The sequence below is a fragment of the Sphingobium sp. YR768 genome (assembly GCF_900111125.1).
In the GTDB taxonomy this organism is placed as follows: Bacteria; Pseudomonadota; Alphaproteobacteria; order Sphingomonadales; family Sphingomonadaceae; genus Sphingobium.
Genome location: NZ_FOGE01000001.1, coordinates 110,402 through 166,327 on the forward strand (window position 1 = coordinate 110,402; position 55,926 = coordinate 166,327).

General features: G+C 65.2%; 56 protein-coding genes and 1 riboswitch (2 of these 57 only partly in view). Of the genes, 14 read left to right on the plus strand and 42 right to left on the minus strand.

The window, feature by feature from the left end:
• A protein-coding gene (locus tag BMX92_RS00520) for a cupin-like domain-containing protein (protein ID WP_093010415.1) crosses the window boundary here: on the plus strand, positions 1 to 343 show its 3' portion. The gene continues 602 nt to the left of window position 1, outside the view; only the last 343 of its 945 coding nucleotides appear in the window; its start codon lies off the left edge, out of view; its stop codon occupies positions 341 to 343.
• Positions 344 to 408: 65 nt separating this feature from the next.
• Here BMX92_RS00520 and BMX92_RS00525 read toward each other — a convergent pair whose 3' ends face one another.
• Entirely contained in the window at positions 409 to 687 is a 279-nt protein-coding gene (locus BMX92_RS00525) for a chorismate mutase (protein ID WP_093011232.1), read from the minus strand.
• A 105-nt stretch (positions 688 to 792) separates the two neighbouring features.
• Here BMX92_RS00525 and BMX92_RS00530 point away from each other — a divergent pair, with 105 nt between their 5' ends.
• The 7 genes from BMX92_RS00530 (at position 793) to BMX92_RS00560 (ending at position 9,719) form a co-directional block, all read left to right on the plus strand.
• The gene (locus tag BMX92_RS00530; protein WP_093010417.1) at positions 793 to 1,821 is read left to right on the plus strand and encodes a polyprenyl synthetase family protein; all 1,029 of its coding nucleotides are present in this window, start codon (positions 793 to 795) and stop codon (positions 1,819 to 1,821) included.
• 132 nt (positions 1,822 to 1,953) lie between these two features.
• Positions 1,954 to 2,733, plus strand: a complete 780-nt coding sequence (locus tag BMX92_RS00535; protein ID WP_093010419.1) for a TSUP family transporter — start codon at positions 1,954 to 1,956, stop codon at positions 2,731 to 2,733.
• 212 nt (positions 2,734 to 2,945) lie between these two features.
• A complete protein-coding gene (gene hrpB, locus BMX92_RS00540; protein ID WP_093010421.1) occupies positions 2,946 to 5,504 on the plus strand; it encodes an ATP-dependent helicase HrpB in 2,559 nt (852 codons plus the stop codon).
• 55 nt (positions 5,505 to 5,559) lie between these two features.
• Positions 5,560 to 5,838: an ETC complex I subunit gene (locus BMX92_RS00545; RefSeq protein ID WP_093011235.1), complete on the plus strand. Its 279-nt coding sequence runs from the start codon at positions 5,560 to 5,562 to the stop codon at positions 5,836 to 5,838.
• A gap of 120 nt (positions 5,839 to 5,958) precedes the next feature.
• Positions 5,959 to 6,204 carry an acyl carrier protein gene (locus BMX92_RS00550; protein WP_093011238.1) on the plus strand — a complete coding sequence of 82 codons (246 nt, stop codon included), beginning with the start codon at positions 5,959 to 5,961 and terminating at the stop codon, positions 6,202 to 6,204.
• A gap of 170 nt (positions 6,205 to 6,374) precedes the next feature.
• Positions 6,375 to 7,607 carry a serine palmitoyltransferase gene (locus BMX92_RS00555; protein WP_093010423.1) on the plus strand — a complete coding sequence of 411 codons (1,233 nt, stop codon included), beginning with the start codon at positions 6,375 to 6,377 and terminating at the stop codon, positions 7,605 to 7,607.
• 120 nt (positions 7,608 to 7,727) lie between these two features.
• Positions 7,728 to 9,719, plus strand: a complete 1,992-nt coding sequence (locus tag BMX92_RS00560) for an ATP-binding protein (RefSeq protein WP_093010425.1) — start codon at positions 7,728 to 7,730, stop codon at positions 9,717 to 9,719.
• Here BMX92_RS00560 and BMX92_RS00565 read toward each other — a convergent pair.
• The 30 genes from BMX92_RS00565 to BMX92_RS00705 all read right to left on the minus strand — a co-directional run bounded on the left by BMX92_RS00565 (position 9,676) and on the right by BMX92_RS00705 (position 42,138).
• Positions 9,676 to 10,599 (minus strand): hypothetical protein, encoded by a 924-nt coding sequence (locus tag BMX92_RS00565; RefSeq protein WP_093010427.1) that lies wholly within the window; start codon positions 10,597 to 10,599, stop codon positions 9,676 to 9,678. The two genes, BMX92_RS00560 and BMX92_RS00565, sit on opposite strands and share 44 nt — an antisense overlap.
• Before the next feature lie 102 nt (positions 10,600 to 10,701).
• Positions 10,702 to 11,346 (minus strand): DUF938 domain-containing protein, encoded by a 645-nt coding sequence (locus tag BMX92_RS00570; RefSeq protein ID WP_093010429.1) that lies wholly within the window; start codon positions 11,344 to 11,346, stop codon positions 10,702 to 10,704.
• Complete coding sequence (gcvPB, locus tag BMX92_RS00575; RefSeq protein ID WP_093010431.1) at positions 11,343 to 12,914, minus strand: aminomethyl-transferring glycine dehydrogenase subunit GcvPB; 1,572 nt, start codon at positions 12,912 to 12,914, stop codon at positions 11,343 to 11,345. Before gcvPB ends, BMX92_RS00570 begins: the two co-directional genes overlap by 4 nt.
• Positions 12,911 to 14,269, minus strand: a complete 1,359-nt coding sequence (gcvPA, locus tag BMX92_RS00580; RefSeq protein ID WP_093010434.1) for an aminomethyl-transferring glycine dehydrogenase subunit GcvPA — start codon at positions 14,267 to 14,269, stop codon at positions 12,911 to 12,913. Before gcvPA ends, gcvPB begins: the two co-directional genes overlap by 4 nt.
• A 152-nt stretch (positions 14,270 to 14,421) precedes the next feature.
• Positions 14,422 to 14,793 (minus strand): glycine cleavage system protein GcvH, encoded by a 372-nt coding sequence (gcvH, locus tag BMX92_RS00585; RefSeq protein WP_093010436.1) that lies wholly within the window; start codon positions 14,791 to 14,793, stop codon positions 14,422 to 14,424.
• A 67-nt stretch (positions 14,794 to 14,860) separates the two neighbouring features.
• Positions 14,861 to 16,024 carry a glycine cleavage system aminomethyltransferase GcvT gene (gene gcvT, locus BMX92_RS00590; RefSeq protein WP_093010438.1) on the minus strand — a complete coding sequence of 388 codons (1,164 nt, stop codon included), beginning with the start codon at positions 16,022 to 16,024 and terminating at the stop codon, positions 14,861 to 14,863.
• Between the two features lie 176 nt (positions 16,025 to 16,200).
• A riboswitch (glycine riboswitch) is annotated at positions 16,201 to 16,300 on the minus strand.
• A gap of 54 nt (positions 16,301 to 16,354) precedes the next feature.
• Entirely contained in the window at positions 16,355 to 16,648 is a 294-nt protein-coding gene (locus BMX92_RS00595) for a hypothetical protein (RefSeq protein WP_093010440.1), read from the minus strand.
• Positions 16,649 to 16,793: 145 nt separating this feature from the next.
• Positions 16,794 to 17,951 (minus strand): deoxyguanosinetriphosphate triphosphohydrolase, encoded by a 1,158-nt coding sequence (locus BMX92_RS00600; RefSeq protein WP_093010442.1) that lies wholly within the window; start codon positions 17,949 to 17,951, stop codon positions 16,794 to 16,796.
• A gap of 146 nt (positions 17,952 to 18,097) precedes the next feature.
• Positions 18,098 to 20,014: a tetratricopeptide repeat protein gene (locus tag BMX92_RS00605; protein ID WP_093010444.1), complete on the minus strand. Its 1,917-nt coding sequence runs from the start codon at positions 20,012 to 20,014 to the stop codon at positions 18,098 to 18,100.
• A 124-nt stretch (positions 20,015 to 20,138) separates the two neighbouring features.
• Complete coding sequence (gene ftsZ / locus BMX92_RS00610) at positions 20,139 to 21,569, minus strand: cell division protein FtsZ (RefSeq protein WP_093011241.1); 1,431 nt, start codon at positions 21,567 to 21,569, stop codon at positions 20,139 to 20,141.
• Positions 21,570 to 21,675: 106 nt separating this feature from the next.
• Positions 21,676 to 22,959, minus strand: coding sequence for a cell division protein FtsA (gene ftsA, locus BMX92_RS00615; protein WP_093010446.1), 1,284 nt, complete (start codon positions 22,957 to 22,959; stop codon positions 21,676 to 21,678).
• A gap of 6 nt (positions 22,960 to 22,965) precedes the next feature.
• The gene (locus tag BMX92_RS00620) at positions 22,966 to 23,934 is read right to left on the minus strand and encodes a cell division protein FtsQ/DivIB (RefSeq protein WP_093010448.1); all 969 of its coding nucleotides are present in this window, start codon (positions 23,932 to 23,934) and stop codon (positions 22,966 to 22,968) included.
• The gene (locus BMX92_RS00625) at positions 23,927 to 24,877 is read right to left on the minus strand and encodes a D-alanine--D-alanine ligase (protein WP_093010450.1); all 951 of its coding nucleotides are present in this window, start codon (positions 24,875 to 24,877) and stop codon (positions 23,927 to 23,929) included. The genes BMX92_RS00620 and BMX92_RS00625 overlap by 8 nt, the downstream gene beginning before the upstream one ends.
• Positions 24,874 to 25,029: a hypothetical protein gene (locus tag BMX92_RS27235; RefSeq protein WP_177184890.1), complete on the minus strand. Its 156-nt coding sequence runs from the start codon at positions 25,027 to 25,029 to the stop codon at positions 24,874 to 24,876. The genes BMX92_RS00625 and BMX92_RS27235 overlap by 4 nt, the downstream gene beginning before the upstream one ends.
• A complete protein-coding gene (murB, locus tag BMX92_RS00630) occupies positions 25,026 to 25,934 on the minus strand; it encodes a UDP-N-acetylmuramate dehydrogenase (RefSeq protein ID WP_093010452.1) in 909 nt (302 codons plus the stop codon). The genes BMX92_RS27235 and murB overlap by 4 nt, the downstream gene beginning before the upstream one ends.
• Positions 25,916 to 26,113, minus strand: a complete 198-nt coding sequence (locus BMX92_RS00635) for a hypothetical protein (protein ID WP_093010454.1) — start codon at positions 26,111 to 26,113, stop codon at positions 25,916 to 25,918. Before BMX92_RS00635 ends, murB begins: the two co-directional genes overlap by 19 nt.
• Positions 26,113 to 27,537, minus strand: a complete 1,425-nt coding sequence (gene murC, locus BMX92_RS00640) for a UDP-N-acetylmuramate--L-alanine ligase (RefSeq protein ID WP_093010456.1) — start codon at positions 27,535 to 27,537, stop codon at positions 26,113 to 26,115. Before murC ends, BMX92_RS00635 begins: the two co-directional genes overlap by 1 nt.
• 148 nt (positions 27,538 to 27,685) lie before the next feature.
• Positions 27,686 to 28,867 (minus strand): undecaprenyldiphospho-muramoylpentapeptide beta-N-acetylglucosaminyltransferase, encoded by a 1,182-nt coding sequence (gene murG, locus BMX92_RS00645; protein WP_093010458.1) that lies wholly within the window; start codon positions 28,865 to 28,867, stop codon positions 27,686 to 27,688.
• On the minus strand, positions 28,864 to 30,066 hold the full coding sequence (gene ftsW, locus BMX92_RS00650; RefSeq protein ID WP_093010460.1) for a putative lipid II flippase FtsW: 1,203 nt from the start codon (positions 30,064 to 30,066) through the stop codon (positions 28,864 to 28,866). Before ftsW ends, murG begins: the two co-directional genes overlap by 4 nt.
• Positions 30,067 to 30,113: 47 nt before the next feature.
• On the minus strand, positions 30,114 to 31,499 hold the full coding sequence (murD, locus tag BMX92_RS00655; RefSeq protein WP_093010462.1) for a UDP-N-acetylmuramoyl-L-alanine--D-glutamate ligase: 1,386 nt from the start codon (positions 31,497 to 31,499) through the stop codon (positions 30,114 to 30,116).
• 4 nt (positions 31,500 to 31,503) lie between these two features.
• Positions 31,504 to 32,577: a phospho-N-acetylmuramoyl-pentapeptide-transferase gene (gene mraY / locus BMX92_RS00660; protein WP_093010465.1), complete on the minus strand. Its 1,074-nt coding sequence runs from the start codon at positions 32,575 to 32,577 to the stop codon at positions 31,504 to 31,506.
• Positions 32,577 to 33,968: a UDP-N-acetylmuramoyl-tripeptide--D-alanyl-D-alanine ligase gene (gene murF, locus BMX92_RS00665; protein WP_093010467.1), complete on the minus strand. Its 1,392-nt coding sequence runs from the start codon at positions 33,966 to 33,968 to the stop codon at positions 32,577 to 32,579. Before murF ends, mraY begins: the two co-directional genes overlap by 1 nt.
• 106 nt (positions 33,969 to 34,074) lie before the next feature.
• Entirely contained in the window at positions 34,075 to 35,517 is a 1,443-nt protein-coding gene (locus BMX92_RS00670; RefSeq protein ID WP_093011244.1) for a UDP-N-acetylmuramoyl-L-alanyl-D-glutamate--2,6-diaminopimelate ligase, read from the minus strand.
• Positions 35,517 to 37,220 (minus strand): peptidoglycan D,D-transpeptidase FtsI family protein, encoded by a 1,704-nt coding sequence (locus BMX92_RS00675; protein WP_093010469.1) that lies wholly within the window; start codon positions 37,218 to 37,220, stop codon positions 35,517 to 35,519. Before BMX92_RS00675 ends, BMX92_RS00670 begins: the two co-directional genes overlap by 1 nt.
• On the minus strand, positions 37,220 to 37,870 hold the full coding sequence (locus tag BMX92_RS00680; protein WP_093010471.1) for a colicin transporter: 651 nt from the start codon (positions 37,868 to 37,870) through the stop codon (positions 37,220 to 37,222). The genes BMX92_RS00675 and BMX92_RS00680 overlap by 1 nt, the downstream gene beginning before the upstream one ends.
• On the minus strand, positions 37,867 to 38,820 hold the full coding sequence (gene rsmH, locus BMX92_RS00685; RefSeq protein ID WP_093010473.1) for a 16S rRNA (cytosine(1402)-N(4))-methyltransferase RsmH: 954 nt from the start codon (positions 38,818 to 38,820) through the stop codon (positions 37,867 to 37,869). Before rsmH ends, BMX92_RS00680 begins: the two co-directional genes overlap by 4 nt.
• Positions 38,817 to 39,314 (minus strand): division/cell wall cluster transcriptional repressor MraZ, encoded by a 498-nt coding sequence (locus BMX92_RS00690; RefSeq protein ID WP_093010475.1) that lies wholly within the window; start codon positions 39,312 to 39,314, stop codon positions 38,817 to 38,819. The genes rsmH and BMX92_RS00690 overlap by 4 nt, the downstream gene beginning before the upstream one ends.
• A gap of 207 nt (positions 39,315 to 39,521) precedes the next feature.
• Complete coding sequence (locus tag BMX92_RS00695) at positions 39,522 to 40,775, minus strand: Gldg family protein (protein ID WP_093010477.1); 1,254 nt, start codon at positions 40,773 to 40,775, stop codon at positions 39,522 to 39,524.
• Between the two features lie 29 nt (positions 40,776 to 40,804).
• Complete coding sequence (locus BMX92_RS00700) at positions 40,805 to 41,101, minus strand: hypothetical protein (protein WP_093011247.1); 297 nt, start codon at positions 41,099 to 41,101, stop codon at positions 40,805 to 40,807.
• Positions 41,102 to 41,142: 41 nt separating this feature from the next.
• Positions 41,143 to 42,138, minus strand: a complete 996-nt coding sequence (locus tag BMX92_RS00705) for a cysteine synthase A (RefSeq protein ID WP_093011250.1) — start codon at positions 42,136 to 42,138, stop codon at positions 41,143 to 41,145.
• A 194-nt stretch (positions 42,139 to 42,332) separates the two neighbouring features.
• Here BMX92_RS00705 and BMX92_RS00710 point away from each other — a divergent pair, with 194 nt between their 5' ends.
• From BMX92_RS00710 to BMX92_RS27840, 3 genes are all read left to right on the plus strand, one after another.
• Entirely contained in the window at positions 42,333 to 43,313 is a 981-nt protein-coding gene (locus BMX92_RS00710; protein ID WP_093010479.1) for a cell wall hydrolase, read from the plus strand.
• Between the two features lie 382 nt (positions 43,314 to 43,695).
• Positions 43,696 to 43,824, plus strand: a complete 129-nt coding sequence (locus BMX92_RS00715; protein ID WP_056683165.1) for an entericidin A/B family lipoprotein — start codon at positions 43,696 to 43,698, stop codon at positions 43,822 to 43,824.
• Between the two features lie 166 nt (positions 43,825 to 43,990).
• Positions 43,991 to 44,362, plus strand: coding sequence for an excalibur calcium-binding domain-containing protein (locus tag BMX92_RS27840; RefSeq protein ID WP_256213228.1), 372 nt, complete (start codon positions 43,991 to 43,993; stop codon positions 44,360 to 44,362).
• Between the two features lie 15 nt (positions 44,363 to 44,377).
• Here the strand turns inward: BMX92_RS27840 and tatC are convergent, their stop codons facing one another.
• The 11 genes from tatC to BMX92_RS00775 form a co-directional block, all read right to left on the minus strand.
• Positions 44,378 to 45,157: a twin-arginine translocase subunit TatC gene (gene tatC / locus BMX92_RS00725; protein ID WP_093010481.1), complete on the minus strand. Its 780-nt coding sequence runs from the start codon at positions 45,155 to 45,157 to the stop codon at positions 44,378 to 44,380.
• Entirely contained in the window at positions 45,154 to 45,612 is a 459-nt protein-coding gene (gene tatB, locus BMX92_RS00730; protein WP_093010483.1) for a Sec-independent protein translocase protein TatB, read from the minus strand. Before tatB ends, tatC begins: the two co-directional genes overlap by 4 nt.
• A 148-nt stretch (positions 45,613 to 45,760) precedes the next feature.
• Positions 45,761 to 46,006, minus strand: coding sequence for a twin-arginine translocase TatA/TatE family subunit (locus BMX92_RS00735; RefSeq protein ID WP_093010485.1), 246 nt, complete (start codon positions 46,004 to 46,006; stop codon positions 45,761 to 45,763).
• Between the two features lie 28 nt (positions 46,007 to 46,034).
• Entirely contained in the window at positions 46,035 to 46,628 is a 594-nt protein-coding gene (gene scpB / locus BMX92_RS00740; RefSeq protein ID WP_093010487.1) for an SMC-Scp complex subunit ScpB, read from the minus strand.
• Positions 46,625 to 47,410: a segregation and condensation protein A gene (locus tag BMX92_RS00745; protein ID WP_093010489.1), complete on the minus strand. Its 786-nt coding sequence runs from the start codon at positions 47,408 to 47,410 to the stop codon at positions 46,625 to 46,627. Before BMX92_RS00745 ends, scpB begins: the two co-directional genes overlap by 4 nt.
• The gene (gene nagZ, locus BMX92_RS00750) at positions 47,407 to 48,420 is read right to left on the minus strand and encodes a beta-N-acetylhexosaminidase (RefSeq protein ID WP_093010491.1); all 1,014 of its coding nucleotides are present in this window, start codon (positions 48,418 to 48,420) and stop codon (positions 47,407 to 47,409) included. The genes BMX92_RS00745 and nagZ overlap by 4 nt, the downstream gene beginning before the upstream one ends.
• Positions 48,421 to 48,494: 74 nt before the next feature.
• The gene (locus tag BMX92_RS00755; protein WP_093010493.1) at positions 48,495 to 49,562 is read right to left on the minus strand and encodes a Rieske 2Fe-2S domain-containing protein; all 1,068 of its coding nucleotides are present in this window, start codon (positions 49,560 to 49,562) and stop codon (positions 48,495 to 48,497) included.
• A 100-nt stretch (positions 49,563 to 49,662) separates the two neighbouring features.
• Positions 49,663 to 50,211 carry a TetR family transcriptional regulator gene (locus tag BMX92_RS00760; protein ID WP_093010495.1) on the minus strand — a complete coding sequence of 183 codons (549 nt, stop codon included), beginning with the start codon at positions 50,209 to 50,211 and terminating at the stop codon, positions 49,663 to 49,665.
• Between the two features lie 260 nt (positions 50,212 to 50,471).
• Positions 50,472 to 51,194 (minus strand): SPOR domain-containing protein, encoded by a 723-nt coding sequence (locus BMX92_RS00765; RefSeq protein ID WP_093010497.1) that lies wholly within the window; start codon positions 51,192 to 51,194, stop codon positions 50,472 to 50,474.
• 12 nt (positions 51,195 to 51,206) lie between these two features.
• Positions 51,207 to 52,934 carry an arginine--tRNA ligase gene (gene argS / locus BMX92_RS00770; protein ID WP_093011255.1) on the minus strand — a complete coding sequence of 576 codons (1,728 nt, stop codon included), beginning with the start codon at positions 52,932 to 52,934 and terminating at the stop codon, positions 51,207 to 51,209.
• 131 nt (positions 52,935 to 53,065) lie between these two features.
• Positions 53,066 to 53,674: a hypothetical protein gene (locus BMX92_RS00775; protein WP_093011258.1), complete on the minus strand. Its 609-nt coding sequence runs from the start codon at positions 53,672 to 53,674 to the stop codon at positions 53,066 to 53,068.
• A 170-nt stretch (positions 53,675 to 53,844) separates the two neighbouring features.
• Here BMX92_RS00775 and ispH point away from each other — a divergent pair, with 170 nt between their 5' ends.
• From ispH to rnhA, 3 genes are all read left to right on the plus strand, one after another.
• Positions 53,845 to 54,804, plus strand: coding sequence for a 4-hydroxy-3-methylbut-2-enyl diphosphate reductase (ispH, locus tag BMX92_RS00780; RefSeq protein WP_093010499.1), 960 nt, complete (start codon positions 53,845 to 53,847; stop codon positions 54,802 to 54,804).
• A gap of 3 nt (positions 54,805 to 54,807) precedes the next feature.
• Complete coding sequence (gene thrB, locus BMX92_RS00785) at positions 54,808 to 55,785, plus strand: homoserine kinase (protein ID WP_093010501.1); 978 nt, start codon at positions 54,808 to 54,810, stop codon at positions 55,783 to 55,785.
• A gap of 99 nt (positions 55,786 to 55,884) precedes the next feature.
• A protein-coding gene (gene rnhA, locus BMX92_RS00790) for a ribonuclease HI (protein WP_093010503.1) crosses the window boundary here: on the plus strand, positions 55,885 to 55,926 show its 5' portion. It continues 405 nt past the right edge of the window; 42 of the gene's 447 nt are visible here — the first part of the coding sequence; its start codon is at positions 55,885 to 55,887; its stop codon lies off the right edge, out of view.

Here is a 55,926-nt window from a genome sequence, read left to right on the forward strand (position 1 = left end):
GGGCGCCTTCACCCCGTTGCATTTCGACCTGACCAACAATCTGCTGGCGCAGGTGACGGGGATCAAGCGGGTCATCCTGATCCCGCCGTCACAGACGAAGCGGCTGGCGCATAAGAGCCATGTGTTCAGCGACGTGCGCGACGTGACCGATGAAGCGCGGCTCACACTCTATCCGCAGGCGCGGGACGTGTTGCGTTATGAGGTGGTGCTGACGCCGGGCGACCTGTTGTTCATCCCGATCGGCTGGTGGCATCAGGTGCGGTCGGAGAGTTTTTCGACGATGCTGACCTATACCGGGTTTCATTGGGCGAATGCCGGGCATGAGGGCTACCCGGCGGGGTAGGTTGCGATTTGGGGCACGCCCCCTCCACCGGCTTCGCCGGTCCCCCTCCCCGCAAGCGGGGAGGATTAGCCCTCGCGCAGGCGTTCGTGGTGGCGGATCACTTCGTCGATGATGAAGCGCAGGAATTTCTCGGTGAAGTCGGGATCGAGATTGGCGTCGAGCGCGAGCTGGCGCAGGCGGGCGATCTGGCGTTCCTCGCGGCCGGCGTCGGCCGGGGGCAGATCGTGAGTCGCCTTATGCTCGCCCACGGCCTGGGTGATCTTGAACCGTTCGGCCAGCATGAACACCAGCGCCGCGTCGATATTGTCGATGCTTTCGCGATAGCGGTTCAATGTCTCGTCCACTTGGATAGTCTCCGGTTCCAGATCGCGCGCTTTTTGCCGCATCCGGCCGCTCGCGCAAGCTATTCCCGCTTGCCTTTCACATTTTGCAGCGCCACATGACGCGCCATGACAGCAGTTGCCCCCGATAATGTCGATCCCATCGGTAGCGCCAAGGCGGAGCCTTCGCTCACGCCCATCCTGACTCTGGTCGCCGACGGCATGGAGCAAGTCAATGCGGTCATCATCGACCGGATGCAGTCGCGCATTCCGCTGATCCCCGAACTGGCCGGCCATCTGATCGCGGGCGGCGGCAAAAGGTTGCGGCCGATGCTGACTTTGGCCTGCGCCGATCTGGTCGGTTATGCGGGCGACCGCCATTACAAGCTGGCCGCTGCGGTGGAGTTCATCCACACCGCCACCCTGCTGCATGACGATGTGGTCGACGGATCGGGGCTGCGCCGGGGCCGCAAGACCGCCAATATCATCTGGGGCAACAGCGCCAGCGTGCTGGTGGGCGACTTCCTCTTCTCGCGCTCGTTCGAGCTGATGGTCGAGGCGGAGTCGCTCAAAGTGCTCCATATCCTGTCCAACGCGTCGGCCGTGATCGCCGAGGGCGAGGTCAACCAGCTGACCGCCCAGCGCAAGATCGACACCAGCGAAGAACAATATCTGGACATTATCGGCGCGAAGACCGCCGCTCTGTTCGCCGCCGCCTGTCGCATTTCCGCCGTGGTCGCGGGCCGCAGCGAGGAAGAAGAACAGGCGCTGGACGTCTATGGCAGCAACCTTGGCATCGCCTTCCAGCTGATCGACGACGCGATCGATTATGAATCGGACGGCGCGACGATGGGCAAGGATGCGGGCGACGACTTCCGCGACGGCAAGGTGACGTTGCCGGTGATCCTGGCCTATGCGCGCGGGTCGGACGAGGACAAGGCCTTCTGGAAGGCCGCGATCGCCGGACACAAGATCAGCGACGAGGATCTGGCCCATGCCACCGGCCTGCTGCGCCACACCGGTGCGATCGCCGACACGATGGCGCGGGCGCGCCATTATGGCCAGATGGCTATCGACGCGCTCGACAGGTTCGATGCCGGCGCGGCCAAAGCGGCCCTTATCGAAGCGGTCGAGTTCGCTATAGCACGCGCCTATTGAGGAGACGGGCGGCATCGTTCGTCTCTTGCCTCCGTTCGGGCTGAGCCTGTCGAAGCCCCGCACTTCTTCAAAAGAAAAACGGCCCTTCGACAGGCTCAGGGCGAACGGGAATTTATCTAGGCCCGTGACGAAATGATCCTGTCCCCCGAAACCATCGCTTTCCTTATGGCTGCGGCGCTCATGGCCGGGTGCGTCGATGCGATGGCGGGTGGCGGCGGGCTTATCTCCCTGCCCGCTCTGCTGGCGGCGGGTGTGCCGCCGGTGCCGGCGGTGGCGACCAACAAGCTGCAAGGCTGCCTGGGCACTTTCGGCGCGTGCATCGCCTATGCGCGGCGCGGGCATATGGACCTCAAGACCTTCAAGGGGCCGATCATCGCGGCCTTCATCGGGTCGGCGGGTGGCGCGTGGCTGTTGCAGCGGGTCGATCCCTCGATCCTGGCGGGGCTGATGCCCGCGCTGCTGGTGGCGATGGCGGCCTATTTCACCTTCTCCCCCAAGCTGAGCGACGCGGACCGGCATGCGCGGGTCGGCATGGCGGGGATGTCCGGCATGATCGGCGTGGTGGGATTTTATGACGGCTTTTTCGGGCCGGGCGCGGGCGCTTTCTACACCACCATCTTTCTGGCGCTGGGCGGCCTTTCCATCCTGCGCGCCACCGCCCAGACCAAGGCGGCCAATTTCGCCAGCAATGTCGCGGGCCTGCTGACCATGATCGCGGGCGGGCATGTGATCTGGATCGCGGGGCTGGCCATGGCGGTGGGCAGCATCACCGGCGGGCAGATCGGGTCGCATCTGGCGATGCGCTTCGGATCGCGCCTGATCAAGCCGCTGCTGATCCTCATGTCGCTGGCGCTGACCGCCAAGATGGTTCTGGACCCGAAGAACCCGATCCACATCTATCTGTTCGGGTAAGCGGATCGGGAGGGGCCGTCGGCTGATAGGCCATAAGGTGAAAGATTGTTCACGCGGAGGCGCGAAGACGCGGAGGTGTTGCGCAATCTCTCCGCGCCTTCGCGCCTCCGCGTGAAATAAATGAGCCGGAGAGTTCCGCACTGACGCGCGAGCAGGAAGAGGAACGGCCGGCCGTCTTGCGCTGCGCGCCGATTGGCGCGAGAGGAAGCGCCATGACCGACCTGCCGATCCCCCTGCCCATTCACGCCGTGCTGCCCGATCTGCTTGCCGCGTTGCGGGTGGGGAGCAATGCCGTGCTGGTGGCGCCGCCGGGCGCGGGGAAGACGACGGCGGTGGCCCCTGCCCTGCTGGACGAGCCATGGTGCGACGGACAGGTGCTGCTGCTGTCGCCGCGCAGGCTGGCGGCGCGGGCGGCGGCGGAGCGGATCGCCGAGATGATGGGCGAGCAGCCGGGCGGCACGGTCGGCTATGCGACGCGGATGGACAGCAAGGTTTCTGCGCGGACGCGGCTGCTGGTGCTGACCGAGGGCATTTTCGTGCGGCGGATTCAGGATGATCCGGAACTGTCCGGGGTGTCCGCCGTGCTGTTCGACGAAGTGCATGAGCGCAGTCTGGACAGCGATTTCGGGCTGGCATTGGCGCTGGATGCGCAGGAAGCGTTGCGGCCGGATTTGCGGATCGTGCCGATGTCGGCGACGTTGGACGGGGCGCGCTTTGCGAGCCTGCTGAACGGCGCGCCGGTGATCGAGAGCGAGGGGCGCATCCAGCCGCTGGAGCTGCGCCACATCGGTCGCGCAGCGGAAAAGAAGATCGAGGATGAGATGGCGGCGGCGATCCGCCGGGCGCTGAGCGAGGAAGCGGAGGGCGATCTGCTCGCCTTCCTGCCCGGCGTGCGGGAGATTGAGCGGACGGCGGAGCGGATCGAGGGTGGCGCGGTCGAGGTGCATATGCTGCATGGCTCGCTCGATCCGGGGGCGCAGCGGGCGGCGATCCGGCCGTCGCGGTCCGGCACGCGCAAGGTCATTCTTGCCACTTCCATTGCGGAAACCAGCCTGACCATCGACGGCGTGCGGATCGTGGTCGACAGCGGCTTGGCGCGGCGGCCGCGTTATGACCGGGCGGCGGGCGTGACGCGATTGATGACGGAGCGCGCCAGTCAGGCGTCGGCCACCCAGCGCGCGGGGCGTGCGGCGCGGCAGCGGCCCGGCGTCGCCTATCGATTGTGGGAGGCGGCGGCGAGCGCGGGCATGCCGCCCTTCGACCCGCCGGAGATATTGGAAAGCGACCTGTCCAACCTGTTGCTGGATTGCGCCCTGTGGGGGGTGAGCGATCCGGGCGCGCTGCGCTGGCTGGATGTGCCGCCGGCCGCTGCGGTGGAGGAAGCGCGCGGGCGGCTGACCGTGCTGGAGGCGCTGGACGGCGATGGGCGGATCACGGCGCATGGGAAGGCATTGGCGAAGCTGCCGCTGTCGCCGAGAATCGCGCATATGCTGGTGCGGGCGGGCGAGATGGGACTAGCGGAAGTCGCGGCCGAGGTGGCGGTGCTGCTGGGCGAGCGGGGAATTGGCGGGCAGGATAGCGACCTGACATTGCGGCGGCAGCGCTGGCGCCGGGAAAGCGGCAAGCGCGCGGATGCGGCAAGGGGGCTGGCGAAGAGGTGGGCGAAGCTCATCGCACCATCCGCGACTATGGCCCCCCTCCCGCTTGCGGGAGGGGTCGGGGGAGGGTCTGCTATTAATGCCTCCGCCAAGACAAGCCCTCCCCTAACCCCTCCCGCAAACGGGAGGGGGACAAGCGGCGCGACGGATGCGACTGGCCTCTGCCTCGCCCTCGCCTTTCCTGACCGCGTCGCCAAGCGCCGTTCCGCCGATGGCGCGGACTGGGCGAGTGTGGGCGGGCGCGGGTTTCGGCTTGATCCGCTGTCGCCGCTCGCGCGGGAGCCGTGGCTGGCGGTGGGCGAGGTGCAGGGCAACGCGGCGGGCGCGCGCATCCTGTCCGCTGCGCCGATCGAGGAGAGCGACGTGATCGCGCTGTTCGGCGCCCGGATCATGGAGCATCGCACGGTCAAGTTCAGGCCGGGCAATGGCGGGATCGAGGCCTTGCGCGAACGGCGGCTGGGCGCGGTGCGGCTGTCGGGCGGGTCGGACGACCGGCCCGATCCCGATGCGGTGGTCGCGGCTTTGGTGGACGGCGTGCGGCAGGGCGGGCTGGACCTGCTGCCCTGGTCGGAGGCGGCGCAATCGTTGCGGATGCGGGGGGCATTTGCCGGGCTGGAGGCGCTGTCCGACGCGGCGTTGATCGAGACGTTGAACGAGTGGCTGCCCTCGCTGCTGACGGGCAAGCGGCGGCTGTCCGATATCGACCGGTCGCAGCTTTCGGGCGTGCTGGAGGGGCTGATCGGATGGGATGCCAAGAGCCAGCTTGATCGGCTGGCTCCGCCCGATTTCCGGTCGCCTGCGGGCAGCAACCATGCGATCGATTATGCGGCCGAGGGCGGACCGCGCGTGGAATTGCGGGTGCAGGCGCTGTTCGGCCTGGCCACGCATCCGACCGTGGGGAACGAACGCATTCCGCTGATACTGTCGCTGACGTCGCCGGCCGGGAGGCCGATCCAGACGACCCGCGACCTGCCGGGATTCTGGGCGGGCAACTGGCGCGACGTGGCGAAGGAAATGCGCGGGCGCTATCCGCGCCATCCCTGGCCTGACGATCCGGCCAGCGCCAGCGCCACATTGCGCACCAAAAATGCCGATGCCCGCCGCAACTCTTGACTTGGCGGCGAGCATTGGTGCAACGCAAAATGACGAATTTACGGAGTCTTTCGCGATGAACGCGCGCATTTACCAGATCCAGAAGAACGCCCTCCAGTCTGGCAAGGCGCTGACCCACAAATGGGTGCTGGAATATGCGCCCGCCGAAGCGAAGCAGGCCGATCCGCTAACCGGCTGGGCCGGTTCGGGCGACACGCAACAGCAGTTGAAGCTGAACTTCCCGTCGCAAGAGGCTGCCGTCGCCTATGCGGAGAAGAAGGGTGTTGCCTACACCGTCATCGCGACCCCGCCCAAGACCCTGAAATTGCAGGCCTACGCCGACAATTTCCGCTGATAGCGGCTTTAACGACATTCATATTCGGGCGCGATGCTGCCCGATTAACGCCTTATTCGCTTGCCAAAGAGCGGGCTGAGGCGGCAAATGCCGCGCTTTGACGGAAAGATTTTCACGATAATGACCGATCGCACCGAGATTTTCGACAGCGTTGCGGCGCAGATCGAACCCTTCAACAAGAAGGGCGTCGCGCTGAGCGAAACCACCAGCTTTGCCGGCGACCTGGAATGGGACAGCCTGACGGTGATGGATTTCGTCGCGGCGATCGAGGATGAGTTCGACATCATCATCACCATGAACATGCAGGCCGAGATCGAAACCGTGGGCCAACTGGTCGACGCGGTCGCCAAGCTGAAGACCGCCTGACATAGATTTTCCGTTCGCCCTGAGCAAAGTCGAAGCCTGTCCTGAGCGCCTGCCTTTGCAGGCAGTCGAAGGGGGTGTTGCTGAGCGAAGGCGAAGCAGGGAGCCTCGGCTCCGCTCGGCAGAAGGCTTCAACTTCGCTCAGCCCGAACGGTTTAGGGATTGCTGATATTATGACCGACGCCGCCACCGCGACCGAAACCCGCGACCTCTTTTCCAAATTCGACCCGCTGATCAACGAGCGCGAGGCGCTGCTGGCGACCGGCGTGCGCGATCCCTATGCGATCGTGATGGATCAGGTGCTGTCGCCCACGCGCGCGATCATCAAGGGCAAGGAAACCATCCTGCTCGGCACCTATAATTATATGGGCATGACGTTCGACCCCGATGTCGTCGCGGCGGGCAAGAAGGCGCTGGACGAGTTCGGCGCGGGCACGACCGGCAGCCGCGTCCTGAACGGCACCTATCAGGGCCATAAGCAAGTCGAGGACGCGCTCAAGGAGTTCTACGGCACCAGCGGCGCCATGGTCTTTTCGACCGGATATCAGGCGAATCTGGGCATCATTTCCACGCTGGCGGGCAAGGGCGACTATGTCGTGCTGGACGCGGACAGCCATGCGTCCATCTATGATGGCTGTGGCCTGGGCAATGCGGAGATCGTGCGGTTCCGCCACAACAGCGTCGAGGATCTGGACAAGCGCCTGGGCCGCCTGCCCGCCGACGCGCTGAAGCTGGTCGTGCTGGAAGGCGTCTATTCGATGCTGGGCGACGTCGCCCCGCTGCCCGAAATGGTCGCCGCGATCCGCAAGCATCCCAATTGCATGATCCTGTGCGACGAAGCCCATGGCATGGGTTTCTTCGGCCCGAATGGCCGGGGCGCCTATGAAGAACAGGGCGTCGAGGGCGAGATCGACTTCGTGGTCGGCACCTTCTCCAAGTCGGTCGGCACGGTCGGCGGCTTCTGTGTCTCGAACCATCCCAAGTTCGAAATCCTGCGCCTCGTCTGCCGCCCTTACGTCTTCACCGCGTCGCTGCCGCCCAGCGTCGTCGCCACCGCCGCGACCAGCATCCGCAAGCTGATGCATTCGGGCGAAAAGCGCGCGCATCTGTGGAAGAACAGCCAGCGGCTGCACAAGGGCCTCTCTGACCTCGGCTTCAAGCTGGGCAGCGCGACGCCGCAGTCGGCGATCATCGCCGTCATCCTGACCGACCAGATGCAGGCCGTCGCCATGTGGCAGACCCTGCTGGAGCTGGGCCTGTACGTCAACATGGCGCGTCCGCCGGCGACCCCGGCCGGCACCTTCCTGCTGCGCTGTTCGCTGTGCGCCGAGCATAGCGACGATCAGGTGACGCAGATCATCGGCATGTTCGAAACGGCGGGCAAGGCGACCGGCGCGATCGGCTGAGTCCGAAACGCCGCCCGACACGCCCGATCGAGCCTGTGGCGCGACGGGGCGCCGGATTATGGCGGAACTTTTCATCATGGATGTTCCGCCCTTAATCTTGTTCGGCTAGTGTAACGGTCGATGGCGGACAATGAACATCTGGATGATCGGGACAGACGCGGGGGCGCCATGGTACGGCGCGCCCTGCCGCTGTTGCTGGCGGCGCTGCTGATCGGGGCGCTGGGCGCGCTGGTCTATACCGCCAGCAATGCGTCCGACGACCACCAGCGCGCGCTGGCGGAACAACAGCGCAGTTTCGAGGTGATCACCCTGGCGCGCGGGTTCGAGGCGCGGACGGCGCGGGCGGAAGTGACGCTGGCCCGCTATGTGATCAGTCTGGACCCGGACACCGGCCGCCTGTTTCAGGACCAGTGGCGCGGCGCGGCGAGCCAGTTGAAGGCGCTGACCTATGCCACGCGCGGATCGGGATGGCAGCGCGGCAATGTGGCGGCGCTGCACTATGCCTTCATAGCGCGCGGCAAAACGCTGAACGAGATCGGCCTGCGCACCACCTATGACCAGAAGATGGGGGCTCTGGCGCGCTTCCATCAGGCGGGCAAGTCGCAGGATCTGCGGCGCATCACCGCGCTGCTCGATCTGGTGATCACGGCCGAGAATCAGCGGCTGCGCGAACGCAGTCTGGCGGTGACGCTGGCGGGCGACCGCAGCGCCTGGGTGGGCAAGACGTCGCAACTGGTCGGGCTGGCGCTGCTGGTGTGCATCCTGTTCGCCGCATGGTTCGCCAACATGGCCTATCGCGAGCGCCGCCATGCGCGGCGACAGGCGGAATTGGAGGGCGAGCGCGCCGACCGGCTGGAGGACGCGGTGCGCGCGCGAACGGCCGAACTGTCCGAAGCCTATGAGCAGGTGAAGCGGGAATCGACCGAGCGGCTGGCGGCGGAGGACAATCTGCGCCAGATGCAGAAAATGGATGCGGTCGGCCAGCTGACCGGCGGCATCGCGCATGATTTCAACAATATGCTGGCGGTGGTCGTCGGCGGGCTGGAACTGGCCAAGCGCAAGCTGCACCTGAAGCCCGAGGAGGCGGTGCGCCATCTGGACAATGCGATGGATGGGGCCAATCGGGCGTCGGCGCTGACCCGGCGGTTGCTGGCCTTTGCCCGGTCCGAGCCGCTGCTGCCCAGCGCGGTCGACCCCGACGCGCTGCTGTCAGGCATGGCCGACCTGATCGACCGCACCATCGGCGACCAGATCACCGTCGGCTTCGCGCAGGAGGCGCAGGGCTGGCGCATCTTCGTCGACCAGCATCAGATGGAAAATGCGATCCTGAACCTCTGCGTCAATGCCCGCGATGCGATGGAGGGCCGCGGACGGCTGATGCTGGCGACCGGGCAGGTCCGGCTGAAGGCGGGCGAGATCGGCGAATGCGCGGCGGGCGACTATATTGCGCTCAGCGTCACCGACGATGGATGCGGCATGACGCCCGAAGTGCTGGCGCGGGTGTTCGAGCCCTTCTTCACCACCAAGCCGGTGGGCAAGGGCACCGGGCTGGGCCTCAGCCAGATATTCGGCTTCGTGCGCCAGAGCGAAGGCGAGATCCGGATCGAATCCGAACCGGGCAAGGGCAGCAGCGTGCATATCTATTTGCCGCGCTCGATAGAGGCGGTGACGGGCGACCCGGCCGAGGCGATCGCCTTTGCGCGCGCGCCGGTGGAACAGCCGCCGACCCGAATCCTGGTGGTGGAGGATGATCCGCGCGTGCTGAACCAGACGATGGCGGCACTGGCGGAACTGGGCCATTTGCCGATCGCCTGCGACCATCCGGCCAAGGCCGCCAAGCTGCTGGCGCATAATGGCGACATCGGCCTGATCATCAGCGACGTACTGATGCCCGAAATGACCGGGCCGGAAATGGTGAAGGCCCTGCCCGCGCGGTTCCGCCATCTGCCGGTGCTGTTCGTCACTGGCTATGCCGGCGACACCAACGACAGCGCCGATTTCGAAGGGCATGCGGTGCTGCGCAAACCCTATACGCTGGCGGCGCTGGGACAGGCGTTGAGCCAGACGCTCAGCGAATCGCGCCACCCCGGAACAGCCGCGGCAGCAGAGTGACCGCGCCCAGCAGCGGCCAGCGCCGTTGCCAGGGCTTGATCTCTATCTGCGTGCCGGCATGGCGGTTGATCTTCCACGCCAGATAATCGATCCCGCCGGCATAAGTGAAGCTGGCCTTGGCGAGGCGGATCACCGACAGGCGCTTGCCGCGCCGCTGAAGTTGGCGCCAAAGCGCAGACGCTGAAGCAGGCGACATGGCGTTTGCCACCTCACCGCCCGGACCTACACGTCGACGCTCTGCAATTGTCGCAAGAGCTGCTCGACCGAATTGCTCATAACGATCGGGATCAACATCCACGATCGAAACTGAACGCCCCTTCTTCTCGGCCCGCAACTCAGCATTGTAGGTCAAGGTGAAGCCCGCCTTCCAAATGTCCAGCAACGTGCAGTCCACATCGATCGGCAACATGGGCATCGTGAGATCGAACAAGGTCGGCGCGGCCTGCGCCACGGCGGCGACGGTGCGCTGCCGGGCGAGATCGTCCGACGCCCAGAGCAGGCGCGATGGCTGGGCAAAGCGCGCCCAGACCGAGACATTGTCCGCCTCCACGCTGTTCAGCCGCGCGAAGTCGGCTTCGGACAGGACCGCATATTTGGCGATCAGGCCATTATGTTCGAACGGGAAGACATTGGGCGGGATCAACCGGTTGGCGCGAGCCAGCCAGCTTTTGCCATAGGCGGCCGGATAGTCCGACACGATCAGGTAGAAATCGAGCATCAGCCCGTCGAGATTGGCCTCCCGCAGGCAGGAGCCGTAGAAGAGCACGGCGCGGGCCGCATCGGGATATTTCGCGGCAAGCGCGCCGGCCATTGCGGCCGCGCGCGGATCGGCCGGGGCGGCGAGTTCGGCAGTGACGAGGGGGAGGAGGTGGTTGGGCATGGGACTGCTATATAGAGGCGCTCCTGCGAAAGCAGGAGCCCAGGGTCGAACGACGTGCGCTGACGCCCCAGGCTCCTGCTTTCGCAGGAGCACGTCGCTCTTTCAAGTGCGCCGCCGGAACAGGAGCGACAGATTGTTGGCGGGCATTTCGATCCGTTTTTCGAACGCCAGTCCCTCTGCCTTTGCCGCCGCGATCACATCCTCCACGGCTCGCAGGCCCCAGTGCGGGTCGCGGCTCTTGAGCGAGGCGTCGAAGGCGAGGTTGCTGGGCGCGGTTTCCACGCCGTCGCTTGTGTAGGGACCGTAGAGATAGAGCAGACCGCCGGGGGGCAGCGCGGCCCCTGCCCCTTTCAGCAAGCCGAGCGTGGCTTCCCACGGCGATATATGGATCATGTTGATACAGAGGATCGCATCGGCTTGCGCAATCGGCCAGCCGGCGCTGGCGTCCAGTTGGATCGGCGGGCGGAGATTGGGGAGATTCGCTTCGGCGCGCCATGCGGCGATCGAGGCGAGCGCGGCCGGATCGGGATCTGTCGGTTGCCAGTCAAGTTTGGGGAAAGCGGCGGCGAAATGGACGGCATGTTCGCCGCTGCCGCTCGCCACCTCTAATATGAGGCCGGAGGACGGCAGGACTTCGCGCAGGACATCCGCGATCGCGTCACGGTTGCGCTGCGTCGCGGGGGCGTATCGCTTGCCCGCGACGGCAGGGCCGGAACCCGGTTGCCAGGGTTCCGGCCTTTCCGTCATTCGGCGGCCTGCGCCAGCGCGGGCTCGGTCCAGGTGAGGACCGGCTTGCGGGCGGCCAGCGTCTCATCGAGGCGACGGCGCGGGGCGTGGTACGGCGCGCCCTTGAGTAGCTCGTCGCCCGCCTTGGCCCGTTCGGCGAGGCTGCGCAGCGCCATGATGAACTGGTCGAGCGCGGCCTTGCTTTCCGTCTCGGTCGGTTCGACCAGCATCGCCCCATGGACGACCAGCGGGAAATACATGGTCATCGGGTGGAAGCCCTCGTCGATCAGGCCCTTGGCGATGTCGAGCGTGGTGAAGCCTTCGGCGAGGCCCTTATCACTGAACAGCGCTTCGTGCATGCACGGACCGCTGGGGCCGAACGGCGCGTCGAGCACGTCGTCGAGACTGCGCAGGATATAGTTGGCGTTCAGCACCGCATCGCTCGCGACCTGACGCAGGCCATCCGCGCCGTGGCTGAGGATATAGGTCAGCGCGCGGGTGAACATGCCCATCTGGCCATGGAAGGCGACCATGCGGCCGAAGGTCTGGGCGTGGTGATCCTCCGCCGTTTCTTCTTCGACCAGCACGAATTTGTCGCCCTGCTTTTCCACGAAGGGCAGCGGGGCGAAGGGCGTGAGCGCTTCGGACAGCACGACCGGACCCGAACCCGGACCACCGCCGCCATGGGGGGTGGAGAAGGTCTTATGCAGGTTGATGTGCATCGCGTCGACGCCCAGGTCGCCGGGGCGGACCCGGCCGACAATGGCGTTGAAGTTCGCGCCGTCGCAATAGACGAAGGCTCCGGCGGCATGGACCGCGTCGGAGATGGTCTTCATGTCGCGTTCGAACAGGCCGCAGGTGTTGGGGTTGGTGATCATCACCGCCGCAACGTCCGGACCCAGGCGGGCCTTCAGAGCTTCGAGGTCCACGCGGCCTTCGGCGGTCGCGGGGATATCCTCCACCTTATAGCCGCAGAAGGCGGCGGTGGCGGGGTTGGTGCCATGGGCGCTTTCGGGCACAAGCACGACGCTGCGGGCGTCGCCACGGGCTTCGAGCGCGGCGCGGATCGCCAACAGACCGCACAGTTCGCCATGGGCGCCCGCCTTGGGCGACATGGCGACCGAGTGCATGCCGGTCAGCGTCACCAGCCAGGCGGCCAGTTCATGGATGACGGCCAGCGCGCCCTGCACCGTCGACTGCGGCTGGAGCGGGTGGATATCGGCGAAACCGGGCATCCGCGCGACCTTTTCATTGAGGCGCGGGTTATGCTTCATCGTGCAGCTGCCGAGCGGGAACAGGCCAAGGTCGATGGCGTAGTTCTGGCGCGACAGGCGGGTGTAGTGACGCACCGTTTCCTGTTCCGACAGGCCGGGCAGGCCGAGGCTGTCGGTGCGGGCGAGCGAGCCGAGGCGGCTTGCCACCTTGGGTGCTTCGGCGAAATCGACGCCGGTGGTGTCGGTCGAGCCGATCTCGAAGATCAGCTTTTCCTCCAGCATCAGCGCGCGGTTGCCGGTGGCGGTTGCGGGGGCCATATGCGCGTCCTCGACGGCTTGCGGGGTGGTCGGGCGACCTTCCTTGAGCATGCTCATGCCAGTTCCTCCTCAAGCGCTGCGGCAAGGATTTCGATGTCCTCCGGCGTGACGGTTTCGGTCACCGCGACGACCAGGCCGTTGCCGATGGCCGGCGCGTCCGGGAACAGGCGGCCGAGCGAGACGCCGGCAAGAATGCCCCTGTCGGCGAGGGTGCGGACGACGTCGCGCGCATCCTTGGTCAGGACCAGCGTGAATTCGTTGAAGAAGCTGTCATTGAGCAGCGTGACGCCCGGCACCTTGGCGAGGCGATCAGCAGCCTGCACGGCGAGGCCGTGATTCAGGGTCGCCAGTTCGCGCAGGCCCCGTTCGCCCAGCAGGGTCATGTGGATGCTGAAGGCCAGCGCGCAGAGGCCGGAGTTGGTGCAGATGTTCGACGTGGCTTTCTCACGGCGGATATGCTGCTCTCGGGTGGAGAGCGTCAGCACGAAACCGCGCTTGCCCGCCGCATCGACGGTTTCACCGCACAGGCGGCCCGGCATCTGGCGCACATATTTCTGCTTGCAGCCGAACAGGCCGAGATAGGGGCCGCCGAACTGGAGGCCGACGCCGATCGACTGGCCTTCGCCAACGACGATGTCCGCGCCCATATGGCCCGGCGCCTTGATCGCGCCCAGTGCAACCGGCTCGGTGACGACCGCGACCAACAGCGCGCCGGCCGCATGAGCGGCGTCAGCCAGCGGGGTCAGGTCGGCGATGCGGCCGAGAATATCGGGATATTGGACGACGACGCAGGATGTATCCTTGTCGATCGAGGCGATCAGCGCGTCGATGTCGGTCGCAGCGTCCAGCGTCGGCGCTTCATGCACCAGCGCGTCGCCGGTGAATTTCGCCATGGTGTTGGCGACCGAAACATAATGGGGATGCAGGCCGGACGAGAGCAGAGCCTTGCCGCGCTTGGTGATTCGGCGGGCCATGCCGATCGCTTCCCAGCAGGCGGTCGAGCCGTCATACATGGAGGCGTTGGCGACATCGACGCCCAGCAGACGGGCGACCTGCGTCTGGAATTCGAACAGCACCTGGAGCGTGCCCTGCGCGATTTCCGGCTGATAGGGCGTGTAGGCGGTCAGGAACTCGCCGCGCTGGATCAGATGATCGACGCTGGCAGGGACATGATGTTTGTAGGCGCCGGCGCCCAGGAAGAAAGGTGCCTCCCCTGCCGACAGATTTTTCCGCGCGAGCGCGCCCATGTGGCGCTCGACCGCCAGTTCGCTGGCATGATCGGGCAGACCGGCGATGGTGCCGGTCAGGCGGGCCTCTGCGGGCACGTCCACGAACAGGTCGTCGATGGACGACGCGCCGATGACGGACAGCATGTCCTGCCGGTCGGTGTCGGTAAGGGGTAGGTAGCGCATTTCCAAAAACTCCCCCCTCCCTTTCAAGGGAGGGGCCGGGGGTGGGTCGCGAGCGGAGCGAGCGCTGCTCCGTGGCGATAGGGCGGACGCTCCCTGCGGTCGCGACCCACCCCTTCCCCCTCCCTTGAAAGGGAGGGGCTTATTTTTGTTGCTTAGAGGCTCGCCACGAACTTCTTGTAGGCGGCTTCGGTCATCAGGCCGTCCAGCTCGCTGGTGTCGGCGATGCGCAGCTTGAAGAACCAGCCATCTTCCTCGGCATCGCTGTTGACCAGCGCGGGTTCGTCTTCCAGCGCGCCGTTGGCTTCAACGACTTCGCCGGAGATCGGCGCATAGACGTCGGACGCGGCCTTGACCGATTCCACGACGGCGGCGTCGTCGCCCTTTTCGAAGGTCGTGCCTTCGGCAGGCAGTTCGACGAACACGATGTCGCCCAGCTGTTCCTGCGCATAATCAGTGATGCCGACGGTGGCGATTTCGCCCTCTACGTCGATCCATTCATGTTCGTCGGTGAAATAACGGCTCATTTTCTACTCCCCAGAAGTGATTTGCTTGAAAATCACGACCACCAAAAAGGTCAAAAAATATGCAGACTCAGGCCTTGCGGCGATAACGATGCGGAACGAACGGCATCGGCGCAACCACCGCGGCGATGCGCTTGCCACGCACTTCGATTTCCAGCGCGGTCCCTTCCGCGCTGTCGGGCAGGCTGACCCAGCCCATGGCGATCGGCGCGCCGACGCTGGGCGCGAAGCCGCCCGATGTGACTTCGCCGACCTCGATCGCGCCGGAGAAGATTTTCGCACCTTCGCGGGCGGGCAGACGGCCTTCGATCTTGAGGCCCACGCGCTTGGCGCCGGGACCATCAGCCAGTTCCTTCATCACGCGGGCATGGCCAATGAAACCGCCCTCTTCCCGACGGCGCTTCTGGATCGCGAAGCCCAGGTCCGCGCCGATCGTGCTGACCGCGGGCGACAGATCATGGCCATAGAGCGGCAAGCCAGCCTCCAGACGCAGCGAGTCGCGCGCGCCAAGGCCGATCGGCTTGACCTGCGGCAATTCGCACAGCGCATCGGCCAGCAGGGTCACATCCTCGGCGGGGATGCTGATTTCAAAGCCGTCCTCGCCGGTATAGCCCGAACGGCTGATCCACAGCGGAACGCCGCGCCAGACGAACGGGCCGGACTGCATGAAGAGAAGATCGGCGGTTTGCGGGATGAGGGTCGCCAGCGCTTCGCCCGCTTCGGGCCCTTGCAGCGCCAGCAGCGCCTGATCGGCCATGTGATTCATCACGACTTCGTCGGGCAGATAGTCGATCATCCAGCCGATATCGTCATATTTGGTCGCGCCGTTGACGACCATGTAGATCGCCGCGCCGTCAAAGGCGGGTTCACCTTTTTCATTGGGGCCGAGGCGCGAGACCATCAGGTCGTCCAGGATGCCGCCTTCGTCGTTCAGCAGCATCGAATAACGCTGACGGAAAGGCTTCAGCCCCTTGATATCGCTGGGCAGGATATGTTCGAGCGCCTCATCCACGCCTTCGCCCGAAAATGTGAGCTGGCCCATATGGCTGACATCGAACAGGCCGGCATGTTCGCGGGTCCAGCTATGTTCGGCCATGATGCCTTCATACTGGATCGGCATATGATAGCCGGCAAAGCCGACCATGCGCGCGCCCTTCGCACGATGCCAGGCGTCGAGCGGGAGCGCTTCGAGCGGCAGGTCTTCGAAATGGGTGGCGTCTTCATTGCCGGACATGATGCGGCCTTTCCGTGCAGGAGGTGGTAGCGACAGCATAGACAGGCCCGGAGTCGGACCTGTGACATCTGCCACCCCCTCTGTCACGGAACCTGAGAGCTTTGACCAGCGGCCGTGCGGCCACATGGCTTACCCCTTCGGTGGGACGGAAATCCGTCCGCTTTCCAGAGTGCCTTGCGCGCGATGCGGTCCTTTAACCTGAGAGATTCCGGGGCGGTTGCTCCTTCGGTGACGGGGTGGCCTCAAAGGCTTCCCATGCTCTCCCGCATCGTGCCCGACGAACGAATCCGCCGGAGACACTTTGTGCATTGCGTCAAAGGACGGGGCGCGTCAATCGCCTGCTTGTTCTTCTTTTGCCAGACGCCGGGCCATGGCGAGCGCCGCCGTGCGGCAGGCGGCCAGTTCGCTGTCCGCCTCTACATTGTCGAGCTGGACGGAAGCAAAGCTACCCTCCCCTTCGAACAGCGCCAGAAAGCGTTCGACGCCAGCATAGTTGGAGTCCGCGACGGTGCGATGGATAAGCACAATCCGGTCCGCCCAGAGGCGGTTGTCCTGCGCCCGGAGCAGGCGGGCAAGATCGTCAAGCTGGGCGGCGAAGGCCGCGATCTGGGGATGGAGTGTCATGCCGATGGGCTATCGCGAGGCACGAGGCGCGACAAGAAGCGGGGTGGGAACGGATCGTTTCCGCCTGACGCCCTCCCCGTGTTCCTGCGAAGGCAGGAACCCAGTTCTGCCGTCTCAACTGGGCTCCTGCCTTCGCAGGAGCACGTCACACCCCGGCCACAACCCCGCAAATTTCCGCGTGGCGCTTTTCGGCATAGCGGTCGGTCATGCCGGCGATGAAGTCGGCGATGTGGCGGCTGCGGGTCGGTTCTTCCAGCGCACAATCGTCGCGCCATTCGGGCGGCATCAGATGCGGGTCGGCCTGATAGGCGCGGAACAGATCGGTGACGATGATGCGCGCACGATCAGCCGCCGCAAGCTGTTCGGGGTGGTGATAGAGGGTCGCGTACATGAAGCGCTTGAGGTCGCGCTCCTGCTGCTCCAGTTCGGGCGAGAAGGTGACGAGAGTGCGGCCGAGCGCGCGGACATCCTCCACCGTTTCAACGCGCGATTCCGCGATATTGCGGCGGGTGGACTCGATCAGGTCATTGGCCATGACGCCAATCTGTTCCCGCACCAGTTCGCGCAGCAGCCGATCCTGCGGCACATCGGGATAGCGGGCGCGCACCCGGTCCCAGCAGGTGCGGACCAGCGGCACTTCGAGCAACTGGTCGAGCGTCAGCAATCCGGCGCGCAGCCCATCGTCAATGTCGTGATTGTCATAGGCGATATCGTCCGAAATCGCGGCCAGTTGCGCCTCCAGCGAGGCGTGGCTGGCAAGGTCCAGCGGGAACAGCGCGTCCAGTTCGCGCATCGCCCAGCCGGGATGGTCGATCGGGCCATTATGCTTGGCCAGCCCCTCCAGCATTTCCCAGCTGAGGTTGAGGCCCCGGAAACGCGGATAGGGGCTTTCCAGCAGCATCAGCGTGCGCAGCGTATGGGCGTTATGATCGAAGCCGCCATGCGCCTCCAGCGCGCTTTCCAGCGCATCCTCCCCCGCATGGCCGAAGGGCGGATGGCCGATATCATGCGCAAGGCAGAGCGCTTCGGTCAGGTCTTCGTTGAGGCTCAGCGTGCGCGCGGTGGTGCGGCCGATCTGCGCGACTTCCAGACTATGGGTCAGGCGGACGCGGAAATGATCGCCATCGGGCGAGACGAAGACCTGCGTCTTGTGGCGCAAGCGGCGGAAGGCGATCGAGTGGATGATGCGATCCCGGTCGCGCTGAAACACATCGCGCGGCCCGCGCATCTCGCCCCCCGCCTCGGCATGGAGGCGGCCACGGCTGGCGGAAGGATGGCAGGCATAGGAAGCGAGCGTCGTCATGGGACGGCTCCTAGACCATTATCGTGCGGGTTTGAACGGATAGTGCGGCGCGATTGCATTATTTGGGTGGAGAGCAGGCTGACGGCTTTTAACCCTCTCCCGTGAAGACGGGAGAGGGCAAAAAAAGCCGCATTCACAGGCCCGCATCACTGCCCCGCCAGTTGCTCCACGACTTCGCCGGCGTCGCTCTTCCAGGCGAAGACGTCGGCGCCTTCCTTTTTCAGGTTGGTTTCCAGTTCCTTGGCGCGGGTGAAGCTGGCAAAGGGGCCGACGAGCAGGCGGTTGGTGCGGCCCCAGCTGGCGCTCCAGCCGTCCTGACGCGACAGGATCGTGTATTTCTTGCGCAGGCCCTTCATGGTGAAGCCCAGCGCGGACTTGCTCTGGCCGACGCCGACCTGAAGCCAGTTGCGCGAGGGATTGGCGGCAAGGCGCTTCTTTTCCTCTGCTTCGGCCTTTGCCTTGGCGTCAGCCTCCGCCTTGGCCTTGGCGGCGGCGTCCTTCTTGGCCTTGTCGGCGGCGGCGCGGGCCGTTTGTTGCCGTTCGAGGCGGCGCTGCGCCTGAATCGCGGCGACCTCGTCCAGATCGACGGCGGCCACGCTTGCCTGCCGTTCGGCATCGGGCACGTCGATGGCGTGGATGATCTGCGCCAGCGTGCGGGTCGCCTCCGGATCGGGCTGGGGCGTTGCGGCGGGTGCAGGCGGCGGCGGGGGCGCCGGTTCGGAGGCTGTCGACGGCGTGGAGGGCTCGGGCTGGGCCGACGGGGTCGATGCCTGGGCCAGCGTGATCGCGTTGAGCTGGCTGCCGGTCGACGCGGCCGGGGGCGTCGGCTGGGCGGGACGATCGATCGAGTCGAAGCCGGGCGAAGGCGGCCCCTGCACGCCTGTAGCGGATGGCGTGGCCGCCTGACGGACGGGCGGCGTCTGGCTGGAGGAGGCCGCCGAAGAGGTAGAGGGCAGCGGCTGGACCTGCGGCGATTGCGGCCTGGGTTCGGGCGGCAGCGACTGGACCTGTGCAAGCTGGGTCGGCGCAGGGGGAACGGGTTGCGGCCGGGTCGGCTGCGCGGCCTGCGGTTGCGGCACGGTTGCCGTTTGCGACGCCACAGCGGTTGGCTGGCGAGCAGCGGTGCGGGCGCGCGCGGCTTCGGCGCGGGCGAGACGGGCCGCCTCGCGCTGCTGGCGGCGCTGTTCGGCGCGGCTGACGGGCTTGGGCTTGGGCGTCGGCGTTGCGGCGGCGACCGCGACCGGCGCCTTGGTGAGCGTCACGCCCGGCGCGGGGGGCGTCGGGATGATGGTGGCGATGGTCGTGCCGGTCTGCTGCGGGAAATGGCCGAAATGCACCGCTGCGGCTTTCTGCGCGGCGGTGAGATAGGGCATTTTCTGCATATAGGGGATGATGGCCGTGGCCAGTTGCGCCGGCATCGTCTGGTCGGCGACCTTCTTCGCGTCCGCCTGCCGGTTGTTCATCGCCAAAATGAACGCGCGATAGCGCCAGGCGGCCCGGTCGCTCTTGTAGAGCAGCGGGTCCAATATCTTTTCCGCCGCATCGACCTGCCCGGAAATGCCGAGCGAGGCGGCATAGCGGCGAACCAGTTCCTCATCATTGGGGGTACGCTGGAGCGCGGCATAATAATCGCGTTGCGCCCCGGCCTGATCGCCGGTCATGTCCTTCGCAAGGCCCCGGTCGGACAATATGGTCGTGTCGGGATAGCCCAGCCGCCCGGCCTGATCGAACAGGCGCACCGCCTCGGTCGGGTTCTGGGTCTTGAGCATGACGCGGGCCAGACCCGCCTTGATCCGGCCATTCCCGCTGGCGATCGCATCGGCGCGGGCGAAGAAACCGGCGGCGGCGCGGGCATCGTCCAGCGCCAGCGCGGCCTCTCCTGCCCCGATCAACGCATCCACATCGCGCGGGTTGGCCGCCAGCCGGGCGAGATGGGCGTTCAGGTCAGCCGCATCTGGCGGGCGGACCAGCGCCGCTTGATCGGATTGGGCAAGAGCATTGGGTGCCGATGCGGTTCCCGCCAGAAGCAGGCCGCCGATGATCCAGGAGGAAGCGTTTTTCACGTCGGGGCCTTAGCCGATGACAGGGTGAATGGGAAATTAGCGCAACAAAAAAGCGCGCCGGATCGCCCCAGAGGACAGACGGCGCGCTTTCACAAAGGTCACGGCGCGACGACGCGCCGGACGATCACTGGTTGTTCTGGCGGTTGAGGAAGCGGGGAACATCCACGCCCGGCGCCGCATCGTCGGCGCCCGGCGCCTTTTCGCTGCCACGTGTCAGGCCGGCCATGCGTTCGAACAGCGTGCCGCCGGTGGCGACGCGCGGTGCGGGCGCAGGCGCCGGGGCGAGCGCGGCCGGTTCGGCGCTGTCCGCACCCAGAACCAGTTCGTCCTGATCCGGCCCTTCGTCCGAGAAGACGGCGGCGGGACGGGACGGGGCAGGCGCGGCGGTCGGCTGCAACGGGGCGGGCGCTTCGGGCACGTTGAGTTCCAGCGCTTCCGGCTGAGGGGCCGGGGCGGGCTTGGGCGCGGGAGCCGGGGCGGGCTGCGGCGCTACGGCGGCGGCAGGCCTGGCGGGCGTCTGCGGCACGGCGACCGCCGGGCGGCTGGCGAAGCTGAACGGCTGGGTCAGCGGCGCGGCGTTGCCACCGGCTTCGGCTTCGATGCCGGTAGCGACCACCGACACGCGGATCTTGCCATTGAGGCCGTCGTTGAAGGCGCTACCCCAGATGATGTTCGCGTCCGGGTCCACCAGTTCGCGGATATGGTTGGCGGCTTCGTCCACTTCCATCAGGCGCATGTCGTCGCCACCGACGATCGAGACGATAACGCCCTTCGCACCACGCATCGACACGCCGTCGAGCAGCGGGTTGGCGATCGCCTTTTCAGCGGCCTGAAGCGCGCGGCCGTCGCCTTCCGCTTCGCCGGTGCCCATCATCGCCTTGCCCATTTCGCCCATTACCGAACGGACGTCGGCAAAGTCGAGATTGATGAGGCCCGGCATGATCATGAGGTCGGTGATCGAGCGCACGCCCTGTTGCAGAACCTCGTCCGCCATCTGGAACGCTTCCTTGAAGGTCGTGTTCGGATTGGCGATCAGGAACAGATTCTGGTTCGGGATGACGATCAGGGTGTCGACATGCTTTTGCAGCTCTTCGATACCCGTTTCGGCCGACTTCATGCGGCGATTGCCTTCGAAGGTGAAGGGCTTGGTCACGACGCCGACGGTCAGGATGCCGCGATCACGCGCGGCCTTTGCAATGACGGGGGCTGCGCCAGTGCCGGTGCCGCCGCCCATACCGGCGGTGATGAAGCACATATGCGCGCCGTTCAGCGCTTCCTCGACCGAGGCGATGGTTTCTTCCGCCGCCGCCTTGCCGATTTCGGGGCGCGAACCGGCGCCCAGACCTTCGGTGATTTGGGGCCCAAGCTGGATGCGGCGTTCGGCCGGCGAGCTGTTGAGCGCCTGCGCGTCCGTGTTCGCCACGATGAAGTCCACGCCCTCTACCGAGGCGGCGATCATGTTCGCGATGGCATTGCCGCCTGCGCCACCGACACCGATGACCGCGATACGCGGCTTCAGTTCGTCCACATGGGGCGGGCTGATTTCAATGCTCATATATTCTGCTCCCTCAGCTTCCTCGTCAGGAAGCGACACCGTCATCATTCGTTAACACCAGAAAATAGGGGATTCACCACCTAATTTCGTCTTCGTACAAATTCATTCAATAGTTGGTCTTCATCGCGCGCATCATTCGCTGCCACCACATGGGCGCACCGATACGGTGCACCGTCTGCGGCGCGGGCGCCATCGTGCGGAGATCAACCGGGTTAGAAGCGCCATAAAGCGCCAATCCCGCCAAAGTTGCGAAGGCCGGTCCACTATGCGCTTCGGGCATGGCGGACAAGCCCCTTGGCCGTCCGATCCGCACGGCGCGGCCCAGCGCGCCCTGTGCATAATCGGCAATGCCCTTCATTTCCGCGCCGCCGCCGGTCAGCACGACCTGACGCCCGGTGGAGTTGAAGCCCATGCCCGACAGGGCGGCATTCACTTCGGTCATGATCTGGTTCAGCCGTTCGCAGATGACGCCGACCAGCGCAGCGCGGGTGATCTTGCCCCCTTCCGCATTGGGACCGGCGGCCTGCCCCGGCACGGCCACTTCGCCATGGGGCGGCGCAATCTCGATCATCTCGCGAAAATCGCGCGGGTTCTGCATCGCCGAGCCGTAAAAGCATTTGATCCGCTCCGCCTGACTGCGACGAATGCCGAAGGCCGAGGCGATATCGTCGGTAATGTCCGACGCGCCCAGCGGGATCGAGTGGAGCCCGACCAGCATGCCGCCGGCATAGAGCGAGACATTGGTTACGCCCGCGCCGATCTCCACCAGCGCGACGCCCAGATCGCGCTCCTCCTCCGACAGGCAGGCAAGGCCGGTCGCGATCGGCGCGGCGACGATCGAATTGACGTTCAGATAGGCGCCACGCACGCACAGGTCGAGATTGGCGAGCGGCGCGCCATCCGCCAGCACGACATGGATGTCGACGCCCAGCAGGTCGGCATGCATGCCGATCGGCTTCTTGACCGGCACCTTGCCATTGATGGTGAAGCAGGTGGGCTGCGCATGCAAAACGATGCGGCCATCCGGGTCGATCCCCTGTTGCCCGGTTGTGAGCAGATCGTCGATATCCGCCTGTTCCACGCGATAGCCGCCCATGTCGCGTTCGACCGTGACGACGTCGCTGACCAGCGATCCGCCCGAAAAGCTGACCCAGACATCCTCGATATTGGTGCCCGCGACCCGCTCGGCCTGTTCCACCGTTTCGCGCACGGCGAGTTCGGTCCGCTCCATGTCGGCAATGAAGCCGCGGCGCACGCCCCGGCTTTCCCGCTGTCCCGTGCCCAGGATCGCAAGTTCGCCAGTGTCGGTGCGACCTGCGATCAGCGCCGACACTTTCCAGGAGCCAATGTCGATCGCGGTAATGAGCTTTTCGACCTTGGGCTGCGCCATGCTGTCTTAGCCTTCCTCGCCCTGAGCCGGCGCCTTGGCGCTGTCCGTCGCGCCGCCCGCCGTTCCACTTGCCGTCGCGCCGGTCGGCTTTTCCTCCACCTGCCCCTGTGGCAGGCGCAGGACGAAACGATCGGGATCGCGCATGTCGAACTTGACGATGCCCCGGCCGAGCAGCCGGTTGACGCCGTCCATGCGCGCGAAATTCACCAGCGCAGAGGCTGAATCCTTGTCACCCTCCGGCAGGGAAAGCGTCTCCCCCGACTGAAAGCGCAAGTCCCAGCGACGGTTCCCGACCCAGGTCGCGCCGGCCAGCATCGGCTTCAGCGCCGGGGCATTTTCCATCAGCTTGTTGAGGCCCGCCGTCTGGAGATTGGCGCTGGGACCAACGACCAGAGGCAGGTCCGGCATGGCGCTGGCGGAGACAGACTGCAACACCACGCCCTGCACGTCGATCAGGTGCAACTGGCCTCCATGCTGCCACACGGCGACCGGATCGCGCTCGACAATGTCGACCACCAGCGTATCGGGCAGGCGGCGGGAAATGCGCGCATCCTTGACCCAGCCGAGTTTCAGCATTTCGCGCCGCACCTTTGGCAGGTCGAGCGCAAGCATGGAGCGATCCACCTGCCCCAGCGCGATATTATAGACGGGCAGTTCGTCCATCCGCTCGACGCCGCGCACTTCGACCTTCTCGACCTCGAAACCGGCGCGGGCGGCGAGTTCCGCCGCCTGCTGGCGCGCCATGTCGGGCAGACCCATGTAGATGCCGATGCCGATGGCGACGCCGCCGAATATGCCGACGATCGCCCAACTCGCCATGCGTTGCAGCGTGGCTTCGCTGACGGGGAGCATTTCGAATAGCTGATCGACCCAGCTACGGCGCTTGAGCGCGCGGCCGCGACCGCCTTTCGTCGCCCTGCCCTTCGCGCTGCTCAGCCGTGCGGTGCCGCCGCGTCGGATGCGTGCTTCAGCCATCCTTCTGTCCCCCGGCGCGGTTCAGCGCCTCCTCGACAATAGTCTCTACCAGCGTGGCATAGTCAATGCCCAGCTTCGCCGCCTGTTCGGGGACGAGGCTGAGCGGCGTCATGCCCGGCTGGGTGTTGACCTCCAGCAGGTAGAGCCCTTCGATACCCTGTTCATCGTCCCAGCGGAAGTCGGCGCGCGACGCGCCCTTGCAACCCAGCAGCTGGTGCGCGCGCAGCGCAATCGCCTTGCAGGCTTCACTGATCTCGGCGGGGATGTCCGCCGGGCAGATATGGTCTGTCATGCCGTCGGTATATTTGGCGTCGAAATCATAGAAGCCGCTCTTGGGCCGCAATTCGGTGACGAGCAAAGCCTCATCGCCCAGCACGGCAGTCGTGAGTTCGCGGCCGCGAATATAGGGTTCGGCCAGCAACTGCGGGAAATCCTGCCAGGGGCCGACGCTGTCGCGGGCGATGGGATTGCCATAATTGCCCTCCGCCGTGACGATGGCGACGCCGACCGAGCTGCCTTCATTGACAGGTTTCAGCACATAGGGACGCGGCAGCGGATCGGCCGTAAAGAGGCTTTCGCACTCCACGATATGGCCGCCGGGCATGGGGATGCCGTGCGGCAGCAGCGCCTGCTTGGTCAGTTGCTTGTCGATCGCGATGACCGACGTGGCCAGGCCGCTATGGGTGTAGGTGAGGCCCATCAGGTCCATCATGCCCTGCACCGTGCCATCCTCGCCGGGAACGCCGTGGAGCGCGTTGAAGATCACGTCGGCCTTCGTTTCAGCAAGGCGCGCAGCGACATTGCGGTCCATGTCGATCCGCGTGACGGTGTGCCCGCGCGATTCCAGTGCCTTGGCCACGCCCTCGCCCGACGACAGCGACACCGGCCGCTCCGCCGACCAGCCGCCCATCAGGACGGCGACATGCCAGGGGCCACGGGTCATGCGATTTGCTCCAGACTAAAACCGTTCGGGCTGAGCTTGTCGAAGCCCTGCCCTCCTTGAAGAAAAGTGCAGCCCCCTTCGACGCCGCCTGCGGCGTCGCTCAGGACAGGCTTCGACAGGCTCAGGGCGAACGGGTTGAGAGTATCGTTCATTTGCGCCCCACCCGCTGGATTTCCCATTCCAGTTCGACGCCGCTCTTTTCCTTCACGCGGCGGCGGACTTCTTCGCCCAGCGATTCGATGTCGCTGCTGGTGGCGTCGCCGGTGTTGAGCAGGAAATTGGTGTGCTTATCGCTCACCTGCGCGCCACCCAGAGCCAGGCCGCGACAACCCGCTTCGTCCACCAGCGCCCAGGCCTTGTGCCCGTCCGGATTCTTGAAGGTCGATCCGCCGGTCTTGCTGCGCAGCGGCTGGCTTTCCTCACGCGCGGTGGCGATGCGGTCCATTTCCGCCTGTATCCCGGCCGGTTCGCCCGGTTCGCCCCGGAAAGTCGCGCTGACCACGACCGCGCCGTCGGTCAGGTTCGAATGGCGGTAGCTATAGTGCAGGTCGCTGTTGAGCAATGTCACCTGCTCGCCCGAACGCAGCACCAGATCGCATTCCACGAGGATATCGGCCGTTTCCCGGCCATAGGCGCCGCCGTTCATCCGCACGAAGCCGCCGACCGTGCCGGGGATGGAGCGCAGAAATTCAAGGCCCGCTATCCCCGCGTCCCGCGCCGTCGAGGAGACGAGGATGCCCGATGCGCCGCCGCCGCAGCGCAGCGTCGTGGCGTCCAGCGCCTCCACCTTCGCGAAGGGCTTGCCAAGGCGCACGACCACGCCCGGCACGCCGCCATCGCGCACGATGAGGTTGGAGCCAAGGCCCAGCGCCATCACCGGCATCGCCGGATCGAGCATGGCCATGAAATCGGACAGATCGTCGGCATCCTTCGGCTCGAACAGCCATTGCGCCGTGCCACCCGCCTTGAACCAGACGAGCGGGGCCAGCGGCGCATCGGCCTTTAGCGTGCCGCGAACGGGCGGGAGGGTGGAAGCCGTCAAGCGCGCATGCCCCACAGGTTCATCCAGCTCTTCACCGCCTTCATCCCCGCCTGCCCGGCATCATGGGCGGCAAGGTTGGTCCGGACCTGCTTCTGCGCGGCCTCCACCATGTCGCGCGCGACCTCCACGCCCTGCATCTGGGCGTCGATCATGCGCTTCTGCATTTCCAGACCGACGCTGAACAGTTCGAACATCAGGCGGTTTCCTTCGCCTGCGCGACGGCCGTGGCAAGGCCCGCCGCCCATTTGGTGATGTCGCCCGCGCCAAGGCAGATGACCATGTCGTCGGGCTGGATATCGGCGGCAATCGCCTTCGCCAGATCGTCCGCATCGGTGACGGTCGAGGCATGGCGATGACCGCGCCGCTTGAGCCCGGCGACCAGCGCGGCGCTGTCCACGCCCTCTATCGGCTGTTCGCCCGCGGTGTAGACCGGGGCGGCATAGACGACATCGGCGTCGTTGAAGGCCTGCTGGAATTCATCCATCAGGTCGCGCAGGCGAGTGAAGCGGTGCGGCTGGACCACGGCGACGACGCGGCCTTTCGCGCCTTCGCGCGCGGCGGCGAGCACGGCCTTGATCTCGACCGGGTGGTGGCCATAATCGTCGATGACGGTGGCGATGCCGCCCGCAACGTCGATCTCGCCGACCTTGGTGAAGCGGCGCTTCACGCCGCCGAACTTGGCAAAGCCGGTCTGGATGGTCGCATCGTCAATGCCCATTTGCAGCGCGACGCCGATGGCGGCCATGGCGTTCAGCACATTGTGGCGGCCGGGCATCGGCATTTCGATCCCCTCGATGCGGCGGATCGATCCGTCGCGTTCGCGGATCTGGATGTCGAAGCGGTTGCCGCCGGGAATGGGCTGGACATTTTCGCCGCGAATGTCGGCCTGCGCCGAGAAGCCATAGGTGACGATGCGGCGATCCTGCACGCGCGGCAGGATGGCCTGCACTTCGGGATGATCGAGGCAGAGCATCGCCGCGCCATAGAAGGGCACATTGCCGACGAATTCGACGAAGGCGTCCTTCACCCGGTCGAAGCTGCCATAATGATCCAGATGTTCCGGATCGATATTGGTGACGACCGCGATCGTGCCGTCGAGTCGCAGGAAGCTGCCGTCGCTCTCGTCGGCCTCCACGACCATCCAGTCGCTGTTGCCCAGACGCGCGTTGGAGCCATAGCTGTTGATGATGCCGCCATTGATGACGGTCGGATCGACGCCGCCCGCATCCAGCAGCGCCGCGACCATGGAGGTCGTCGTGGTCTTGCCATGCGTGCCTGCGACCGCGACGGTCGATTTGAGGCGCATCAGTTCGGCCAGCATTTCGGCGCGGCGGATGACGGGGACGCGGGTTTCCAGCGCCAGTTCGACTTCGGGGTTGCCGCGCTTGATCGCGGTGGAGGTGACGACCACGGCGGCATCGCCCAGATTTTCGGCCTTGTGGCCGATCATCACCTTGATCCCCTTGGCGCGCAGCCCTTCCACGACATAGCCTTCGGCCACGTCGGACCCCTGCACGCTATAGCCCAGATTATGCATCACTTCGGCGATACCGGACATGCCGATGCCGCCGATACCGATGAAATGGATCGTGCCGATGTCGGTGCCGACACCCTTCATGCTATTCCTCCCCAATATGGGGAGGGGGACCGCCGCGAAGCGGTGGTGGAGGGGGTTGCCCCCACGCGCCGCACCGGGAGGATAGCCCCCTCCGTCTGGCCTGCGGCCAGCCACCTCCCCGTGCCGGGGAGGGTTTTGAACATGGACATCATGCAGGGACGCCCTGCAAATTGAGGCTGGTCGGCGTCGGGCCGACCGTGACCGGATCATTGACGATGGGCGCATGGCCGATGCTTTCGAGCAGATCGGCCATGTCGCGCGCGGCGTTGGGGCGCCCGCAATTGCGGGCGCGCCTGGCGGCATTTTGCAGCGCGCCGGGTTCCAGCGCCATTTTCTGCATCTGCTTGGCCAGTTCGACCGCGGTGAAGCGGGCCTGCGGGATGGTGCGGGCGCCGCCGGCCTCGGTCATTTCCCTGGCATTGGCGGTCTGGTGATCGTCCATCGCGCTGGGCAGCGGGATGAGGATCGCCGGGCGGCCCGCGCAGGTGAGTTCGGCCAACGTGGAGGCCCCTGCCCGCGCGATCACCAGATGCGACCAGCCGAGCTTTTCGGGCACATCGTTGAAATAGGTGGCGAGGTCGGCGGGGATTTCCATCTCCGCATAGACTTTGCGGACGCGCTCAATGTCCTCGGCGCGGCATTGCTGCGTGACTTGCAGGCGGCGACGCAGTGCGATGGGCAGCATCGACAGGCCTTCGGGCACGACGCTGGACAGGATGGAGGCGCCCTGACTGCCGCCGATCACCAGCACGCGGAAGACGCTTTCGTCGGTCAGCGCGGGGAATTCCTCCTCGCGCAACTGCTTCACTTCCTCGCGCACCGGATTGCCGATCAGGTGAACCTTGCCCGCATAGCCGCTCTTGAGCCGCTGGACGTCGGGATAGGCGGTGGCGATGGCGTCGACCCGGCCGGAGAGCAGGCGGTTGACGCGCCCCAGCACGGCATTCTGCTCATGAATGGCGGTCGGGATGCCATCGGCCAGCGCGCCCAGCAAAGCGGGCATGGCGGGATAGCCGCCGAAACCGACGACAGCGGTCGGGCGGAAGGTTTCGTTGAGGCGGCGGGCCATGGCGCGACCGGCCAGGATCGCCTTCAGCGCGCCGGGCCAGCTTGCCGGATTCTTGGTCATGCGGCCGGCAGGCATGACATGGACCTGCGCCCGATTGTCCGGTGCATGATCGAAGATGCCGGGGATCTTCGCGCCGCGCTCATCGGTGACGAGGGCGACATGATGGCCGCGCGCCATCAACTCCTCCGCCACGGCATGGGCTGGAATCATATGACCCCCCGTCCCGCCGGCGGCGAGGACGAAGTGACGGGAAATGCTCATCGACCACTCCATTTGACGACCGTGTGCCGACCCATGAAGGGGTTGCGCCGCGTGAATGCGAGCAGCAGGCCGACGCCGATACAAAGCGCCAGCATAGAGGAGCCACCGTAGCTGATAAAGGGCAGCGTCATGCCCTTCGACGGAAATATCTGCGCATTGACGCCCATATTGATGATCGCCTGAAGTCCAAATTGCGTGGTGAGGCCGGCGGCGGCGAGGATGGTGAAATTATCCTCCTCGTCCAGCAGGCGCAGCAGAACGCGCACCACGATGGCAAGATAGACGCAAGCGATGGCGATGCAGGCGAGCAGGCCGAACTCCTCCCCGATCACCGAGAAGATATAGTCGGTATGCGCTTCGGGCAGGCGGAACTTGTTCTGGCCGCCGCCCGGCCCGACGCCGGTGAAGCCGCCATGGGTGATGGTGCGGAAGGCAAGGTCCGTCTGGTCCGGGCCGGTGTCCATCTGCACGCCGATGCCGAGGAAGTCGTTGATGCGCTGACGGCCATTTTCATAGAACATGTAGACGCCGACCAGGCCCGCAAGGCCCATGCCGCCCAGCATCGCGATCCAGCGCATTTCAAGGCCCGACAGCAGTAACAGACAACCCCAGCAGGCGAGGAAGATCACCGTCTGGCCAAAGTCCGGCTGGCGCATCAGGATCGCCGCGATCAGCAGCGTCATCGCGCCGGTCAGCGGCATGACGGGCAGATTCTGGTCCTTGGCGCGCAACGACAGCAGCCAGGCCAGCGTCACCACATAAGCGGGCTTCAGAAATTCCGAGGGCTGGAAACGGAAGCCGGGCAGGTCGATCCAGCGCTTCGCGCCGTTCACCGTGCTGCCCAGGATCGGCACGAACAGCAGCATCAGAAAGAAGAAGGCGCACAGGAAAATCGCCAGCCGCCGCGCCTGTGGCCGGGGCAGCATGGAGATGACCAGCATGATCGGCAGGCCGATGAAGACCCACATCAACTGGCGGTAGAAATAGATCAGCGGGTTGACCGCAACCGAGGCCGTCGACCGGTCGATCGCGGCGACCGGCGACGCGGCGGCGACGGCCACCAGCCCGATCGCCATCAGCGCGACGATCAGCGACAGGAGGACGCGGTCGATTTCCCAGAACCAGATGGCGAGCGCCGTTCGCTCACGCGGGACGGTGCGGGCGCGGAAGCCCTTCACCAGTTCACCAGCCCTGAACATTCTCGTCCCTTCCCTGCTCATGCCCTGCCCCCGCAACAGCCACGACGTTATTCAAGTGCGTTCACGGCCGCGGCGAAGGCATCGCCGCGCGCCTCGAAATCCCGGAACTGATCGAAACTGGCGCAGGCCGGCGACAGCAGCACGACATCGCCCGGCCGGGCGATCCGCGCGGCACGCCGGACGGCGGCGCTTAGCATTTCGCTGTCATCCACCGCCATATGGGGGCGCAGCAAGTCGGCGAACATATGCCCCGCTTCGCCGATGGTGTAGGCGTGGGCGATGTTCGCATAATGGGGGACGCATTCGTCCAGATTGTCCGACTTGGCGACGCCGCCCAGTATCCAGTGGATACGGGGCTTGCCATCCTTGGCTGGCCATGCGGCCAGCGCCGGCGCGGTCGAGGCGGCATTGGTCGCCTTGCTGTCATTGACGTAGAGGACACCGTTGAGCGTGCGGACGGCCTGCATTCGGTGGGGGAGCGAGGCGTAGGTTTTTAGCGCCTCACTTATATCCACCTCTGCGACCCCCAACGCCGAACAAGTCAAAATCGACGCTATGGCGTTCTCAGCGTTATGCGGCCCTTGCAGTGCTGGCCAATCCTTCTGAGTGCTCAGATGGTCGCGAGCAGCCGTCTGCCCGCTCTCGTCAAAAGCACCCCAAAGTTCATAGGGATCGCTGACGTCATCATTATAATTGGTCCAGATTTGATACTGATGCTGCTCTGCAAGCTGATGATATAATTTCTGCCCAAATTCCGTATGCCAATTCAGGACACCGACATGAGGCGGCTTCATCATGTCAAACAGCCGAAGCTTCGACGCGACATAACCTTCGAACCCATCATAGCGATCCAGATGATCGGGCGTGATGTTGAGCAGCACCGCGACATCGCAGTCGAGGCTGTGGGTCAGGTCGATCTGATAGCTGGACAGTTCCAGCACATAGACGCCCACGCCGTGGAGGTTCGGCTCCAGCGGCGGCTGGCTGAGGATCGGCAGGCCGATATTGCCGCCCATCACCGTGGGATAGCCCGCCTGCTGAATGATATGGTGGATCAGCGCCGTGGTGGTCGACTTGCCATTGGTGCCGGTGATGCCGACGACCTTGTGCGGCGGCAGCGTCGGGCGGGCGAGCGCGAACAGTTCGATATCGCCGATGATCGGCACCCCGGCCAGCTTCGCGCGCATGGCGATGGGGTGGCGATTGAGCGGCACGCCCGGCGACACGACGATGCCGTCGAAACCGGCCAGATCGATCTCCATCGGATCGCCCAGCTCCGCCTTGTCCGCGACGAGGGCGCGCGCTTCTTCCCGGCTGTCCCACGCCACGACGCGCGCGCCGCTGGCCACCAGCGTGTCGACGGTGGCGAGACCGGAACGCGCCAGCCCCAGCACGGCATAGGTCTTGCCCTTGAACGCTTCCGAAACGATCATGCGCTTACCTCAGCTTCAGCGTAGCAAGGCCGGCGAGCGCCAGCACGAAGGCGATGATCCAGAAACGGATCACCACGGTCGGCTCGGCCCAGCCAAGCTGTTCGAAATGATGGTGGATCGGCGCCATCTTGAACACGCGCTTGCCGGTCCGCTTGTAGAAGAAGACCTGGATGATGACGCTCATCGCTTCGACCACGAACAGGCCGCCGATAATGCCCAGCACGATTTCATGATGGGCGGTGACGGCGATCACGCCGATCGTGCCGCCCAGCGCGAGGCTGCCGGTGTCGCCCATAAAGACGGCGGCGGGCGGCGCGTTGAACCAGAGGAAAGCAAGGCCCGACCCGATGATCGCGCCGCACAGGATCGTGAGGTTGCCCGCGCCCGGCACATGGGGGATGCCCAGATATTGGGCGAAGTCGGCGCGACCCACCAGATAGACGATCGCCATGAAGGCCATGCAGGCGATGATGACCGGCATGGTGGCCAGACCGTCGAGCCCGTCGGTCAGGTTCACCGCATTGCCGAACGCCACGATGACGAAGGCGGCGAAGCAGAAATAGAAGGGCCCAAGCTCGATCGCGGGACCGTTATAGAAAGGCACATAGAGCGCGGTATTGCCATGCTGGTGCACGATCATCCACGCCGCGACGCCCGCGATCAGAAATTCGAACAGCAGCCGCATCTTGCCCGACAGGCCCTTATGACTGGCCTTCGTCACCTTGTCATAATCGTCCAGGAAGCCGATCGCGCCGAAGCCCAAGGTCACGAACAGACAGGCCCAGACATAGGTGGAACTAAGGTCCATCCACAGCAGCACCGACACGACCATGGAGGTCAGGATCATCAACCCGCCCATGGTCGGCGTGCCACGCTTGGCAAGGTGGCTTTGCGGGCCATCGTCGCGGATCGGTTGCCCCTTGCCCTGACGCACGCGCAGCCAGCCGATGAATTTGGGACCGATGACGAGACCGATGATCAGCGCGGTGAAGATCGCCGCGCCGGCACGGAAGGACAGATAGCGGATGAGATTGAAAATCCCCGCAAAATCCAGAGTCTGGGCCAGCCAGTATAGCATTAGGTCTTGTCTCCGTCGCGGGCGGCTTCGCCAAGGGCGGCGACCAGGCGGGACAGGCCCACGCCATTGGAGCCCTTGACCAGGATCGCGTCACCCGCGCGCATTTCGGTTTGGATGAGGGGGATGGCACTCGCCGTATCGGGCACATGGGCATAGGGGATGAGGCCATCCAGCGCATCGGCCAGCGGCGCCATTTCCTGTCCCACCAATATGGCGAAATCGACCTGCCCCGCGCGCAGCGGTTCGGCAAGGCCGGCATGCAGTTCGGCGCTGCGGTCGCCCAGTTCGCGCATCCCGCCCAAGATGGCAAGGCGGCGATCGGCATTTTCGCGACCCAGTTGCGTGAGCGTCGCCTTCATCGACAGCGGATTGGCGTTGTAGCTTTCGTCGATCAGCAGCGCTTCGCCACCGGCGACGGGCAGGATGCGCCGTTCGCCCCGGCCAGGCAGGCCCGGCATTTCCGCGAGCGCAAGGCCCGCCGCCGCCAGATCGCCACCGACCGATTCCACCGCCGCCAGCACGGCCAGCGCATTGGACACCCAATGATCGCCGGGCGCCGCCACGGTGAAGCAGAGTTCGGCTTCGGGCAGCTTTGCCGTCACCAGACTGCCGCCGGTCGGCGCGGGTACGACCTCCAGCGCATGGACATCCGCCTGCGAATTCATGCCGAAGGTCAGGATGCGGCCGGCATGGCGCTCCGCCTTGTTGTAGAGGGTCGCGACATGCGGGCTGTCATAAGGGATGATCGCGGTGCCGCCCGGCTCCAGCCCTTCGAAAATCTCGGCCTTGGCCTCGGCGATCTTCGCTTCGGTGCCGAAAAACTCGATGTGGGCGGGCGCGATGGCGGTGACGATCGCAACATGGGGACGGACCTGCCGTGTCAGGGCAGACAGTTCGCCGGCATGGTTCATACCCATTTCGAAAACGCCAAACGCGCTGTCCCGCGGCATGCGGGACAGGCTGAGCGGCACGCCGACATGGTTATTGTAGCTTTTGACGGAGCGGTGCGCACGCCCCTGCATGGCGCGGTCCAGCGCCTGATGCAGGGCCTCCTTCGTGCCGGTCTTGCCGACCGATCCGGTGACGCCGATCACCTTGCCCGCCATGCGCTTGCGCGACGCTCTTCCCAGCGCTTCGAGCGCGGCGGCGCTGTCGGGGACGAGGATATGGGGGTGGGCGACGGGTGCGCTGACGATCGCGCCGGCTGCGCCCTGCCCGAAAGCCTTGTCGACGAATTTATGGCCGTCGGTCGCTTCGCCCTTCATCGCGACGAACAGGTCGCCCTGCCCCACTTCGCGGCTGTCGAAGGCGACGCCCGAAACGGCGAACGGCGCCGACGCGGCGCCGCCTGTTGCCTGGGCGATTTCAGCGGAGGTCCAGAGGTCGGTCATTTACCGTTCCCCTGCATAAACATCCGTTCGTGCTGAGCTTGTCGAAGCACGCGCGCGCCCTTCGACAGGCTCAGGGCGAACGGAGGTTGGTGGAAGATTCCCTTATTCAACCCGCGCACTCCCGCGCGACGGTGACGTCGTCGAAGGGGAGGACGCGGTCGCCGATGATCTGGCCCTGTTCATGGCCCTTGCCCGCGAGCAGGACGATATCGTCCGCGCCCGCCTGACCGATGGCGGCGGCGATGGCGGCGCGGCGGCCGCCAATCTCCTGCGCCTCCGGCGCGCCTGCCAGCACGGCGGCGCGAATGGCGGAGGGTTCTTCGGAACGCGGATTATCGTCCGTGACGATGACATGGTCGGACAGGTCGGCCGCGACCTTCCCCATCAACGGACGCTTGCCCGCATCGCGATCTCCGCCGGCGCCGAACAGGGTGATCAGCTTGCCGCGCGTATGCGGACGCAGCGCCTCGATCGCGGCTTTCAGGCCATCGGGCGTATGGGCATAATCGACATAGACCGGCGCGCCGGCCCGGCTGATGACGGCGCGTTCCAGACGGCCGCGCACCGGCTGCACCCGGCCGAGCAGTTCCAGCACCTTGGCCGTATCCGCGCCGGTCGCGATCACCAGCGCCGCGGCGGTCAGCGCATTGGCAGCCTGATAGGCGCCGATCAGCGGCAGGTTGACCTTGCAGGACTTGCCATCGGCCTCGACCTCCAGCGTCTGGCCCAACTGGGTCGGGGTGCGGTTGGCGAGCCGAAGGGCCTGCCCCTGCACCCCGACGCTCAGCACACGAAGCCCCCGCTTCGTAGCCCGCTGGATAACCTTGTCCGACCAGGCGTCATCCGCCCAGACGATTGCCGCGCCGCCCGGCGCGACCACTTCGTCGAACAGCCGCATCTTGGCGTCGAAATAGCTGTCCATGTCGCCATGATAATCGAGATGATCGCGCGACAGGTTGGTGAAGGCGCCAGCCACGACCGGCAAGCCTTCGGTGCGATATTGGTCCAGGCCATGGCTGGAGGCTTCGAACGCGGCATGGGTGATGCCCTCGCGCTTGAGGCCCGACATGTTGGCGAGGAAGGTGACAATGTCCGGCGTGGTGAGGCCGGTCGACACCTGATCGACGGCCGTCGTGACGCCCAGCGTGCCGATGGACGCGGACTTGTGGCCCAGCATCCGCCATAGCTGGCGGGCGAGTTCGACCGTGCTGGTCTTGCCATTGGTGCCGGTGACGGCGACGGTAACGTCCGGGAAAGGCGCAAAATAACGCGCGGCCATCTGCGCGAAGAGGCGGCGGGGATTGGCATGGGCGATATGGATCGCGCCTTCCACCTTCGCTTCGGGACGAGCGACCACGGCGACCGCGCCGGCCTTCACCGCTTCGGGAATATAATCCTCGCCATTGACGCGCAGCCCCTGAAAGGCGCCGAACACGGTGCCGGGCGCGACTTTGCGATTGTCGATGGCGAAACCGGTCACGGACGAGTCGAGGCCGGCGCCTGCACCGACCTCAACGTCCAGCTCCTCGATAAGCGACCCGAGGCGCATCATTCTTTCTCCTTGTCGCCGTGCAGCAGCGGCATCAAATCCGAAATATCCACGTCACGGCGTTCGTCCGGCATCACGCCCAGCATCGGCCCGGTGCGTTCGATCACCCGCTTCACCACCGGCGCGGCGGTCCATGCAGCGGTGCGCAGGCCATATTGGCCCGTCGCCTCATCCATCGTGACGAGGACCACATAGCGGGGGCTATCCATGGGGAAGGCAGAAGCGAAAGTCGTCACCAGCGAAGTCTTGTTATAGCGCCCTTCCTGGGGCTTTTCGGCCGAACCCGTCTTGCCGCCCACCCGGAATCCCTTGGCGTCGGCGCTACGCCCTGTACCCGCCGACACGATCATCCGCAACAGTTGCCGCATCCGCGCGCTGGTGGCGGCGGAAAAGACCCGGCGCCCCTCCGGCACCTGATTGGCATCCAGCTTGCGGATCGTCGCCGGGCGCCAGATGCCGCCATTGACGAGCGCGGCATAGGCCGCCGCCAGATGCAGCGGCGTGACCGCGATGCCATGACCATAAGCCGTGGTCATGCTGGTGATCCGGCCCCAGCTGGACGGCCAGATGCCCTTGGCCCGTTCATTGAACTCGATCGGCGCGCGCTGGTCGAAATCCAGGCTGCGGAACATCTTCTGGAGCGGCGCCGCCCCCATTTCGTCGGCAATGCGCGCGGTGCCGATATTGGAGCTGTGGACCAGGATTTCGGGTACATTGATCCAGCGGCCGAGCGAGTGATCGTCGCGGATGCGGAAGCCCGCGACGGCCAGCGGCGCGGTCGCATCATAGCGCTTGCTCATGGACGTCACGACGCCCGCATCCATGGCCGCCGCGATCGACAGCGGCTTGAAGGCCGAGCCAAGTTCGTAGCGAGCCTGCACCATATGGTTGCAGAGCGGCGATTCAGAGCAGCGCTTGCCGGCGTAATTTTGCAGCTTGTTGGGATCGAAGACGGGGATGGAGGCCATGGCGATGATCTCGCCGGTATTGGCGTCCATGATGATGCCGCCCGCGCCCTTCGCCTTGGTCTGCACCAACTGCGCATAAAGTTCGCTTTCCAGCGCGCCCTGCACCCGGCTGTCGATCGACATGGCGAAGGGCTTGCTGCGGTCAGCCTGCTTGGTCAGCCGGTCGTTGAAGGCCGCCTCCACGCCCATGCCGCCCACGCCTTCGCTATTGGGCGCGAAGCCCAATATATGCGCCGCCAGCGTGCGCTGGGGATAAAGGCGTTCCTTTTCGCGGGGAAATTCGATGCCGATTTCGCCCAGCGCGTTCACCGCCGCCACTTCCTCCGGCAGCGCGCGACGACGCAGATAGGCCCAGCCCCGGCCGGTCAGCTTCTTGTAGAAGGCGGCTTCGGGTTCTTCGGGGAAAATCTGGTGCAGCTTGCGCGCCAGTTCGGCTGGGTCGCCGATCAGCTTGGACGGGCGGACGGCGACCGAATAGGCGTCCATGGTGCGGGCCAGCGGTACGCCGTTGCGATCCACGATGTCGGCGCGCGCTGGGACGAAGGCGGCCAGCGCATCGTCGCCCGAGGCCCCATGGGCAAAAATGCCGACCCAAATGAGCCGGCAGATCACAATCGCAGTAATGCCCATGAACAGGATGAGCAGCAGCATCAGCCTGTTATGGGCAATGGCAGTCAGGTTGACCCGCTGCCGCCCGGCGCGGGGTCCGCCGGGCTGGACGATGATTGTCGCCATCAGCGTGCCTCCTTGCGCTTCTCGCGCGCCGCCTTGGCTGTCAGGTCGCCCAGCGTGCTGTCATCCAGCAGCTTGGCGTCCAGCATGGCCATCCGCTCCGCCTTGCGCGCGATCGGATTGGGGCGCGACACGTCGGCATCGGCCTTCGCCTGCTGCACCGGGGTTCGGGGCGCGGGCTTGGGCAGCTTCTCGATATTGTCGGCGGCATGCGCCTCCCGGATCACGGCGATATCGCTGCGAATCTGGGTCGCGGCCGGGCTTTCGGGAGCCTTTTGCGGGGCGGAGGGCAGGTCGGCCGGGGTTTCGACCATCGCCACCATCACCGGCGGCGCGACATAGTCCGGGCCATTGGGCTGCACGCCGTCCAGATGCGCCAGCGCCTGTTCCCCGCCCAGATATTGCTGGGCGGTGGGCGTCGCATACATGAAGTCATGCTGGTTCCAGTTTTCCAGCTGCCGCATCGAGGCGCGCGCGCTGAATTCCGTTTCCAGATAGCGGATATCGGCCTTGGCCCGCGCGATCTGGGCGCGCACCTTCATCAGGTCATTGCGCTCGGTCGCGACCTTGAGCGACACCATATAGGCCCCCAACGCCCCCAGCGCGACGAGGATGACCCAGATCAGGCTCTGCAACCTCTTGACGGCGATCATGCGCGGGCACTCCGAGGGGACTTTTGGGCGGGGGCAGATGTACGAATGGCGGACCGCAGCGTGGCGGATCGGGCGCGGGGGTTACGCGCCAGTTCCGCTTCACCGGGCTTCACCGCCTTGGCGGGCTTGGCGAAGGTCGGCTGCGGACCGGCGGCGCGTTCGGGCATATGCCGGGAGCCGCCACTGTCGCCGCCGCTGCGGTTGCGCAGAAACTGCTTCACGATACGGTCTTCCAGACTGTGGAAAGTGACGATCGCGAGGCGACCGCCCTCCTCCAGCAGCGTTTCCGCCGCTTCCAGCGCCAGCTCCAGCTCCTCCAGCTCGCGATTCACATGAATGCGGATCGCCTGGAAGGTGCGGGTCGCCGGGTCTTTCTTGTCATGCGGCTTATGGCCCAGCGCTTTGCGGACCACGGCGGCAAGCTGGCCGGTGCGCTCCAACGGGCGCGCCTCCACGATCGCGCGGGCGACGCGGCGCGATTTGGGTTCATCGCCATAGCGATAGATGACGTTGGCGATCTCTTCCTCAGGGGCATTGTTGAGGAAATCGGCGGCGCTCATGCCGTCCTGGCTCATCGTCATGGTGAGCGGACCGTCCGACTGGAAGGAAAAGCCGCGCTCTGCCCGATCAAGCTGCATCGAGGAGACGCCGATATCCAGCGTGATGCCCGACAGCTTGTCGATCCCGCGTTCCGCCAGATATTCCGCCATGCGCGAAAATTCGCCGGGGATGAGCGTGATCTGATGCGCGTCGGCCACCGCCTGCCCTTCGCGGATCGCATCCGGGTCGCGATCGAAGGCGAAGACGCGCGCACCGGCACGGGCCATGGCGCTGCTATAGCCGCCCGCACCGAACGTGCCGTCGACATGGATCTCGCCGGGGGCAATGGCGAGGGCGTCGAGCACTTCTTCGATCAGGACGGGGATGTGCGGGGCAGCGGAGTCGCTCACTTGGCAGCCCCTTCCGCACGCGCATCGATCCAGCGGCGGACCTTGTTGCGGATCAGCGCCGGGCGATCGGGGCTTTCGACCAGCGCTTCAGGCTTCCAGATCTGGAAGTAGCGGCCCACGCCATAGAAGAAGATCGCGTCCGTAATGCCTGCTTCTTCCTTGATATCGGGGTGGAGGAAGAAGCGGCCGGCATCATCGAAATTCACGTCCTCGATCGTGCCGAGTCGGTTTTCGCGCTCAAGGTCGGCATTGAAGTCGCGCCCGGCCTCATAGGCCTGACGCTCCAGCTTCTCGACCTCTTCGAACAGATATTGCTTGTGGGACAGGCCAAAGCCGGTGGCGCAACCATTGTCGAAATGGACCGACAGGCACAGGCGATTGTCGCCGCCGCTGGCCTGCTTGACCAGCTTGCGCATCTCCAGGGGCAGCACGAAACGGCCTTTGCCGTCCGCGACGCTGAATGCGTTGCCCGAATAGAGAATAACGTCCGACACGTTGGCGACCTGACCCCTTGTTTTCGGGACGCAGGCCGTCCGTCGCCGGAATCATGAGAAACACCATCCAGCGCACAGGACAACGCAAAGCCTGACGAACCCCAATGCTGGTTTTCCTACCAAGCATGGGGGTGGACTGCAATGGGAAAGCATGGGTGAAGTTGGGAAAAGACGGTGAAATGCGGGACTAACCGGATTTGTTATCTTTCACATCTCCATATTCTCTTTTTGTTCCGGGACCACCCCCGGCCTTTCCCGGCGAAACAGCGCTGCACCCACTATCGCCCATATCATCCCAGCCAAAAGCGCCCGGCCGACAGCCTGCGCGACTCCCTGCGCCTCCTGCATCCAGCGCCGCTCGCCGGGGATCGGCGCGCCGCCCAGCCAGTGGACGACACGGGCGGGCGTATCGGCCACCCAGTAGCGGGGATCGAGCGGATGGGCGGGATCGGCGAGCCAGAGCCGGTCGTCGATCGGATCGGCGTCGCCCAACAGCAGCACCTCCCCCCGCCCCATCTTCTTGCGATGCACGATCGAGTCACTTGGCCAATCGCCCGGCCCGACGATGCGATCGTCCGGCCCGGCCCGGAAAAGCTGAACGCCGGACAAGGTGACGACATAGCCATCGGGCGTCCGGTCGCGGATTTCCGCGGTTTTGATGTCGATCGGCCGGAAGCCCCAATGGGTCAGCAGCGGCTGCAACAGGCTAGTGGACGGGGCACGGCGGCGGTCGCCCAGCGGCAGGTCCGACGGCCAGCGCAGCAGCGGATCGGCCAGCACCAGCACCGTGCCGCCATCGCGCACCCATTGGTCGATCGCGACCAGTTGCGCCGGTGCCAGCGCGCGCGGCTGGGCCAGCAGCAGGCGGCGGGCGGGCGAGGTCTTCAACTGAAGCGGATCATCCAGCGGGATGACGGTGAAGCGGGCGCGCAGGATCGAGATGATCGGCGCATCGCGCAGCCCACCCTTTCCCATTTCATCCCAAAAGAGCGGCAGGCCGGTGATGACGGCAAGGTCGGGACGATCCGGGACAGGATGGACCGGCTGGGCCGGACCGCGCCAGAGGAGCAGAGCCGCGAACAGCAGAAGCATGATGCTCGTTCCGGCACGCTTCGAGAGAAATCGGGAGGACGAGGAGCGCGGACGGAGCAACGCCCCGGCAGCAACGGCGAGCATCGCCAGCGTAGCAAGCCCCAACGCCGCGCCGGGATCAGGTGCACGCCCTGCGGCCAGCGCGCAGAAGATCAGCTCCGCCCCGACGCTGCCCAGCGCCACCCAGCACAACATCGCCCAGCCCCGCCGCGCCAGCAGGAATCCCGCCCCGGCCAGCAGCACAGCGGCGGGAACGCCCCAATCCCACGGATCGGCCTGCCCGGTCAGCAAGGCGCGCCACAGCCCGGCGATAAAAATCGCCAGCGGCGCAAGCCAGAGCCAGAGGAATCGCTTCAGGCCCGCCTTCATCGGCGGCGGTCCTGCCCGCGCTTCATCGATCAGCGCTGCTGCTGGGCGGGGTCACGATTGCGGATATTGGGATCGGGCTGAAGGTCGGGCACGATCGGCGCCTGTTCCGCCGCGGGCTGCACGCCCAGTTCGGCCAGCGGCTCCTTGGGCGAGACGGCATTTTGCGTCAGGGTCGGCACCACTGGCGGCGGTAGCGCGGCATCATCGATCCGCGCCTTTTCAATGACGATATTGGCCAGACCCACGAGCAGCACCACACCCGCCAGTCCGGTCAGGCCGATCTGGACGCGCTGTAACCCTTCCTGTCGGCGGGGTGTTTCAGCCATGGTCTTGCTCATATCATCATCGCCGCGACCCGTGTCGGCGGTCATACAGTCTGCGCGAGCCAGGGGAAGACCGTCAAGCCCTTAGATTCCAGCCATTGCCGGTTGTAGAGGGTCGACAGATAGCGGAAGCCGGTGTCGCACAATATGGTCGCCACCCGCTTGCCCGGCCCCAATTGCTTCGCCAGCGCCACCGCGCCCGCGACATTGATGCCCGACGACAGGCCCATACACAGACCTTCCTCGGCGAGCAGGCGGCGGACCCAGTAGAGCCCCTCCTCGTCCGAGATACGGAATTGCGTATCGATCGGCGCACCTTCCAGATTGGCGGTGATGCGGCCCTGACCAATGCCTTCGGCGACCGACGATCCTTCGGCCTTCAGTTCGCCATGGGCATAATAGTTGAACAGCGCCGCGCCATAGGGATCGCTAAGCGCGATGGTGATGGCTTCATCCTTCGCCTTGAGGCCAAGGCCTACGCCCGCGATCGTGCCGCCGGTGCCAGCCGCGCAGGTGAAGCCGTCGATCCGGCCTTCCATCTGGGTCCAGATTTCCTCGGCCGTGCCGACGATATGCGCCTTGCGATTGGCGATATTGTCGAACTGGTTGGCCCAGACCGCATTTTCCGTCTCTTCCGCGATGCGGCGCGACGTGTGGACGAAATGGCCGGGGTTGGAATAGGGCGCTGCGGGCACCGTCACCAGCTCCGCGCCGAGCGCGCGCAGCGTGTCCATCTTTTCCCGGCTCTGCGTCTCGGGCATGACGATGATCGACTTATAGCCCTTGGCATTGGCGACCAGCGCCAGACCGATGCCGGTATTGCCAGCCGTCCCCTCGACAATGGTGCCGCCGGGCTTGAGCAGCCCCTTTTCCTCGGCATCATTGACGATGAACAGGGCGGCGCGATCCTTCACGGAGGCGCCGGGATTGGCGAATTCGCATTTGGCGAAAATGTCGCAGCCCGTTTCCTGGGAAGGGCCGGTGAGGCGCATGAGCGGGGTGTTGCCGATGAGCGCGAGACTATCTGTTTGAAGCAGCATGGCACCCGCATAGCGGAGGCGGCGCGGCTTTGCCAAGCAAGGGAATGCTGCACGGGCAAAAGGGGGGATTTTAACCTTTGCGCCATAGGCCGTCCCATGGCGGCACAGGCGCATCGACGGGGCAGATTTTGCCGCCGAAATAGGCTAAGGGGACCGCCGACGCTATCGGGCGGCACGGATTTTCAGGGCAGGACATGCCGGCATTTGCTTGGTTTCAGGGATGGAAGGGCCATGTCGCGATCGCGCTGATCGCGCTGTTGCTGCTTGTCGCCCCGCGCCTGATCACCGCCGCGCCGCTGGATATGCTGGATAGCGAACAGGCGAATGGCCGCTTCGTCGATCCGGCCGAGGAGTCTGCTCAGAATTTCCCCGGATCGGCCTTCTTCTACGCCGAGGGCGCGTTCGACCCGGTGCCGGGCGTCGATACGGTGAAGAGCGAGCATGTGCTGGGGCTGGAAGCGGTGAAGGCCGCGCCGGCCGCGATCTTCCGCGGGATGAGCGCGCTGGACAGCTATCGCGCGCTCAACTGCCTGACCTCCGCCATCTATTATGAAGCCGCCAACGAACCGGACGAAGGCCAGCGCGCGGTGGCGCAGGTGGTGCTGAACCGGGTGCGCAGCCCGCTATGGCCCAACAGCGTGTGCGGCGTCGTCTATCAGGGATCGGAACGGACCGATTTCCATTGCCAGTTCACCTTCAGTTGCGACGGATCGATGGCGCGCATGCCGGTGGCGGCGGCCTGGGCAAGGGCGCGGCGGGTGGCACAGGATGCGCTCAATGGGCAGGTCTATGCGCCGGTCGGGCTGGCCACCCATTATCATACGCTGGCGGTGCGGCCCGTCTGGTCCTCCAGCCTTCAGGCGGTGGCGGTGATCGGCGCGCATATCTTCTATCGCAATCCCGGCTTCAACGGCACGGCGGCGGCGTTCAGCGACGTGTATCTGGGGCGGGAGACGATTTCCGGCCCGGCGCGGACGTCCTGGCCAGCCAAGCCCGTGCAGCCGGTCGAGATGCTGGGCGCGCCCTATATGCCGCCCGCCACGGCCTTGCCCGCGCCATCTGCTGCGCCTGTGACCGGATGGAGCGCACCGGCTGCCCCCGCCGCACCGCAGGACAGCTTGCCGGAATCGACCATACGCCCGGAATATCGCAACAGCGGGCGACCGCTGATCTGACTTTTCAATCCCGGAAACGGCGATTTTCTTCGGGTTAATCGCCGATAACCATCGAAGTGCTTGTTATACCGACCGAATAAAAAAGCGATTTTTTCTGTCGATTGCGGGAACCTTCCAGGGCCATGAAGGGTTCTACATTCCGGATAGCAAATCTTTTGCCCCCCGCTCTTGCTATCCACATAATATGAGCCCGGAACGTATCTCCCCCCGACGCGTTCCGGGCTCAGACTTTTTTGGGCAGCTTTCACCCTGAAATCCTTATTCTTTTTGGGAAATCATTATTCTTTCCGGCTGCGGAACGGATGTTTGCGACGCGGGTTTTCCTCCTGTCGCCGCCATCGCCCCGGCAAGGGCGGCTGCAAGGTTTTGAAGGAGACTTTAGATGACCAAGAAAATTCTGGCCGCTGTCCTGCTGACCGGTTCGCTGATGGTCGCTGCTTGCAACACCGTCGAAGGCGCTGGCCGCGACGTGCAGAGCGCCGGCAAGGCCGTGGAAAAGTCAGCCAACTAAGCGCGACCTACCCGGTTCCCAAACACTCCCTAGCATGGCCCGTCTCTCATAAGGAGGCGGGTCTTTTTTTGTCTGAAGGAGGCCACCCGACAAGGACGGGCTTCCCTGCAACTGATCCTTTACCCGATTGGGCGATATTGATCCAATGGTGACAAAGGATTTTGCAGTGAAAGCCGCCCTGTGCGCTGTCGTCATGGGCCTGGCAGGCGGCACCGCTAGCCGTTTCTTCGAAGCACCAACGACACCCCCGGTGTCCACGTACACCGATATGCCATGGACGCCGACCCGCAACAGCATCGGCAAGGAACGGCCAATGTCGGCCGACGATCTTGACCGGCAACAACCCGGTCCGGACAGGAAAGCGCAACCTGCCCCTCGCCCCCGCCCGACCGGGACGCAGTCTGGCTGGTCCTATCGCAATTGTGCCGAAGCAAGGGCAGCGGGCGCCGCACCCATATTGCGCGGGCAGCCCGGCTATGGCCCGCATATGGATGGTGATGGCGATGGCATTGCCTGCGAACCCTATCGCAGGCGATAGGTGCAGGCCGCAGCGTCAGGCCGCGGCTTCCTCCGCCGCTTCTTCCTTCGCCTGCCGACGGTCGGTGAACCAGATCGCGATGATCGTGATTTCGTAGAGCAGCAGCAGCGGGATGGCGAGCATCAGTTGCGACACGACATCCGGCGGGGTCAGCACGGCTGCCAGAATGAAAGCCCCGACCACCATATAGCGACGCATGCCGATCAGTTGCGCCCGGGTGACGAAACCGGCGCGGTTCAGCAGCATCAGCAGCACCGGCATCAGGAAGCTGATGCCGAAGGCGAGGATGAACTGCATCACAAGGCCAAGATAGCTGTCCGCGCTGGGCAGAGCCTCGACCGAGAGGCCGCTGCTATTCCCCTGAAACTCCAGGAAGAAATGGAACGCCGTGGGCATCACCACGAAATAGGCCAGGCTGGCCCCCATCGCGAACAGGAAGGGCGTCGCCAGGATGAAGGGCAGCAGCGCCTTCTTTTCCTTGGCATAAAGGCCCGGCGCGACGAATGCCCAGAGCTGGTTGGCAATGATCGGGAAGGACAGGCAGAAAGCGCCGAACACCGCGATCTTCACCTGCACGAAAAAGGCTTCATACAGCTTGGTATAGACCAGCCGACCGCCGCCGTCACCGAACGCTTCCTTGAGCGGGTGCACCAGGATCGCGAACAGCTGCTCCGAAAAATAGAAGCAGATCGCGCCGGTGATGAACAGCGCGTAGACGCATTTGAGCAGGCGGCTCCGCAGCTCGATCAGATGATCGAGCAAGGGCGCCTTGCTGTCGTCAATATCTCCGATCATGCCGCCGCATCACCCTTGTTGGAAACGCTGGCAGGGGCCTCCGCCACATAAGGCGGCTTATCCAGCGAAGGGGCCGGCGGCGCGACGGGTGCCGGTGCAGCCTCCGCGACATAAGGTGGCTTGTCGGCGACGGGCGCGGATTCGGCCACGAAAGGCGGCTTTTCCTCGACCGATTCCGGCGCAGGCGCGGGCAGCGCTTCGGCGGCAGGCACCACTTCGGGTGGATGCTCATCCATGATCCGCTTGTTCTGCGCGGCCCATTTCTTTTCCAGCTCTTCCAGTTCCACTTCGCGCACCATGGCGTCGATGCCGGTGCGGAAATGGCGGGCCATGCCCTGCGCCTTGCCCACGATCTGCCCCACCTTGTAGAGCGCGCGCGGCAAATCCTTCGGCCCGATCACGATCACCGCAATGATCACGATCACCAGAAGTTCGGACGAATCGATGCCAAACATGCGGGACTATCGGCCTGTGCTGGAATTGGATGACATCATTCTACCCAGTGCGTCATTGCGAGCGTAGCGAAGCAATCCAATGTCACGCCATGGATTGCTTCGCTACGCTCGCAATGACGATTCATTATCTCATTCCGCCAAAAACGGATCAGGCCTTGGTCTTTTCTTCGGTCGCGCTGGGCGTCGGCGCGTCCTGTTCGGGCACGCGATGACCTTCGATGCGCGTCGCCGGCTTGGCGGGCGCCCCATCGTCCTCATCGTCGGCCATGCCCTTCTTGAAGCTCTTGATACCCTTGGCCACGTCACCCATCAGACCGGAAATCCGGCCGCCACCGAACAGCAGCATGACGACCAGGAGCACGATCACCCAGTGCATCAGCGAGAAGGAACCCATTTTTCAATACTCCTAGTAGAGCGCCTATCTAGGCGTCTTCCGCATCATTTTCCACAACGGATTGGTCGGCCATACCCTCCAGCGCCAAATCCACCGGGTCGAGCAGGCCAGCCGCCCGCAAATCCTCGATTCCGGGCAGGTCCCGGCGGCTGCTAAGCCCGAAATGCGTCAAAAATTCTACGGTGGTCGCATAAATTAGCGGGCGTCCGGGCACTTCGCGACGGCCGGCGGGGCGGACCCAGCCCGCCTCCATCAGCACGTCCAGCGTCCCCTTGGCCACCTGAACGCCGCGAATCGCTTCGATTTCCGCGCGGCTCACCGGCTCATGATAGGCGATGATCGCCAGCGTCTCCATCGCGGCGCGGGACAGTTTGCGCTGCTCGTCCTTCTCGCGCCGCAATATATGCGCCAGATCCGGCGCGGTCTGGAAATGCCAGCGCCCTGCCCGCTCGACCAGATTGACGCCGCGCCCGGCATAATGATCGGACAGTGCCTGCAAGGTGGCGCTCAGGTCGCCGGCCTCCCCCACATGCAGGCGGATTTCCGCCGGGGTCAGCGGCGTTTCCGCCACGAACAGGGTCGCCTCCACGGCACGCAGATAATCGTCGGGTTCAGACATCATAGCAGCGGTCCGTTGGCAGCGTCGGGCATATGAACCCGCAGATAGATGGGTTCGAAAATGCCGTCCTGCTGAATTTCCAGCCGCCCCTGCTTGGCCAGTTCCAGCGCCGCGACGAAGCTGCTGGCCAGCGCCGACTTCGCCTTTGGCGGATCGATATCGGGCGGCAGGAAGGATTCGAGCCGGGTCCAGTCGATCGCGGCGCCGACCAGCGATCCGACCCGGCGGATCGCCTCGTCCAGCGTCATCACCGGGCGCACGGCGATGGTGTGGACGACCGGCTGGGTCCGGGCGCGAATCTGGCCATAGGTGGCGATCAGATCATAGAGGCTGGCCCGCCACTGCGCCTTCTTGACCAGCCGCAGCCCTTCGGGCGCGCGGCGCGGGAAGACGTCGCGGCCGATCCGGTCGCGCGCCATCAGCCGCGCGGCGGCGTCGCGCATCGCGTTCAGCCGCTGGAGCCGCAATTGCAGGCGCAGCGCCAGTTCTTCCGGACTGGGATCGGGCTGTTCCTGCCTGGGCAGCAGCAGCGCGGATTTGAGATAGGCGAGCCAGGCCGCCATCACCAGATAATCGGCCGCCAGTTCCAGCTTCAGCTGGCGCGCGCTGTCGATGAAGGCCAGATATTGCTGCGTCAGCGCCAGGATGGAGATTTCGCGCAGATCGACCTTCTGCGTCCGCGCGAGGCTGAGCAACAGGTCCAGCGGCCCTTCCCAATGGTCGAAACTGACGGTCAGCTGGTGCGGCGCGGGAATGGCCGGGGCGCTGAACAGCTCGTCGGTCAAGCAGGCACCAGTCCGAGCAGGCTGTCGCGGGTGGCGAGCAACTCCTCCAGCGGCGGCTGATCCCCGCCCCGCACGACAGAGGCCATGGCGCGGTCCAGCCGGGCGCGGGACAGGTCGCTGATGTCGGGCAGGCGTTCGGCAATGCCGACCATATCGTCCATCTTGCCGAAACAGTTGAGCGCAATGTCGCATCCCGCCGCGATCACGCCAGCGGCCAGATCGGGGACGCTGCCCTTCAGCGCCTTCATGTCCAGATCGTCGGACATCAGCAGGCCGTGAAAGCCGATCCGGTCGCGGATGATGCCGCCGATCACCGTCGGTGAAAGGGTGGCCGGGCGCTCCGCATCCCATTCGGTATAGACGACATGGGCGGTCATTCCCATCGGCGCGTGGCGCAGCGTATGGAAGGGCGCGATGTCGGTGTCCAGCGCATTCAGGTTCGCGTCGACCACCGGCAGTTCCAGATGGCTGTCGACCAGCGCGCGGCCATGGCCGGGGATATGCTTGACGATGCCGACCACGCCGCCTTCGGCCAGTCCTTCCAGCGTGGCGCGGCCCAGCGCCGCGACGCGCATCGGTTCGGCGCCCAGCGTGCGATCGCCCATGATGTTGCTCGCCCCCTCCTGCCGCACGTCCAGCAGCGGGAGCGCATCGACGGTGATGCCGACTTCCGCCAGCGTCAGCGCGATCGCGCGTGCATTGGCGCGCGCCGCCGCGATCGCGCTGGAGGGCGCTAGGTCATAGAGGCGATCGAACACGGCGCCCGGCGGGAAGGATGGCCAGACCGGCGGCTGCATCCGCGTGACGCGCCCCCCTTCCTGATCGATCATGATCAACAGGTCGTCGCGACCATGAAGGCTGCGCAGATCGTCGGTCAGCGCGCGCAATTGCGTGCGGTCGACGATGTTGCGCTTGAACAGGATATAACCGGCGGGCTGCGCTTCGACGAAGAAAGCGCGCTCGTCGGGAGTGAGGATCGTACCGGCAAGACCGAAAATGACAGGCTTCATGCCACCGATGGTAGCGCCAGCCGCGCGCCCTGTCGAAGCGCAAATGGCAACGCGGCTATAACTATCGGTCGCCGTCAGGCTGGCACGGACGCCGGTTCCGCCGTCGCCGCCTGTTCGGCATCCATCATCGCCTGCAACATGCGGCGCCCCTCCACCGCGTTGCGATCGGTCTTGATCAGCAGTTCGTCGGGATTTTCCCCGATCACCGCCAGCATCTTCTCAATCTCCTCGGTGGCGAACTTGTCCTCCTCCAGCACCGGCCGGAGATAGTCGAACATGAAGTCCATGCCCTCCACATCTTCGGACGCCATGGCGAAGAAATAGATGCAACTGCCATAGGTCGAGGGCGTCACCGCATGATAGACCCGGCTGGTGACGATGGTTTCACCCGGCTTTTCGGGATGATCCTGCGGATAGGCCATGTCGCCGATGCCCGCATGGAAACCGGGCAGATAGAAGTCCATGCCCGTCACCCGGTCGATCTTCCCGGCATAGCGCCCCGCCGCCGCCATCACGGCCGGCGCATCGGCATTGCGGATGTACCGGCGGCAACTCAGGAAGCCTGGCCGTTTGGTCAGTTCTTCGGGCGCGGAGGCATTTTCGACCGTGCCGATGCTGCTGCTGTGCAGATAGGCCAGATGCGACAGGTCCAGCAGATTGTCGTTGAGCAACTGATAACGGCCCTGCACATCCTGCACATAGAAGGGCCGCGCCACCATACCCGGCCCGTTCAGGCCGATCTCGTCCAGATCGGGGAGCAGCGCCACGTCCGCCTTGTCCGCGTCGCCCATCCATATCCACGCCCACAGCCCATGTTCGACCAGCGGATAGCTGGGGATGCGATAGCTGCGGGGGACGAAGCTCTGGCTGGGAATATCGACGCACTGGCCGTCCGCGCTAAAGGCAATGCCATGATATCCGCAGACGATCGCGTCGCCCTTCAGACAGCTTTTGCCGAGCGGGAAATGGCGATGGGGGCAGCGCCCGCCGACCGCGACCGCTTCGCCATCTTCCTTGCGATAGAGGACGACCAGCTGGTTCAGGATGGTTCGCGCGATCAGATCGCGCCCCAGTTCATTGCGGAAGGCCGCGACATACCAGCCGTTGCGAACCGCGAAACTTCCCTCCCGAAATGGGTACATGATGCCTCTCCCTACCCTGCGGGCCGGGCCTGTCGCTTTTTCGCGATCATGCCCCGCCCTTCACCTAACAATGTTAAACTAACACTGTTAGATTGCGGCGTCAACGGGCGGCGGCATAGCCCGCCAGTAGCGCGTCGAGCGCCCGCAAAAAGGCGGCCTCATTCACCATATGCCCTTGAAGATAGGCCGCATTCGGCCCCCGTGCGAAGCAGGTCCAGCCCGTCACCAGCGCCTGTATCGCAGCCTGCATCGCCACGGCATCCTCCGCCGGCAGCCCCAGCGCGACCAGCGGCGCAACGATATCCTGCTCCATCCGGACCAGTACGGATTCGGGCTGCGCCGTCAGCAGGATCAGGCGCCCCGCATCGCGCATGGCATTCTGCGCGCGCCACAGCGCCAGACCAAAGGCGCGCAGCCAGGCGCGCCAATCCGGGCTGGGCGGGATCTGAGAGAGGCAGGCGGCAAATACGCTTTCCGCCAGCAGCGCCAGCAGCGCATTCTTGTCCGCGACATGCCAGTAGAGGGACGGCGCCTTCACCTCCAGCCGTGCCGCCAACCGGCGCAGGCTGAGCTGATCCAGTCCCTGCTCGTTCAAAAGGTCCAGCGCCGCAGCGGCGATGCTGTCACGGGTCAGTTTCTTGTCGGCCATGCGGCCTTGTCGATCAGGCCGACGCTATTGTCCATCATAGCGGAAAATCAAAACCACTCGGTCGTCTTTAGAATGAGATGGGGATTGGTCTAACTAGCGCCGTCATTGCGAGCGCAGCGAAGCAATCCAATGGAGCACCCATGGATTGCTTCGCTGCGCTCGCAATGACGATTCAATATGAAGTCATCTCGCTCTGTTAGCCCCCATTCGGCGCGACCGGTTCTGAATTTCCGGCCGACACTTCAGGTTAGTAGGATCGATCAGTTGACGACCATGCAGCTTTCGCCCGCGACCTTCAGCTTGCCGCAGATCATGCTCGCCTGCCCACCGGCGCCCGCACGCAGGCGGTAGACGGTGCCGCCGCCGACTTCGGCCGGTTCCACCGACATGGCGAGCGGCGCGAGATAAGCGAAACGCTTGGATAGCTTGGTCCAGGCATCCTTAGCGCCCGACGCGCTGCCATAGGCGCCAAGCTGGATCATCCCGCCGCCTGCCGCCTTGGGCGCGGCGGCTTTAGGCGCGACGCTGGTTTCGTCGGTCACGCGCGCGCTGACGCTGGCCGCCGGCTTGGCCGGCGCGGCGGGCTTGGCGCTGGCCGGGGCGGGCGCGGTTTTGGCGATCGGCGCTTCGGGCACGCGGCTGGGATCGATCCGGCCGTCGCGGGCCACACCCTCGCTCGCGGCGAAGCTGGCGTCACCTTCACCGTCGAACTTCTTGGCGTCCGCCTCATTGGCGGCGATCTTGTAATTTTCCGTGGGTGCGGCGATCAACTGCCCCTCGCCCGCGCTGCCGCCGCCATTGCGATTCTGCATCCACCAGACGCCGGCGACCACCGCGCCGATCAGCGCGAGGCCCAGGATGATGAGGCCGAGCAGACGAAGCGGGGAAATACCCTCCTCATCGCCATCGTCCATCGCGGGTTCGAGCCAGGGCAGACGATCCTCATCGTCCAGATCCAGTCGTCCGCGCGCATAATCGCTCATAGTTTCAGCGCCTCACTGCATTTCCGTCAGGGCCGCAACGCCCATCAGCGCCAGACCGTTGCGGATAATCTGCCCTATTCCCTGCGCGAGGAAAAGCCGGGTGGCGGTGATCGCCGGATCATCGGCCAAAATCACGCGCGCGCGCGGATCATCATTGCCCATATTCCACCAGCCATGGAAGGCGGAGGCCAAGTCATTGAGATAGAAAGCGATCCGGTGCGGTTCGCGCGCCTGCGCCGATCCTTCCACCACGCGCGGGAATTGCGCGGCCAGCTTGACCATGGCCAGTTCCGCCGTCCCAAGAAGGGACAGGTCGGGCGCGGGCAGATCGATCCCCGCTTCCTGCGCGCGGCGGCCAAGCGAACTGATGCGCGCATGGGCATATTGCACGTAAAAGACGGGATTATCCTTCGAGGCTTCCACCACCTTGGCGAAGTCGAAGTCCATCTGCGCGTCGGCCTTGCGCGTCAGCATGGTGAAGCGGACGACATCCTTGCCTACTTCCTTGACGACATCGGCCAGCGTCACGAAATTGCCAGCGCGCTTGGACATCTTCACCGGCTCGCCATCGCGCAGCAGGCGGACCATCTGGATGAGCTTGACGTCGAACCGCGCCTTGCCCTCGGTCAGGGCAGCGACGGCGGCCTGAATGCGCTTGACCGTACCGGCATGGTCCGCGCCCCAGATGTCGATCAGCTGATCGGCCGACTGGGCCTTCTGGAAATGATAGGCCATGTCGGCGCCGAAATAGGTCCAGCTACCATTAGACTTCTTGATCGGCCGATCCTGATCGTCGCCATATTTGGTTGAACGGAACAGCGGCAGTTCCACCGGCTCCCAATCGTCGGGCAGTTCGCCCTTGGGCGCTTCCAGCGTGCCATCATAGACCAGATCATGCGCACGCAGCCAGGCTTCGGCCTCGGCCGGCTTGCCCGCCGCCTGCAATTCCGCTTCCGACGAGAAGATGTCGTGATGGATCCCCAGCAGTGCGAGGTCGCTGCGGATCATGTCCATCATCTTCGCGACCGCAAAGGTGCGGAACAGCACCAACCAGTCGCCTTCCGGCGCACCGACATATTTGTCGCCATAATCGGCGGCCAGCGCCTGCCCCACCGGCACCAGATAATCGCCCGGATAGAGGCCTTCGGGGATCGCGCCGACATCCTCGCCCAGCGCCTCGCGATAGCGCAGATGCGCGGAGCGGGCGAGCACGTCCACCTGACCGCCCGCGTCATTGATATAATATTCGCGGATCACCTTGTGCCCGGCATATTCCAGCAGCGTGGCGAGCGCGTCGCCCACCACCGCGCCGCGGCAATGGCCCATATGCATGGGGCCGGTCGGGTTGGCCGAAACATATTCGACGTTGACCGTCACGCCCTGCCCGAAATCGGACCGGCCATAGTCATCAGCGTCCGCATGGATCGCGGCCAGTTCCGCGCGCCAGGTCGGATCGGTCAGGGTCAGGTTGATGAAGCCGGGACCGGCGATGGTCGCGCTTTCCACCTCGTCCAGCGCCTGCAACTTGGTCACGATCGCGTCGGCCAGCGCGCGCGGATTGGTGCCGGCGGGCTTGGCCAGCACCATCGCGGCGTTGGTCGCCAGATCGCCATGCGACGGATCGCGCGGCGGTTCGACCGTCACCGGCTTGCGGTTGAGGCCGGCGGGCAGGACACCCTCGGCCTCCAGCGCGTCAAGCACGGCATCAAGATGGGCGGTGAAACGGGTGTAAAGGGACACGGGCTTTTCCTTCAACTCCGTTCGCCCTGAGCGAAGTCGAAGGGCCTTTGCTGAGCATGGCGAAGCACTTCGCTTCGCTCAGTGGCGGGCTTCGACTTCGCTCAGCCCGAACGGAAACAGTTCAATGGGCTTTAACGGGTCGCGTTATATTTGAGCTGTTCCTGGGTCAGGTTGAAACCCACGAGCAGCTCGAAGCTGGTTCGCTGCAACGCCGCCTTGACGTCCGGCTGGGCGAAGGGATCGATCGCGGCATCGGCATCGCCGGCCTTGCGCTTCTGCGTGATCTTGGTCTGGATATCAGCGGGCAGCGTGGCCGCGGCCTTGTCGACATAGGCGCCGGCCTTCGCCTGCGCGCTGGCGCGATACTCGCCCGCGGCAAAGTTCAGCGTCACCTGACCCAGCCGCTTGGCGACCACGGCATTGCCGCCGCGCACCACGACCGAGAAATAGGGCAGGATCACCTGTCGCGCGGCGCTGGCGTCGCTGCGGCGCGCATTCACGGTGAAGGTCGCTTCGGTATAGAATTGATCGCTTTCCGCGCAGGTGGAGCGCAGATCGGTGATGTTGGCCACCACGTCGATCGCCGAAGCGTCGGTGCTGCCGGCCGGGCTGAACAGGGTGATGTCGCCGGTCTGGGCCGGAATCGCCGCCGTCGGGCAGGCCGATCGGACCGAGACGATACCGCCGGTCGGGTCGATCTCACCCCGGCGCGAGCAACCCGCCAGAGCCAGTGCCAGCATAGCAGTCAGGGCGATATTAGACAGTTTCACCAGCAGATAATCCTTCGCAAAGCCCACATGACCAGACGCTCTGCGCTTCCTTATCCATCCCCCACGTCCGAAGCAACCGGAAGGAGGCGGCTTTCCTCTTGGCCCTTTCATCCGGGGCGACATTGGCCTAAGCGGCAGGCATGACCGACGCGCCCGCCACCCTGCCGCCGATGACCCTGTTGATCGCCGCCCCGCGCGGCTTCTGCGCCGGGGTCGACCGCGCCATCATCATCGTGGAGCGGGCGATCGAGAAATATGGCGCGCCCGTCTATGTGCGCCACGAAATCGTCCATAACAAATATGTGGTCGACGGGCTGAAGGCCAAGGGCGCGATCTTTGTGGAAAGCCTGGATCAGGTGCCCGATGGCGTCCCCGTCGTCTTTTCCGCCCATGGCGTGCCCAAGGCGGTGCCAGCCAAGGCGGAACAGCGCGGACTTGACTATCTGGACGCCACCTGCCCGCTGGTGAGCAAGGTCCATCGCCAGGCCGAACGACAGGTCGATGCCGGACGACACATCTTGTTCATCGGGCATAAGGGCCATCCCGAAGTGATCGGCACTTTCGGGCAGGTGCCCGAAGGCACGATGAGCCTGATCGAGACGGTCGAGGATGCCGAGGCCTTCACCCCTGCCAATCCCGACAATCTGGCCTTCCTGACGCAGACGACGCTGTCGGTGGACGATACCGCCGCGATCGTCGCCACGCTGGAACGTCGCTTCCCGACCATATCCGCACCCAAAGGCGAGGATATCTGCTACGCCACCTCCAACCGCCAGACCGCCGTCAAGGCGATCGCCGCCAAATGCGACGCGGTCTATGTGATCGGCGCGCCCAATAGCAGCAATTCGCTGCGACTGGTCGAGGTCGCCGAGCGGGAGGGCACCCCTGCCCGCCTGATCCAGCGCGCCGCCGACATCGATTTCGACTGGCTGGCCAATGTAAGGACGCTGGGCCTGACTGCGGGCGCGTCCGCCCCGGAAATACTGGTGCGAGAAGTGGTGGAGCGGATCGGCATGCGCTTTGCCGTGGTCGAACAGCAGGTGGAAACGGCTAAGGAGACGATCGCCTTCAAGCTGCCTCGCGGACTGGAGACCGCTTGAACCATGGCCGTCTATACCCACGTCCCCGCTGAAGAGATTGACGCATTCCTCCTGCGCTATGATGCCGGTCGGCTGGTATCGGCCAAGGGCATTGCCGAAGGCGTGGAGAACAGCAATTATCTGCTGGAAACCACGGGCCCCGACGGCAAGGGTCATCGCTATATCCTGACCCTCTATGAAAAGCGGGTGGATGAAGCGGACCTGCCCTTCTTCATGGACCTGCTCGACCATCTGGCTGCGCGCGGTTGCCTCGTCCCGCGCTTCATCGCCGATCGGGAGGGCAAGCGACTCCAGCAGCTTTCGGGCCGCCCCGCCTGCCTGATCGAATTTCTGACCGGCATTAGCGTGACCGAACCGACGCCGGGACAGGCGCGCGCGGCCGGTGTGGCGCTGGGCGAATTGCACAAGGCAGCGCAAGGCTTTGCCGGGGAGCGGCGCAATACGCTCGACATTGCCGGCTGGCATGCACTGGCCGCCAAATGCGGCGAGGATTTCGACCAGATCGAACCGGGCCTTGGCGCGCGGGTGGCGGAGGAACTGGCGTTTCTGGACGCCCATTGGCCCGCCGATCTGCCTCGCAGCGTCATCCATGCCGATCTCTTCCCCGACAATGTGCTGATGCTGGGCGAGGAAGTGACGGGCCTCATCGACTTTTATTTCAGCTGCACCGATATCCGCGCCTATGATCTGGCCGTCACCCACAGCGCCTGGTGCTTCAGCAATGATGGCGCGATCTGGCATGGCGATCGCGCCATGGCGATCGGCGCAGGCTACGCACAGGCGCATGGGCTGAGCGAGGCGGAACGCGCCGCCTTCCCGATTCTCTGTCGGGGCGCGGCGCTGCGCTTCCTGCTGACACGCGCCTATGACTGGATCAACACGCCCGCCGACGCGCTGGTGACGCGAAAGGACCCGCTCGCCTATCTGCGCCGGCTGGATTTCTACGCCAAGGCAGACCCGGCAGCCTTGCTGGGCGCCTGACATAAAGTGCTCCTGCGCAGGCAGGAGCCCAGGGTTCCGGACGCGGCGCCTGCCGCCCTAGGCTCCTGCGTGCGCAGGAGCACAAGCTATGGACATATTATGACCGACCTCCCCACCGTAGACATCTTCACCGACGGCGCG

What these genes read in the sequence shown, in the direction of transcription:
- BMX92_RS00530 (WP_093010417.1), top strand. Translation starts at nt 793, where the DNA reads ATGACAGCAGTTGCCCCCGATAATGTCGATCCCATCGGTAGCGCCAAG.
- BMX92_RS00535 (WP_093010419.1), top strand. Translation starts at nt 1,954, where the DNA reads ATGATCCTGTCCCCCGAAACCATCGCTTTCCTTATGGCTGCGGCGCTC.
- hrpB (WP_093010421.1), top strand. Translation starts at nt 2,946, where the DNA reads ATGACCGACCTGCCGATCCCCCTGCCCATTCACGCCGTGCTGCCCGAT.
- BMX92_RS00545 (WP_093011235.1), top strand. Translation starts at nt 5,560, where the DNA reads ATGAACGCGCGCATTTACCAGATCCAGAAGAACGCCCTCCAGTCTGGC.
- BMX92_RS00550 (WP_093011238.1), top strand. Translation starts at nt 5,959, where the DNA reads ATGACCGATCGCACCGAGATTTTCGACAGCGTTGCGGCGCAGATCGAA.
- BMX92_RS00555 (WP_093010423.1), top strand. Translation starts at nt 6,375, where the DNA reads ATGACCGACGCCGCCACCGCGACCGAAACCCGCGACCTCTTTTCCAAA.
- BMX92_RS00560 (WP_093010425.1), top strand. Translation starts at nt 7,728, where the DNA reads ATGGCGGACAATGAACATCTGGATGATCGGGACAGACGCGGGGGCGCC.
- BMX92_RS00565 (WP_093010427.1), bottom strand. Translation starts at nt 10,599, where the DNA reads ATGCCCAACCACCTCCTCCCCCTCGTCACTGCCGAACTCGCCGCCCCG.
- BMX92_RS00570 (WP_093010429.1), bottom strand. Translation starts at nt 11,346, where the DNA reads ATGACGGAAAGGCCGGAACCCTGGCAACCGGGTTCCGGCCCTGCCGTC.
- gcvPB (WP_093010431.1), bottom strand. Translation starts at nt 12,914, where the DNA reads ATGAGCATGCTCAAGGAAGGTCGCCCGACCACCCCGCAAGCCGTCGAG.
- gcvPA (WP_093010434.1), bottom strand. Translation starts at nt 14,269, where the DNA reads ATGCGCTACCTACCCCTTACCGACACCGACCGGCAGGACATGCTGTCC.
- gcvH (WP_093010436.1), bottom strand. Translation starts at nt 14,793, where the DNA reads ATGAGCCGTTATTTCACCGACGAACATGAATGGATCGACGTAGAGGGC.
- gcvT (WP_093010438.1), bottom strand. Translation starts at nt 16,024, where the DNA reads ATGTCCGGCAATGAAGACGCCACCCATTTCGAAGACCTGCCGCTCGAA.
- BMX92_RS00595 (WP_093010440.1), bottom strand. Translation starts at nt 16,648, where the DNA reads ATGACACTCCATCCCCAGATCGCGGCCTTCGCCGCCCAGCTTGACGAT.
- BMX92_RS00600 (WP_093010442.1), bottom strand. Translation starts at nt 17,951, where the DNA reads ATGACGACGCTCGCTTCCTATGCCTGCCATCCTTCCGCCAGCCGTGGC.
- ftsZ (WP_093011241.1), bottom strand. Translation starts at nt 21,569, where the DNA reads ATGAGCATTGAAATCAGCCCGCCCCATGTGGACGAACTGAAGCCGCGT.
- ftsA (WP_093010446.1), bottom strand. Translation starts at nt 22,959, where the DNA reads ATGGCGCAGCCCAAGGTCGAAAAGCTCATTACCGCGATCGACATTGGC.
- BMX92_RS00620 (WP_093010448.1), bottom strand. Translation starts at nt 23,934, where the DNA reads ATGGCTGAAGCACGCATCCGACGCGGCGGCACCGCACGGCTGAGCAGC.
- BMX92_RS00625 (WP_093010450.1), bottom strand. Translation starts at nt 24,877, where the DNA reads ATGACCCGTGGCCCCTGGCATGTCGCCGTCCTGATGGGCGGCTGGTCG.
- BMX92_RS27235 (WP_177184890.1), bottom strand. Translation starts at nt 25,029, where the DNA reads ATGAACGATACTCTCAACCCGTTCGCCCTGAGCCTGTCGAAGCCTGTC.
- BMX92_RS00635 (WP_093010454.1), bottom strand. Translation starts at nt 26,113, where the DNA reads ATGTTCGAACTGTTCAGCGTCGGTCTGGAAATGCAGAAGCGCATGATC.
- murC (WP_093010456.1), bottom strand. Translation starts at nt 27,537, where the DNA reads ATGAAGGGTGTCGGCACCGACATCGGCACGATCCATTTCATCGGTATC.
- murG (WP_093010458.1), bottom strand. Translation starts at nt 28,867, where the DNA reads ATGAGCATTTCCCGTCACTTCGTCCTCGCCGCCGGCGGGACGGGGGGT.
- ftsW (WP_093010460.1), bottom strand. Translation starts at nt 30,066, where the DNA reads ATGTTCAGGGCTGGTGAACTGGTGAAGGGCTTCCGCGCCCGCACCGTC.
- murD (WP_093010462.1), bottom strand. Translation starts at nt 31,499, where the DNA reads ATGATCGTTTCGGAAGCGTTCAAGGGCAAGACCTATGCCGTGCTGGGG.
- mraY (WP_093010465.1), bottom strand. Translation starts at nt 32,577, where the DNA reads ATGCTATACTGGCTGGCCCAGACTCTGGATTTTGCGGGGATTTTCAAT.
- murF (WP_093010467.1), bottom strand. Translation starts at nt 33,968, where the DNA reads ATGACCGACCTCTGGACCTCCGCTGAAATCGCCCAGGCAACAGGCGGC.
- BMX92_RS00670 (WP_093011244.1), bottom strand. Translation starts at nt 35,517, where the DNA reads ATGCGCCTCGGGTCGCTTATCGAGGAGCTGGACGTTGAGGTCGGTGCA.
- BMX92_RS00675 (WP_093010469.1), bottom strand. Translation starts at nt 37,220, where the DNA reads ATGGCGACAATCATCGTCCAGCCCGGCGGACCCCGCGCCGGGCGGCAG.
- BMX92_RS00680 (WP_093010471.1), bottom strand. Translation starts at nt 37,870, where the DNA reads ATGATCGCCGTCAAGAGGTTGCAGAGCCTGATCTGGGTCATCCTCGTC.
- BMX92_RS00695 (WP_093010477.1), bottom strand. Translation starts at nt 40,775, where the DNA reads ATGAAGGCGGGCCTGAAGCGATTCCTCTGGCTCTGGCTTGCGCCGCTG.
- BMX92_RS00700 (WP_093011247.1), bottom strand. Translation starts at nt 41,101, where the DNA reads ATGGCTGAAACACCCCGCCGACAGGAAGGGTTACAGCGCGTCCAGATC.
- BMX92_RS00705 (WP_093011250.1), bottom strand. Translation starts at nt 42,138, where the DNA reads ATGCTGCTTCAAACAGATAGTCTCGCGCTCATCGGCAACACCCCGCTC.
- BMX92_RS00710 (WP_093010479.1), top strand. Translation starts at nt 42,333, where the DNA reads ATGCCGGCATTTGCTTGGTTTCAGGGATGGAAGGGCCATGTCGCGATC.
- BMX92_RS00715 (WP_056683165.1), top strand. Translation starts at nt 43,696, where the DNA reads ATGACCAAGAAAATTCTGGCCGCTGTCCTGCTGACCGGTTCGCTGATG.
- tatC (WP_093010481.1), bottom strand. Translation starts at nt 45,157, where the DNA reads ATGATCGGAGATATTGACGACAGCAAGGCGCCCTTGCTCGATCATCTG.
- tatB (WP_093010483.1), bottom strand. Translation starts at nt 45,612, where the DNA reads ATGTTTGGCATCGATTCGTCCGAACTTCTGGTGATCGTGATCATTGCG.
- BMX92_RS00735 (WP_093010485.1), bottom strand. Translation starts at nt 46,006, where the DNA reads ATGGGTTCCTTCTCGCTGATGCACTGGGTGATCGTGCTCCTGGTCGTC.
- scpB (WP_093010487.1), bottom strand. Translation starts at nt 46,628, where the DNA reads ATGATGTCTGAACCCGACGATTATCTGCGTGCCGTGGAGGCGACCCTG.
- nagZ (WP_093010491.1), bottom strand. Translation starts at nt 48,420, where the DNA reads ATGAAGCCTGTCATTTTCGGTCTTGCCGGTACGATCCTCACTCCCGAC.
- BMX92_RS00755 (WP_093010493.1), bottom strand. Translation starts at nt 49,562, where the DNA reads ATGTACCCATTTCGGGAGGGAAGTTTCGCGGTTCGCAACGGCTGGTAT.
- BMX92_RS00760 (WP_093010495.1), bottom strand. Translation starts at nt 50,211, where the DNA reads ATGGCCGACAAGAAACTGACCCGTGACAGCATCGCCGCTGCGGCGCTG.
- BMX92_RS00765 (WP_093010497.1), bottom strand. Translation starts at nt 51,194, where the DNA reads ATGAGCGATTATGCGCGCGGACGACTGGATCTGGACGATGAGGATCGT.
- BMX92_RS00775 (WP_093011258.1), bottom strand. Translation starts at nt 53,674, where the DNA reads ATGCTGGCACTGGCTCTGGCGGGTTGCTCGCGCCGGGGTGAGATCGAC.
- ispH (WP_093010499.1), top strand. Translation starts at nt 53,845, where the DNA reads ATGACCGACGCGCCCGCCACCCTGCCGCCGATGACCCTGTTGATCGCC.
- thrB (WP_093010501.1), top strand. Translation starts at nt 54,808, where the DNA reads ATGGCCGTCTATACCCACGTCCCCGCTGAAGAGATTGACGCATTCCTC.